Annotated in this window: 48 protein-coding genes and 2 pseudogenes (2 of these 50 running past the window's edge); 23 read left to right on the top strand and 27 right to left on the bottom strand. The window is 42.2% G+C overall.

From position 1 onward, the window contains the following. Positions 1-2316, bottom strand: partial view of an NACHT domain-containing protein gene (locus RM347_RS14555; RefSeq protein WP_322717276.1) — the 5' portion only. It extends 57 nt beyond the left edge of the window; the window shows 2316 of its 2373 coding nt (coding positions 1-2316); the start codon lies at positions 2314-2316; its stop codon lies beyond the left edge, outside the window. A gap of 669 nt (positions 2317-2985) precedes the next feature. Here RM347_RS14555 and RM347_RS14550 point away from each other — a divergent pair. Continuing rightward, positions 2986-3705 (top strand): response regulator transcription factor, encoded by a 720-nt coding sequence (locus RM347_RS14550; protein ID WP_322717312.1) that lies wholly within the window; start codon positions 2986-2988, stop codon positions 3703-3705. Positions 3706-4063: 358 nt separating this feature from the next. Next, a pseudogene (locus RM347_RS14545) lies at positions 4064-4897 on the top strand (protein rep). Here the strand turns inward: RM347_RS14545 and pdxA are convergent. Then, entirely contained in the window at positions 4888-5967 is a 1080-nt protein-coding gene (gene pdxA / locus RM347_RS14540; protein ID WP_322717275.1) for a 4-hydroxythreonine-4-phosphate dehydrogenase PdxA, read from the bottom strand. The pseudogene RM347_RS14545 and the gene pdxA overlap by 10 nt on opposite strands. A 208-nt stretch (positions 5968-6175) precedes the next feature. On the opposite strand from pdxA, the gene petM reads away from it, so the two are divergent. From petM to RM347_RS14510, 6 genes are all read left to right on the top strand, one after another. Beyond that, entirely contained in the window at positions 6176-6280 is a 105-nt protein-coding gene (petM, locus tag RM347_RS14535) for a cytochrome b6-f complex subunit PetM (RefSeq protein WP_100900724.1), read from the top strand. 303 nt (positions 6281-6583) lie between these two features. Further along, the gene (locus RM347_RS14530; RefSeq protein ID WP_322717274.1) at positions 6584-7582 is read left to right on the top strand and encodes an SDR family oxidoreductase; all 999 of its coding nucleotides are present in this window, start codon (positions 6584-6586) and stop codon (positions 7580-7582) included. A gap of 130 nt (positions 7583-7712) precedes the next feature. Next, positions 7713-8630, top strand: coding sequence for an NAD(+) kinase (locus tag RM347_RS14525; protein ID WP_322717273.1), 918 nt, complete (start codon positions 7713-7715; stop codon positions 8628-8630). A gap of 305 nt (positions 8631-8935) precedes the next feature. Beyond that, entirely contained in the window at positions 8936-9622 is a 687-nt protein-coding gene (nblR, locus tag RM347_RS14520) for a response regulator transcription factor NblR (protein ID WP_322717272.1), read from the top strand. A 163-nt stretch (positions 9623-9785) separates the two neighbouring features. Continuing rightward, entirely contained in the window at positions 9786-10292 is a 507-nt protein-coding gene (locus RM347_RS14515; protein ID WP_322717271.1) for a DUF192 domain-containing protein, read from the top strand. A gap of 511 nt (positions 10293-10803) precedes the next feature. Then, positions 10804-11031 carry a DUF2949 domain-containing protein gene (locus RM347_RS14510; RefSeq protein WP_012410503.1) on the top strand — a complete coding sequence of 76 codons (228 nt, stop codon included), beginning with the start codon at positions 10804-10806 and terminating at the stop codon, positions 11029-11031. A 376-nt stretch (positions 11032-11407) separates the two neighbouring features. Here RM347_RS14510 and RM347_RS14505 read toward each other — a convergent pair whose 3' ends face one another. Next, positions 11408-12562 carry a pyridoxal-phosphate-dependent aminotransferase family protein gene (locus RM347_RS14505; protein ID WP_322717270.1) on the bottom strand — a complete coding sequence of 385 codons (1155 nt, stop codon included), beginning with the start codon at positions 12560-12562 and terminating at the stop codon, positions 11408-11410. Between the two features lie 994 nt (positions 12563-13556). Here RM347_RS14505 and RM347_RS14500 point away from each other — a divergent pair. Both RM347_RS14500 and RM347_RS14495 read left to right on the top strand, forming a co-directional pair. Next, positions 13557-13721: a hypothetical protein gene (locus tag RM347_RS14500; RefSeq protein WP_322717269.1), complete on the top strand. Its 165-nt coding sequence runs from the start codon at positions 13557-13559 to the stop codon at positions 13719-13721. Beyond that, the gene (locus tag RM347_RS14495; protein ID WP_322717268.1) at positions 13715-13888 is read left to right on the top strand and encodes a hypothetical protein; all 174 of its coding nucleotides are present in this window, start codon (positions 13715-13717) and stop codon (positions 13886-13888) included. Before RM347_RS14500 ends, RM347_RS14495 begins: the two co-directional genes overlap by 7 nt. Before the next feature lie 177 nt (positions 13889-14065). On the opposite strand, the gene leuS is transcribed toward RM347_RS14495, so the two are convergent. After that, positions 14066-16690, bottom strand: coding sequence for a leucine--tRNA ligase (gene leuS / locus RM347_RS14490; protein ID WP_322717267.1), 2625 nt, complete (start codon positions 16688-16690; stop codon positions 14066-14068). A gap of 190 nt (positions 16691-16880) precedes the next feature. Here leuS and RM347_RS14485 point away from each other — a divergent pair, with 190 nt between their 5' ends. Then, on the top strand, positions 16881-17336 hold the full coding sequence (locus tag RM347_RS14485; RefSeq protein ID WP_322717266.1) for a gamma-glutamylcyclotransferase family protein: 456 nt from the start codon (positions 16881-16883) through the stop codon (positions 17334-17336). A 16-nt stretch (positions 17337-17352) separates the two neighbouring features. On the opposite strand, the gene RM347_RS14480 is transcribed toward RM347_RS14485, so the two are convergent. From RM347_RS14480 to RM347_RS14465, 4 genes are all read right to left on the bottom strand, one after another. Next, positions 17353-17967, bottom strand: a complete 615-nt coding sequence (locus tag RM347_RS14480) for an anti-sigma factor family protein (RefSeq protein ID WP_322717265.1) — start codon at positions 17965-17967, stop codon at positions 17353-17355. Positions 17968-18124: 157 nt separating this feature from the next. After that, positions 18125-18781, bottom strand: a complete 657-nt coding sequence (locus RM347_RS14475; protein ID WP_099101330.1) for a sigma-70 family RNA polymerase sigma factor — start codon at positions 18779-18781, stop codon at positions 18125-18127. Positions 18782-19149: 368 nt separating this feature from the next. Then, positions 19150-19302 (bottom strand): hypothetical protein, encoded by a 153-nt coding sequence (locus RM347_RS14470; protein WP_322717264.1) that lies wholly within the window; start codon positions 19300-19302, stop codon positions 19150-19152. Between the two features lie 76 nt (positions 19303-19378). After that, positions 19379-19534, bottom strand: coding sequence for a hypothetical protein (locus RM347_RS14465; RefSeq protein WP_334772835.1), 156 nt, complete (start codon positions 19532-19534; stop codon positions 19379-19381). Positions 19535-19980: 446 nt separating this feature from the next. On the opposite strand from RM347_RS14465, the gene RM347_RS14460 reads away from it, so the two are divergent. Next, the gene (locus RM347_RS14460) at positions 19981-20619 is read left to right on the top strand and encodes a L,D-transpeptidase (protein WP_416211883.1); all 639 of its coding nucleotides are present in this window, start codon (positions 19981-19983) and stop codon (positions 20617-20619) included. Between the two features lie 171 nt (positions 20620-20790). Here the strand turns inward: RM347_RS14460 and RM347_RS14455 are convergent, their stop codons facing one another. The 5 genes from RM347_RS14455 to RM347_RS14435 form a co-directional block, all read right to left on the bottom strand. Beyond that, positions 20791-21330 (bottom strand): late competence development ComFB family protein, encoded by a 540-nt coding sequence (locus RM347_RS14455; RefSeq protein ID WP_179068053.1) that lies wholly within the window; start codon positions 21328-21330, stop codon positions 20791-20793. Between the two features lie 121 nt (positions 21331-21451). After that, the gene (locus RM347_RS14450; RefSeq protein WP_322717263.1) at positions 21452-22387 is read right to left on the bottom strand and encodes a M23 family metallopeptidase; all 936 of its coding nucleotides are present in this window, start codon (positions 22385-22387) and stop codon (positions 21452-21454) included. Between the two features lie 598 nt (positions 22388-22985). Then, on the bottom strand, positions 22986-23678 hold the full coding sequence (locus tag RM347_RS14445; protein ID WP_322717262.1) for a DevA family ABC transporter ATP-binding protein: 693 nt from the start codon (positions 23676-23678) through the stop codon (positions 22986-22988). 56 nt (positions 23679-23734) lie between these two features. Continuing rightward, the gene (devC, locus tag RM347_RS14440; protein ID WP_322717310.1) at positions 23735-24907 is read right to left on the bottom strand and encodes an ABC transporter permease DevC; all 1173 of its coding nucleotides are present in this window, start codon (positions 24905-24907) and stop codon (positions 23735-23737) included. Between the two features lie 103 nt (positions 24908-25010). Continuing rightward, on the bottom strand, positions 25011-26207 hold the full coding sequence (locus tag RM347_RS14435) for an ABC exporter membrane fusion protein (protein WP_322717309.1): 1197 nt from the start codon (positions 26205-26207) through the stop codon (positions 25011-25013). A gap of 905 nt (positions 26208-27112) precedes the next feature. On the opposite strand from RM347_RS14435, the gene RM347_RS14430 reads away from it, so the two are divergent. After that, the gene (locus RM347_RS14430) at positions 27113-27907 is read left to right on the top strand and encodes a DNA/RNA non-specific endonuclease (protein ID WP_416211882.1); all 795 of its coding nucleotides are present in this window, start codon (positions 27113-27115) and stop codon (positions 27905-27907) included. Positions 27908-28015: 108 nt separating this feature from the next. Here the strand turns inward: RM347_RS14430 and RM347_RS14425 are convergent, their stop codons facing one another. From RM347_RS14425 to RM347_RS14410, 4 genes are all read right to left on the bottom strand, one after another. Further along, positions 28016-28414, bottom strand: a complete 399-nt coding sequence (locus RM347_RS14425) for a nuclease A inhibitor family protein (RefSeq protein WP_322717261.1) — start codon at positions 28412-28414, stop codon at positions 28016-28018. 33 nt (positions 28415-28447) lie between these two features. Continuing rightward, positions 28448-29161: a DevA family ABC transporter ATP-binding protein gene (locus RM347_RS14420; protein WP_322717260.1), complete on the bottom strand. Its 714-nt coding sequence runs from the start codon at positions 29159-29161 to the stop codon at positions 28448-28450. A 72-nt stretch (positions 29162-29233) separates the two neighbouring features. Next, on the bottom strand, positions 29234-30409 hold the full coding sequence (gene devC, locus RM347_RS14415; RefSeq protein WP_322717259.1) for an ABC transporter permease DevC: 1176 nt from the start codon (positions 30407-30409) through the stop codon (positions 29234-29236). Continuing rightward, positions 30406-31713, bottom strand: a complete 1308-nt coding sequence (locus RM347_RS14410) for an HlyD family efflux transporter periplasmic adaptor subunit (RefSeq protein WP_322717258.1) — start codon at positions 31711-31713, stop codon at positions 30406-30408. The genes devC (RM347_RS14415) and RM347_RS14410 overlap by 4 nt, the downstream gene beginning before the upstream one ends. Before the next feature lie 305 nt (positions 31714-32018). On the opposite strand from RM347_RS14410, the gene RM347_RS14405 reads away from it, so the two are divergent. Next, complete coding sequence (locus RM347_RS14405) at positions 32019-32633, top strand: TetR/AcrR family transcriptional regulator (RefSeq protein WP_322717257.1); 615 nt, start codon at positions 32019-32021, stop codon at positions 32631-32633. Positions 32634-32796: 163 nt separating this feature from the next. On the opposite strand, the gene infC is transcribed toward RM347_RS14405, so the two are convergent. Further along, positions 32797-33264, bottom strand: a complete 468-nt coding sequence (gene infC / locus RM347_RS14400; RefSeq protein ID WP_292785786.1) for a translation initiation factor IF-3 — start codon at positions 33262-33264, stop codon at positions 32797-32799. A gap of 258 nt (positions 33265-33522) precedes the next feature. Between infC and RM347_RS14395 the strand changes: the two genes are divergently transcribed. Next, positions 33523-34866, top strand: a complete 1344-nt coding sequence (locus RM347_RS14395) for a DEAD/DEAH box helicase (RefSeq protein ID WP_322717256.1) — start codon at positions 33523-33525, stop codon at positions 34864-34866. A gap of 413 nt (positions 34867-35279) precedes the next feature. Here the strand turns inward: RM347_RS14395 and dnaG are convergent, their stop codons facing one another. After that, positions 35280-37244, bottom strand: a complete 1965-nt coding sequence (dnaG, locus tag RM347_RS14390) for a DNA primase (protein ID WP_322717255.1) — start codon at positions 37242-37244, stop codon at positions 35280-35282. 141 nt (positions 37245-37385) lie between these two features. On the opposite strand from dnaG, the gene tftA reads away from it, so the two are divergent. Both tftA and RM347_RS14380 read left to right on the top strand, forming a co-directional pair. After that, positions 37386-38738 (top strand): hormogonium tapered terminus morphoprotein TftA, encoded by a 1353-nt coding sequence (gene tftA / locus RM347_RS14385; protein WP_322717254.1) that lies wholly within the window; start codon positions 37386-37388, stop codon positions 38736-38738. Between the two features lie 167 nt (positions 38739-38905). Further along, positions 38906-41437 carry a BsuBI/PstI family type II restriction endonuclease gene (locus RM347_RS14380; RefSeq protein ID WP_322717253.1) on the top strand — a complete coding sequence of 844 codons (2532 nt, stop codon included), beginning with the start codon at positions 38906-38908 and terminating at the stop codon, positions 41435-41437. 38 nt (positions 41438-41475) lie between these two features. On the opposite strand, the gene RM347_RS14375 is transcribed toward RM347_RS14380, so the two are convergent. Continuing rightward, positions 41476-43320, bottom strand: a complete 1845-nt coding sequence (locus RM347_RS14375) for a tetratricopeptide repeat protein (protein ID WP_322717252.1) — start codon at positions 43318-43320, stop codon at positions 41476-41478. On the opposite strand from RM347_RS14375, the gene RM347_RS14370 reads away from it, so the two are divergent. The 3 genes from RM347_RS14370 (at position 43302) to RM347_RS14360 (ending at position 45003) form a co-directional block, all read left to right on the top strand. After that, positions 43302-43541 (top strand): hypothetical protein, encoded by a 240-nt coding sequence (locus tag RM347_RS14370; protein WP_322717251.1) that lies wholly within the window; start codon positions 43302-43304, stop codon positions 43539-43541. The two genes, RM347_RS14375 and RM347_RS14370, sit on opposite strands and share 19 nt — an antisense overlap. A gap of 147 nt (positions 43542-43688) precedes the next feature. After that, a complete protein-coding gene (locus RM347_RS14365; protein ID WP_322717250.1) occupies positions 43689-44366 on the top strand; it encodes a potassium channel family protein in 678 nt (225 codons plus the stop codon). A gap of 73 nt (positions 44367-44439) precedes the next feature. Next, positions 44440-45003: a DUF3124 domain-containing protein gene (locus RM347_RS14360; RefSeq protein ID WP_322717249.1), complete on the top strand. Its 564-nt coding sequence runs from the start codon at positions 44440-44442 to the stop codon at positions 45001-45003. A gap of 163 nt (positions 45004-45166) precedes the next feature. Here RM347_RS14360 and RM347_RS14355 read toward each other — a convergent pair whose 3' ends face one another. Both RM347_RS14355 and RM347_RS14350 read right to left on the bottom strand, forming a co-directional pair. Further along, positions 45167-46720, bottom strand: coding sequence for a cation:proton antiporter (locus RM347_RS14355; RefSeq protein ID WP_322717307.1), 1554 nt, complete (start codon positions 46718-46720; stop codon positions 45167-45169). A 261-nt stretch (positions 46721-46981) separates the two neighbouring features. After that, positions 46982-47587 (bottom strand): HPP family protein, encoded by a 606-nt coding sequence (locus RM347_RS14350; protein WP_428850556.1) that lies wholly within the window; start codon positions 47585-47587, stop codon positions 46982-46984. A 702-nt stretch (positions 47588-48289) separates the two neighbouring features. Here RM347_RS14350 and RM347_RS14345 point away from each other — a divergent pair. The 3 genes and pseudogenes from RM347_RS14345 to RM347_RS14335 all read left to right on the top strand — a co-directional run bounded on the left by RM347_RS14345 (position 48290) and on the right by RM347_RS14335 (position 51078). After that, positions 48290-48964, top strand: coding sequence for a glutathione S-transferase family protein (locus tag RM347_RS14345; protein ID WP_322717247.1), 675 nt, complete (start codon positions 48290-48292; stop codon positions 48962-48964). 32 nt (positions 48965-48996) lie between these two features. Next, a pseudogene (locus RM347_RS14340) lies at positions 48997-49174 on the top strand (transposase); the annotation flags it as partial. A gap of 359 nt (positions 49175-49533) precedes the next feature. After that, positions 49534-51078 carry a hypothetical protein gene (locus tag RM347_RS14335; protein ID WP_322717246.1) on the top strand — a complete coding sequence of 515 codons (1545 nt, stop codon included), beginning with the start codon at positions 49534-49536 and terminating at the stop codon, positions 51076-51078. Between the two features lie 277 nt (positions 51079-51355). Here RM347_RS14335 and RM347_RS14330 read toward each other — a convergent pair whose 3' ends face one another. The 5 genes from RM347_RS14330 to RM347_RS14310 all read right to left on the bottom strand — a co-directional run. Then, a complete protein-coding gene (locus RM347_RS14330) occupies positions 51356-52942 on the bottom strand; it encodes a GMC family oxidoreductase (protein ID WP_322717245.1) in 1587 nt (528 codons plus the stop codon). Between the two features lie 10 nt (positions 52943-52952). Beyond that, the gene (locus tag RM347_RS14325; protein WP_322717244.1) at positions 52953-54233 is read right to left on the bottom strand and encodes a hypothetical protein; all 1281 of its coding nucleotides are present in this window, start codon (positions 54231-54233) and stop codon (positions 52953-52955) included. A gap of 7 nt (positions 54234-54240) precedes the next feature. Then, on the bottom strand, positions 54241-55677 hold the full coding sequence (locus tag RM347_RS14320) for a cytochrome c (protein ID WP_322717243.1): 1437 nt from the start codon (positions 55675-55677) through the stop codon (positions 54241-54243). A 31-nt stretch (positions 55678-55708) separates the two neighbouring features. After that, on the bottom strand, positions 55709-57184 hold the full coding sequence (locus RM347_RS14315; RefSeq protein WP_322717242.1) for a cytochrome c: 1476 nt from the start codon (positions 57182-57184) through the stop codon (positions 55709-55711). Between the two features lie 66 nt (positions 57185-57250). Further along, a protein-coding gene (locus RM347_RS14310) for an NADH:flavin oxidoreductase (protein ID WP_322717241.1) crosses the window boundary here: on the bottom strand, positions 57251-57671 show its 3' end. The gene runs 974 nt beyond the window's last position; the window shows 421 of its 1395 coding nt (coding positions 975-1395); its start codon lies beyond the right edge, outside the window — the gene reads right to left on this strand; the stop codon is at positions 57251-57253.

The following is a 57671-nucleotide window of genomic DNA, read 5'->3' as shown; positions in this document are numbered from 1 at the left end:
TGTCTCTTCAATCTCTTGCCGTACTATTGGAGTTACATAAGCAGCACTATTGAGGCAATCTACCAGCAATTTATTGACATCATAATATTGCTGAAGCAATTCTTTTTGCTGTTGGTTGAACTGCCAGTCATAACCAATATTACGATACTTAATCAACATATCTCTTAATTGTTCACCCCAGGCTTTACCCTTAGATTGCCACCAGCCCCGAAATTTCTCTGGATTGCTGTCTATTTTTGGTAATTGTTTTTTGAGTTTTTGCAGCACTTGCTTTAATTTAGGATCAACAACAAGATCAGCAGCTTCATCAAAAGCAATGGCAAAGGCATGAGCATGATCAAGGGCATCGTTGAGGCTATGCTCAAAGGCAAAATCAAGTTCATTAACACAGGCAACAGTACTGAACAGAAACTCATCAAGAGCAAGCTCAGAATCAAAAGCTATATTACCAACAAGGGCATACTCAAGGTCATAACCAGAATTATAGACAAAGGCGCGATGCCTATGGCAAGAGCTTCGCTCATCGTAAACGAGATAAAAGGCACGAACGGCTGCTGCTTTGTAGTGGGTAGAGACTGAACTAGATTTTTGATGCAACCAGGTGAGAAAATACTGTAATCTTTCGTCGCCAGCCACTAGGAAATCAATATTTTGCTTCATTATCTGTAGCATTTCATCAGCATTCGGCAACATATTAACAGTTAGTAAAAATACCTGATGCCAGCGCTTTTCTGTTATGTGACTGACCAGGTTGTTCCAAGCATAAGCTGGGTAACTTTCAACAATATTTCGAGCCGTTAAATATTCTTGAAAAGTCAGATGAGAAAAAGAGTAAATTCCCCGTGCCCTTTCCACAAATAACCCATTTTCTATCTCAATTGCTTTCAACACTGCTTCGTTATCTAGCTGCAATTGAGTTGCCTCTGAATTAATATTTTGTAAAGGTTCTAGATAGTCAGCAATAAGTTGCAGAATTTTTTCTTGCTCTAAAAAGTAATCTTCTTGCTCAAAACTGATAGCCGCAAGTTGAAAAAGCAGTTTTTTCTTAGTTACCAAAGTCAAATTATGAGCAATGCGATCGCGTTTAATTCCTCTGGTTTTATCCCATCTGAACAGTAAAATATTCAGTGCTTGCTCATATAACTTGGCTGGCTTTAAGGAAAATTCACCTTTTACTTGGAACACTAGGCAAATCCAATGCAACAGTATTGGAGTGACCGCTAATTCTCGGATATGCTGATTTTCTGGGAGATGCAACTGATTAATAAATAAATTTCCTATGGCTTCCCCATCTTCCTTGGAATTAAGAGCAACTGCAAAAAACCATTTTTTGGCAAAAACTTCCACTTGTTCTTGGTCTAAGTCTGCAATTTCAACTTCAGTAAATCCCTGATATCTATATTTTTGGGCAGCAATCCGACAGTTAATAACAAACTGATTTCTGTAAAAAGTCTGAGTAAATCTCCGAATTTCTATTGTGACTTTATCTGCCTTTTCTGCTGGTACTTCATCTAAGCCATCTAGCAAAATCAGCAGTTTGCCCTGAGTCAGTAGGATTTTAGTTGATTCCTTTTCAACACCGCAATTGAGAAATTCCTGGCTGATGTAGTTCAATAAATTGAGTTGGCTGTCATTTTTAGCATCTTCAGCAAATTCTTTCACCCTAATATAAGTTGCAATGTGGTTTGGCTGAACCTCGCCTTTGTTACACTCAATCGCTAGATATTGTAAAAATGTAGTTTTACCTGACCCTGGTTTACCCAGCACCATTAGTTTTGAGTGCCGCAATACCGCTTCCAACCCTGGTAATCTTCTCTGATGTTTGTATCCTCCAAGTTGATTAAAGTCCGATTCAGATTTGAAGTCTTTCAACAGGTCAGATATTTCTCGCCATTGCAGGCTGGTTATCTCCTCTAAGACATTAATATTGGTGTAAATGTCCATCAGTTGGACTGTCTGAGCAATGTCCAACATTTGCAGAATGTTGCACTGGTCTTGAATTTTGTCTTGGCGCTTTTGGCGCACTTCCCGCACCAGTGTATCGAGGTCAGCACCTTTAAATTGCACTTTAGGAGTTGCTTCAAATGCCACATCTTCAGGTAAACCAGCAACCTTTTGCCAAGATAACCCTAGCTGTTGGCAAATTTGCACAAAACAAGAGCGTGAAACCGACTCACCTGCAAAAAATTTGGAAACTGGTTGACGTGTAATGCCCAAAGCTGTTGCTAATTTATGCTGACTCCAAGTTTTGTCTGTTAAAGCTGTTTTTGCTGCTCTTATACCTTCTGGTGATGCTCTCAGTCCTTGGCTTGTCATAGTCTCAGGCTGAAACTTGTAGTATAGTATATGCTTAAAAGGGTAGCTACATGTGAATGCACGCTGAGTACATTTTCGTAGGCCCTCTTCAAGAAGACATACCCGTTGGTTAGAGTACATCTAAGTCGGTAGGAGTTTAGAATCTAGATTGACTTAAGTAAATTGGCGCTATTAAAGGTAACTATGTAAATTTTTGTAAAACTTCTGGGATATGCTTGAATTAAGCTTAGTTGCTCGTTTCTGTACCTTTAAAATTTGGTTTTTCGCCGCCAACATACTTATATAGATTCGTTTGTGAGCCTTTGTAGATACCTAATTAATCAAGGAGTGCCTTGCTCTTTCAAAGTTGTAGCAATTGCCGTGGCGTTTGATGTTTCTCTGGACTATTTTTGGTTATGAAGATGGTCTTCAATTACACTCATTTTAAGTATAAAAGTTCAAAACTATACAATATAAATTCAAAATTATACAAAACTCATACAATACTTATACATTTTATAAGCATTACGATGGCTGAAGTTTTCATAAACTTCATGGAAAATTAATTGTGTACAAGTACTACAGTAGCGATCGTACTCATCAGAGACGCGCGTGAATACACTCTCAACAGAAACATGTAAAGCAAAACTGGCGCAACAGCAAATCGCCCAATCTACAATAGGCAGCATTATGGTTATGGTTACCGCTACTACTCCCAAAATTCTGATCGTCGATGACGACTTCGGCGTCCGAAATCTCGTCTATCGTTTTTTAAGTCGGAAATATCAAATAGAGTCGGCAGCAGATGGTAAGACTGCCTTATCGTTGTTTGAGCAATTCAACCCAGCTTTAGTGATTCTGGATTGGAATTTGCCGGATGTTAATGGTTATAGCCTCTGCCAAGAAATGCAGAGTCGTACTAATGTTTTAGTGCTGATACTAACTAGCAGGACTGACGAGGCTGATAAAATCAAAATCTTAAGCGCAGGTGCTGATGATTTTATGACTAAACCATTTAGTCTTGCAGAAGTTGAAGTTAGAGTAGAAGCTCTTTTGAGACGGATACGCTACATCAACCCCTCCCCAACACAACGTATTATTTTCAAGCAGCTAGCAATTAACCCAGAAGGTCGGGAGGTCACACTTAACGATAAACCTCTCGCTTTAACAGCCCTGGAATTTAATATTTTACATTTTTTAGCAAGTCATCCTAATCAGGCTTGGAGTCGCCCACAGCTAATCCAAAAAATCTGGGGTTGCGACTACATAGGAGATGGCCGGGTGGTTGATGTGCATATTGGTCAGCTTCGCAAGAAAATGGAAGTTGATGCCAGCATTCCAGAGTTTATTAAAACTGTGCGGGGCTATGGTTACAAGTTTGAAGCACCTGAAGAAAATACTAATTCCTGAGCTTACCGATTTCAGGAGTACTTCATAACAAAAAATTACTCATCTGAGTCAACATTAGTCTTGTTGTTTACCTAAATATTTTTACTGAGGCTTGACCGTATAACTTGCCTTAATTTGAGACGTTGCTACAAACTGATTTGGTGATTTCGTGTCTACTCAAGCCTTAGACAGTAACTTTATTGCTTTTAATATATCGTCTCAAGATAAGTTCCAACATACTCAAAATGTATCTAGATTAAGTGAAGTTTCGCCTATAGGTAAAATTTGGGACAAGCACCGAGCCAATGCTGATAAAGTTTTTCACTATTACGCCAAACAAAACGAACATTGTTTTCAGCAGTATGCTTGGCGAGTGAGAATGTGTTCCGAGTTGCTGAAGTTTCAATTAGTGCCAGATGAATCGGAAGGTGTTCTCAAGTTAAAGCTATCAGATGCCCGATTTTGTAGAGTTCGTCACTGTCCTGTTTGTCAGTGGCGGCGATCGCTCATGTGGAAAGCAAGGGCTTACAAAATTCTCCCACAGGTTGTCACTGATTACCCCAAGCACCGTTGGCTATTTGTTACCTTGACTGTAAAGAATTGTCAGATTGAGGAACTCAGGGAAAACTTGGATTCGATAAATAAAGCTTTTAAGCGATTTACTGAATTGAAGGCATGGCCTGCAAAAGGTTGGGTGAAGTCTATTGAAGTAACTAAAGGTAAAGATGGAGTTTCAGCACACCCGCATTTACATATTTTGGCAATGGTGCCGCCTTCGTATTTTAGTCATGGGTATCTTTCTCATGCCAAATGGGTAGCGTTATGGCAGCAGTGCTTACGGATTGATTACCTGCCTGTTGTTCATACTAGCGCGATCGCAAAAAATCATAACCCTTCACTACTTATCCCAGAAATTCTCAAGTATCAGGTGAAAGAGTCAGATTTGGTGGGTGATAGAGAATGATTTTTAGAGTTAACCCGTCAACTGCATAAAACTAGAGCGATCGCTGTTGGGGGTATACTCAGACAGTATATGCGCGAATTAGAAGAGAAAAACCAAAACCTCATTAATGAAAGTGAAGAGACAGATGAGGCTGATAAAGCAAGTTTGTCTTTCAGGTGGAAGCACAAGTTACAAAAGTACAAAATTAAGAAATATCTTCGAGTTATAAAAATTAATAGGTTAATTTACACTTTTAGGAATCATCTCTGACTTTGACTAACTAACTCAGCGGCTAAATGTATTGCTGCTTTCATACTCGTAGCATCAGCAATTCCCTTACCCGCAATATCAAACGCTGTTCCGTGGTCTGGTGAAGTCCGAACGAAAGGAAGACCTATAGAAGTATTAACTGCCCGATCAAATGCCATCAGCTTCACAGGAATTAAGCCTTGGTCGTGGTAAAGTGCCAAGTAGCCATCAGCAGTATTTTGTACTAAAGAATTTCCATACCAAGCTTGACCAGGCTTAACCCACATTGTATCTGGCGGTATCGGCCCATCTAGTTGTAATTGTGGTCGGTTTTGCCGCTCTTGCTCCAACCAGGGAATTAACCAATCCTGTTCTTCATGTCCCAATTGTCCCTGTTCGCCACTGTGGGGATTTAAACCTGCGATCGCAATTCTCCCATTTTCTATCCCAAAATCTTTCTCTAAACATTCCACCAACAAATCCAGTTTCTGTGTCAACAATTGCGGTGTCAATGTATCGGCTACTTGACGTAGGGGGATATGTGTGGTAGCAAGTAAAGTGCGGAGTGTCCAACCAGTATGGGGCGATCGCGCCACAAATAACATCCCGAAACGGTCAACATTTGACTTTTCTGCCAAAAGTTCCGTTTGCCCTGGGTAATTATACCCTGCGGCTTTCCAAGCTGATTTAGCGATCGGCCCTGTGACAATACCATCAAATTTACCAGCGAGTGTTTGAGCGATCGCATATTCCATATACGCAAAACTAGCCGCACCACTCGCCGCATTACCTATTCCTGGGATAATTTCACCTTTAATTTCCCCATCTAACAGCACATCGCTGACTGAGAATTCGTTTGGATTTGCCAAAGGTGCTAAATTCTCAGGTAAATTCAGATTGTGATAAGTCTCTGCCAGCAAATCCCAGTTACCTACCACTGTAACGTTATATTTTTTACTAATTTCCGGCTCTGCTAAAGCTTTCAAAATCACCTCCGGCCCAATCCCTGCCGGATCTCCTAGCGTCAGCGCCAAACGCGGGCGGTCATCTTGGCGAAAATCCACTAAATTATCTTGATTATTTTGATACATAAAATTTATTCATAATTATTATCATTATGTTTTCTCACATTTCCCCATCTCCACCGCTCCACAGTAGGGATTGCCCCCCAAACTAGTAGGGATTACTTGCTAAACTAGTTTAAAATTATTTACACAGGTCTAATCCTACAGCAACAATTGAAAAGCTTCTGCTAGACCTAGTTTACACACACTAATTTGCATAAGGAGAATCACACCAATGGGCGGCGAACTTTTAAATGCAGCTCTATTGTCCTTCGGTTTAATCTTCGTGGGCTGGGGCTTAGGTGCTTTGTTACTGAAAATTCAGGGTGGAGAAGAATAATTGAGTGCTGAGTTAGGAGTCAGGAGTTGGGAGAGACGCGATTAATCGCGTCTGTACAAGAGTTAGGAGTTATTCTTCTCCACATTTCCCACTCCCTTTTTCATCGAAAAGTTCTGTTTGCCCCAAGTCAGCGTTCATACTTTTCGCTAACTGGGAAAAAAGCTTGTCCGTTTAACGGACAGCCCTTTTCCCATGAATTTTTTCATAAAAAACGATTTTCTGAGAAAAGATGTAAACTTTTGTTTGCATAGGTTATTCTGATAACATTCTTTTCATAAAACATTAAAATTTATTACAAACCTCATGACATTATTAATCGTCGGTGCCACTGGCACCTTAGGAAGACAAGTGGCTCGTCGTGCAATCGATGAGGGATATAAAGTACGCTGTCTTGTTCGGAGTAGTAAAAAAGCAGCTTTTCTCAAAGAATGGGGTGCAGAACTCGTACCAGGAAATTTGCGCTACCCCGATACGTTAACGGAAGCATTAGAAGGTGTAACCCAAGTTATTGATGCGTCAACATCCCGCCCTACAGATTCACTGAGTATCAAACAAGTGGACTGGGACGGCAAAGTAGCATTGATTCAAGCAGCAATTGCAGCGGGTGTAGAGCGGTTTATCTTCTTTTCGATTTTAGATGCTGATAAATACCCAGAAGTACCGCTAATGGAAATTAAGCGGTGTACAGAACTCTTCCTGGCTGAGTCGGGCTTGAATTACACTATCTTGCGGCTAGCTGGGTTTATGCAAGGGTTAATCGGTCAGTACGGGATTCCCATTTTGGAAGCACAGCCAGTTTGGGTAACAGGTAATTCTTCTCCCATCGCCTATATGGACACTCAGGACATTGCTAAGTTTGCTATCCGAGCATTGAGTGTCCCAGAAACAGAAAACCAAGCTTTCCCTGTAGTTGGGACTCGTGCATGGAGTGCAGAGGAAATCATCAACCTGTGCGAACGCTTATCTGGAAAAGACGCCAGAGTAACGCGGATGCCAATAAGCTTACTGCGTGCTGTGCGGGGCTTAATGCGGTTCTTTCAGTGGGGATGGAACGTAGCGGACAGGCTAGCGTTTACAGAAGTATTGGCTAGTGGTAAACAGTTAAATGCTTCAATGGATGAAGTCTACACAGTCTTTGGCTTAGATGAGCAACAAACCACAACCTTAGAAAGCTATCTACAAGAGTACTTCAGCCGAATAATGAAGAAGCTCAAAGAATTAGACTACGAGAAAAATAAAAATAAAAAGCAGAAATCTAAAAAAACTCCTTTTAAACAGTCTTCAAAAGCCAATAGTCAATAGTCATTACAAAACAGACATTAGTCGTAAAACTCTAGACTCCGGATATTTGACTCTAGATTAATGACTACATGGTCAAAAATGTGTAAGGATTACATAATACAGAGCATCGCCTAAACTTGGATATTTGAGTGTGCCGAAAGCAGGCATTATCTACAATGACGTTAAACCGATAGCTGGCCGTGTCGCTATCGAGTTGAAAGACAAGCTAACCGCAGCCGGTTGGAATGTATGTATCACATCGAGTATCGGTGGAATACTGGGCTACTCTACACCTGAGAGTTCTGTATGCCACACCCCCATTGACGGTCTGACGCCCCCTGGTTTTGACTCAGATATGAAGTTTGCAGTGGTGTTAGGGGGAGACGGCACTGTTTTAGCAGCGTCTCGTCAAGTAGCCCCCTGTGGTATTCCACTGCTAACAGTGAATACTGGCCACATGGGATTTTTGACAGAAACGTTCTTGAATCAATTGCCCCAAGCACTAGAACAGGCAATGGCAGGTGAGTATGAAATTGAAGAACGGGCCATGCTCACCGTCAAAGTGTTTCGGGGAGATTCAGTGCTGTGGGAAGCCCTATGCTTGAATGAAATGGTGCTGCATCGGGAACCTTTGACCTCTATGTGCCATTTTGAAATTGCCATAGGGCATCATGCGCCAGTAGATATTGCGGCGGATGGTGTGATTGTTTCTACGCCTACTGGTTCTACAGCTTACTCATTGAGTGCTGGTGGCCCAGTAGTGACTCCTGGCGTACCTGTTTTACAACTAGTACCCATTTGTCCCCATTCCCTAGCTTCTAGAGCATTGGTATTTCCAGATACTGAATCAGTTAGTATCTACCCAGTAAACATTCCTCGGCTAGTTATGGTGGTAGATGGCAATGGCGGGTGCTATATCCTACCAGAAGATCGAGTATATATGGAGCGATCGCAATATTGTGCCCGATTTATTCGCCTGCAACCGCCAGAGTTTTTCCGAATTTTGCGAGAAAAATTAGGTTGGGGTTTGCCACATATCGCCAAACCAACTTCGGTAGAATTGCCGTAGTCAGGAGTTAGGAGTTCGCAGTTAAGAGTTAGGAATTATTAGTTCTTTCTCTTCTCCTGCCTCCCCTTCTCCGCCATCTAGTGATTTCCTTCCAGAATTACTGGTGTAGGGATGGTATTTGGAGTTAGTTATTAAGATTGCATCGGAGAATTCGATGGCTGACCCTGAACGTGCTAAAAGATCCTTGGCAGCATGTCAAATCAGGATTGCTCCATCACTAAAAACTCGTAATTGCACTTTATAACTAATGTAAAGATTTTCTCTAGAATGTCTTTACAATCCCAAATCCAATATCCCAAATTGTTATGACAGTTGCTCAAAGTCCCTGTGTTTTGGTGATTGAAACCGATGAGAACCTAGCAAATCAGCTTTCTTGCGATTTGCAAGAAGCTGGCTATGAATCAATTTTGGCTCATGATGCGACGACTGGTTTGCAACACTGTCGCGATCGCCAGCCTGCTTTAATTGTCTTAGACCGGATGCTAGCAGGAGAATCGGGACTCTCATTGTGCAAAAATCTGAGAGGCACTGGTATGCGATCGCCTGTATTGATTTTAATGGCAAGGGATACAGTCGATGATCGTGTAGCTTGTCTAGAAGCTGGAGCGGATGATTACATCCTCAAACCTTACCGCTCAGAAGACTTTTTGAAGTTGATTCGCCTCTACTTAAAACCCGATGTGGATACCACGGAGCAGTTACGCTTTGGGGATTTAATTTTAGACATCGCAACTCGCCGTGCCATACACAACGGACGAGCAATTGACTTGACAATGAAAGAATTTGAACTATTAAAATTCTTAATGGAACATCCTCGTGAGGTCTTAACCCGCGAACAAATTTTGGAAAATGTTTGGGGTTATGACTTTCTGGGTGAATCGAATGTAATTGAAGTGTACATCCGTTACTTACGCTTAAAAATCGAAGATGAAGGTCAAAAGCGCCTCATTCAAACAGTGCGCGGCGTAGGGTACGTTTTAAGAGAATCCTAGTACACTATGGCTGAAGTTTGCCTACCTTTAACAAGGGACTTAAGCCCCAAGTCTGGTTAATTGAGGCTGAAAACGGCTGTATATTACGGGACGAATAAAAGCCGTGGTTTTCTAGCTTAAATTCTGTAAAATTGGAATCTAAATTACAAAATCAAAAAACTATATGACTCGTTGGCTAAGTTTGCTCTCAATGTTGCTGAGTATTTTTCTGATGGGTTGTTCTGTGCCAACAACAGTTAAACCTCCCAGCCTCACGTCTGGTTCTCAAACTCCAGCACCAGAGAGTTTAGGTCAAACACTACCAATTTCTGCTAAAGCCATTCTTCCTAATGGCACAACGATTCAATTAGAAGTGGCGCAGACTCCACAACAGCAAGCCAAAGGCTTGATGTATCGACCAGCTTTGCCAGATGACCGGGGGATGCTATTTGGGTTCCCTTCAGCACAACCAGTCAGTTTCTGGATGAAGAATGTACCTGTGCCCTTGGATATGGTATTTTTACATAACGGTGTAGTTCAATATATTCAGGTTGCTGCACCTCCTTGTGCAAGTGAGCCTTGCCCGACCTATGGCCCCAATACACCAATCGATAAGGTGATTGAACTTCGCTCTGGAAGAGCTGCCGAATTGAAGTTGAAAGTCGGCGATACTGTGGAAATTGAGTTTTGAGGCTCCGGTACTTGCGGGGATAAATATCTGGGTAGTTACTCTGTTGAGAACCTACAGTATCTAAGTATATGTTTTTTTTGTAAAAAAAGTCACCTGATGTGGTAAAACAGTCACTTGTAACGCTACTATTTGAAAACTGTGGTAATAATATAAAATTCTACATGTCTCCAACCTGAAATCGCGGTCTTAAGGTTTGGTTGTAAAAATATTCCCTTGGGCGTAAGTGTAAATAGTCGCCAATAAGAGAGTATAGGCTATGGAATCTTTGTTACTACATGTGTGATTAAATAAAGCACAAAAGTAAACAAGATGGAGCCAATTTAACTAGGTAAAAATACTGCTTGAAAATCGAGCAGGTGATTTGTACGAAAATTCCTATTTCTCAAACCTTCTATGAGAAGCCTCTCTTGAAGGCAAATTAAAAAAACTGTGCTGGGGTGTATAGCCAATAACGGCACAGTGACAGATGAAATACTGGCTACTGGCTACCGAGCAATGGTGAACTGAATATATGACAATACATTCTGCACAAGGAGGTGAGATACAAATGTCACCATCAAAATATTCTCGACTGATTCATTTTTTGCAAGAAGATTTGGCGATTTCCACAGCCTCACTGGCGGTGGCACTTCGGCATCGGGAGCAAGACCCAGGTCCTTTGGCAATGATTCTTTGGCAGTATGGCTTAATTACTTTAGAGCAATTAGAACAAATTTATGATTGGCTGGAGACGGCATAGGTCATACCAATTTTGGACTTTAGGTCGCACCTTTGGTGCACTTTCAGCGCAACTTGGATTTTGGATTAAAAGTCTCTATCAAAAGGCTGTGACCGGAATCTCAAACAAGACTATTTATGCCAATTTGGTATCATACTAAGTTGCCAAAGTTAGTTTTGTTTGGTATCAAAGACCCTGTACGACTGTTTCCGGACAAATAATACTATCTAGGACAACTTGGTATGATTTAGGAGAATTGAGCTATGTTACATCAACTTTACCTTGTGCAAAGGTTGATATATAGGTCTATTGACTCTGGCGGTTTCTACTTATTTATATACAAATCAAAAGAGCGAGTTGATAATTTAACTCGCTCTTTTGATTTAGTGCTCAGTACTCAGGACTGACTAAACACTTTAACTGCTGCTGCTACACCAGAACCAGGAGTGAAGTCTTCGTAGCCAAGTTCTCTTAGGGTAACTTCTAAAGATGCTATACAGCTGAGGATATCGCGATCGCTCACAAAACCCAAGTGACCAATACGAAAAATTTTGTTGCTCAAATGGTCTTGACCGCCTGCTAGGGCAATATCAAAGCGTTTTTTCATCAATGACCGAATCTTATCAGGTTCAATTCCCTGTGGTGCTACAGCCGTAATCGCTGGACTAGCGGAACTATCTGCTGCAAACAAAGGTAAATTTAACCCTTGAATGGCGGCGCGGGTAGCATTCTTAAGCCGTTCGTGTCGAGCAAATATTGATTCCAACCCTTCCTCTTTCATGATTCGCAACGTGGTGTGCAGCGCTACAATCAAGTTCACAGGCGGAGTAAATGGAGTTGTATTTTTGGCTGTGGCTTTGCGATATTTGCCTAAGTCCAAATAATATTTCGGTAGCTTCGCGGTTTTGTAAGCTTCCCAAGCTTTGGGGCTGACAGAGACAAAACCCAATCCCGGCGGAATCATATATCCTTTTTGGGAACCGGAGGCGACTATATCCAAACCCCAAGCATCCACGGGTAGATTGAACGCACCCAAGCTAGTGACGGCATCAACGATAATTAAAGCTTCACCGTGTTCTTTTACGTGGCGGTTGATGGTTTCTAAGTCATTCAACACACCCGTCGAGGTTTCGCTGTGGGTAATGATTACGGCTTTAATTTGCTTTTGGGTATCAGCTTGGAGCTTTTCGGCAAATACTCCTGGGTCTAAGGGTTTTCCCCACTCCACCTTAACTTCTTCTACATTCAAACCGTAGGCTTGACCTATTTCTACCCAGCGTTCGCCAAATTTACCATTAGAACCAACTAAAATGCGATCGCCCGGAGAGAGGAAATTAATTATTCCGGCTTCTACAGCACCCGTACCACTAACATTAAGCGTTAGCACATCACTTTGAGTTTGGTGCAGCCACTTGAGGTTTTCCGTCACCTCTGCCAATATGTTGCTAAATTCACTGGTACGGTGTCCAATCGGATGCTTGGCTAATGCCAGTAAGGCAGCTTCTGGCACCGGGGTTGGGCCTGGAATCATTAGCATCAGCTTATCGTTCATGTGTCTATCCTAAAGTCAAATAAAAGTCAAAATTGTGGGAAGTTGGTTTATTTTGGTAGCAAATTCTAGATATTTATCTAAAAATTACACTCAGATCGTCACCAGACTTGTTGTGTATTTTCCAAATCCATAGGAAAAGTATCGTGGGAGTTAATGAACGGTCAGCTTGACCTTGGCAATTTATACGAGACTCTAACTCAAATAAAACCTCTGTTCCAGGCAATCTTACCACACACCTAGACGCAAGGTTAAAGCGTGTACTCGTAGGAAAGTGGCTATTTTAGGAAGTAACCGCCTACACTATGCGGAAGGCTTGGATGTTACCGTTTGCTAGGAGATAGAAGATACTTAACCCAAACTTTTAAATGTACTTGGGTCGAGGATTTGTTCTTAAGTTGCCATTCTCTAAAGAATACCTCCATCCATTGAAAAGGTGATGATTTATTTGATTTTAAATCGCTTCGATACCAATATTTAAGGTTTCTCTGGCTTACTCAATGGCGATTCTCTACTGATTGTTTACAGTGCATTTGTTGCAGAATTTGAGATATTTATGCTACTAATTGCTGCATATTGTGAAACTGCACTCAGTGATAGGCGATGCCTACGGTGGTCTACGCCTACGCTAATAAACTATAAGTTTTTATACTATACTTACAAGCTTGCTACAATCGTGCCTAGTACTGTTAATTACTACTCACGGTGAGTCATTTTTAACTAGTGTTCAGTTCATAAACTGTCACTCACTAGATCCCCGGTATTCTTACAAAAGAGATATTCTTAGTTAGTGCAAGGAGTGATACCATTTCACCACATGTTTGTCACAAGTTATCCCCGCAATGCTCCCTCCTAAGGGAGTGTTGCAGGTTTCAAATGTTGCATCAAACGCGTGAGTTGGTATAAGCTTTTACGGAAAAGCGCTTGAGTGAGCAAAACTCTCAAGCGCTTTTTCGTGTATAAATAAAACAGCCCTACTCTCTGGACGATAATACAGTTGTTCTTAAATACACATATACCTGAAGAAGAAAATGATCAGGCGATCGCTTTGGCTCAAGATTTAAAATATCGTCTCCATCAAACATCAGAAGAGGAAATGCTTTTGGAATTGCTGGTAACGTTAATTGAGAAATCCCCCAAGGTACACCGCATTCGATGTTAATGCATCTTGTAGAAGCACGGGATATTACTCCAGAAGCATTAGTTGATGTAATCGGTTTTAGGGAAGTTGTTTTGGAAATTCTCAACGGCGATCGCAGCTTTAGTAAGGCTCAAGCAGAAGCGTTTACGAAGTATTTTCATCTGAATGCGAGTTTATTTGCTTATTAAGCGCTAACAGCGACTAATGCATGACAAAATAACCCAGCAGCACTGAGTTGACAAGCTAGACTCTCAATCGAGAAAAACGAAACTTCAACCTTTAAATAACGCGATCTTAATCAACTGGCGTAGGCTAGAGGGAATCGTTGTTTCAGGTTTTCAATGCATCAGCCTGACCATGTTCTCTTAGCTGACTACAAAATTCACCAATTTTCCAGGCACCACAATTACCTTTTTAATCTCTTTGCTTTCGATGTAACGCTGGGCAATTTCTGATTCACGGGCATATTTCTCCAACGCTGCTTTATCTGCTTGTGCTGGTACTTGAATCGCGCCGCGAGTTTTACCCATAATTTGAATCACTAAAGTGATTTCATCAGCTACCAAAGCAGCAGGGTCAAATGATGGCCAAGTTTGAATGTGAACTGAATCACTTTCACCCAATAAATGCCATAATTCATCAGCAATGTGTGGTGCAAAGGGTGCTAGCAATACCACCAAAGTCCGAATACCTTCTGCATAAATTGGTGAATTTTTACCGCTGGCATCAGTTAAGGCATTACTCAACTTCATCAATTCTGAAATAGCTGTGTTGAATTGATATTCGTCTTCCACGTCTTCCGTCACCGCTTGAATAGCCGTGTGAATCGCCCGCCGCAATTCCTTTTCTGCCTTAGTTAAATCTGAGAGTTGAGCTTTTTTACGGGATACCCCAGCAGCAACATAATCTGTCACCAAACGCCAAACCCGATTTAAGAAGCGGAATTGTCCTTCCACATCGGCTTCATCCCATTCCAAGTCTTTTTCTGGCGGCGCTTTGAACAAGATGAACATCCGCGCTGTATCTATACCGTATTTGGAAATCACATCTTCTGGCGCTACACCATTGCCTTTTGATTTAGACATGGTGGCGTAGAGACGTTGCAATGGTTCACCTGTTTGGGGGTCGCGGGGGTCGGCTGAATTTACCAGATTAGAAGGAATCCATTTATCTTTACCACCCTTCTTGGGATTTAAGTAAGTTAAACCCTGTACCATCCCTTGAGTTAACAGGCGTTGGAAGGGTTCGTCAAAATTTAACAAACCTCTGTCCCGCAGAACCTTAGTAAAGAACCGCGAATACAATAAATGTAAAATCGCGTGTTCAATCCCACCTACGTACTGATCCACTGGCATCCAGTCATTAATTTTACTGGAATCAAAAACCTGTTGTTCATTCTTAGCGTCAGGGAAGCGCAAGAAATACCACGAGGAATCAATAAAAGTATCCATCGTGTCGGTTTCCCGCTTTGCTGGAGTGCCACAAGTCGGACAAGGCACATTTACCCAGCTTTCCAACTGAGTCAAAGGTGAACCGCCACGCCCAGTAAATTCCACCTCTTCCGGTAACTGTACTGGCAAATCTTTATCAGGCACTGGCACTATCCCACAATTCGGACAGTGAATTACGGGTATTGGTGCGCCCCAGTAACGCTGCCGAGAAATCAACCAATCCCGCAAGCGATATTGCACCCGCACTTTACCAAAACCTTGTTGTTGGGCGTATTCAATTATTGCTTGTTTAGCATCTGTGGAAGCCATGCCAGTAAAAAGCCCAGAATTAATTAAAATTCCTGGTTCCGTGTATGCCTGGTTGTATTCAATTTGGATGAGTTGTGTAACTTCATCAATCTCTGATGTTGGAGTTAAGTCAAAACCTGCAACATCTTCTGGCGAAACAATGACAAAATCAACTGGCAAATCGTAATTTTTGGCAAACTTAAAATCCCGGACATCGTGTGCTGGTACACCCATCACTGCCCCAGTACCATACTCATACAGTACATAGTCAGCAATCCAAATCGGCACTTCTTCCCCTGTAAATGGGTTAATTGCCACCCCACCTGTGGGAATACCCCGCTTAGGTTTGTCTTCAGCAGTACGTTCCAACTCACTTTGATTGGAAACCTCTTTAATAAAGCTTTCTACCGCTGCTTGTTGTTCTTTTGTGGTGACGCGCTTTGTTAAGGGATGTTCTGGTGCTAACACCAGGTAGCTGACACCATAAACAGTGTCTGGCCGTGTGGTGTACACGCCGATTTTTTCATCTATCCCAATGATGGAAAATTCCAAGTAAGCGCCTGTGGATTTGCCAATCCAGTTTGCCTGCATCAACTTGACGCGTTCCGGCCAACCTGTCAACTTATCCAAGTCATTGAGTAATTCTTCAGCGTAGTCGGTAATTTTAAAAAACCATTGCCGCAATAATTTGCGCTCAACTATTGCCCCACTGCGCCAAGAACGTCCTTCGTTATCGACTTGCTCATTTGCTAATACTGTTTGGTCAATGGGATCCCAGTTTACCGCAGCTTCTTTTTGGTAAGCTAACCCAGCTTGCAAAAACTGCAAGAAAATCCATTGTGTCCACTTGTAATAATCTGGTGAACAGGTAGCAAGTTCACATTCCCAATCGATGGATAAACCAAGACGCTGCAATTGCTGCCTCATCTGGGCAATATTCTGATAAGTCCAATTTGCTGGCGGTACACCACGGTCAATGGCGGCGTTTTCTGCTGGCAAGCCAAAGGCATCCCAACCCATTGGGTGTATTACCCGATACCCTTGCATTCGCTTGAGGCGGGCAATTACATCCGTAATAGTATAATTACGGACGTGACCCATGTGTAGGCTGCCCGATGGATAAGGGAACATGGAAAGAGCGTAGAATTTTGGCTTGTTGCTAGTTGTAGGTGTCTTATCGAAGCCAAGGTCTACCCATGTTTTTTGCCATTTTTCCTCAATCAATGCTGGGTTATATCGGGAGTAATCCACCAAAAAATTCTCCTACTGGGTCTGTAATTCTATTTGCCTCCATACATATTGGGTTAACCCAATATGTCAACCTATATTGTAGGTCAACTACTCATAGATTTATATATTAAGTGCAATTGAGCAGCAACCTGAATTATGCCCAAACTGTGACCCTTTCAGATATAGCAAAAGTTATTTGATGAAGATTTAAATGGTTGAATCAAATATAAAATTTTCTGATTTAGTCCAGGTTTTTGTCTACGGCACGCTTAAACCAGGTGAAGCTAACTATAAAAAGTACTGTGCTGGCAAAGTAGTTGATGTCAAAAAAGCTTTTGTACAAGGTAAAGTGTTTGCTCTTCCAATGGGCTACCCAGCGATGACGCTAGGGGATGGCCAAGTTTACGGATATTTACTCTCTTTTTCCAACCCAAGGATTTTAAATGAGCTAGATGTGCTGGAAAATTACCAACCCACTAGACAACCACCAGAAAACCTCTATAATCGTCAAATTATCGAGGTTTATGAGCCACAGTCGCTCTCTCTGGGTTGGGCTTGGGTTTATTTAATGACTCTAGACCGAGTTGAGCAATTAGGAGGCTTCCTCCAACCTGACGGCTGGTGGAGCGGCTGTGGTTTAACCGCAAAGTACAGTTATGAGCTATGAACTGTTAACTTTGAGATTAGTTTATGTCCTGTTTAGAGTCGTGCCGTTGCGGTTGTACCGGATAGATTGGATTTTCTGGAGAAGCTACTGCTGCTTTCGGAATTTCAATTACCGGATTATTTAATCCCACCATCAGCGGGGAAGGTGGAATTATAGATGCTGAGGATGTTTGTATCGGTTCTTTTCGTGGTTGTTGTGCCACCTGCGGCGGACTCGAACCAATAGGTACTAAGCCAGATACTGCACCGATTACACAAGCAGCAACGGCTGCACCTCCCGCCATCCAGTTTAAACGGGAACGGCGGCGCAAACGTGTCAATACTTGCTGAACTGTTACTTCTGGTGACTCTTGGGCTGTTGGCACTGGGAGAGTCCGCAAGCCTTGGCGCAGTTTTAACAGTCGGGCATACAAGCATTGAACTGAGGCATCATTTGCCAGCCATTCTTCTACTTGCCTGCGTTCAGTGGCTGTGACTTCACCATCGAGATAAGCACTCAATAACTCGAAGCGATCGCGCTTCACCATATCCATAAGACCCGTTGATTCATTGGTATGCTTGGCCATTCCATCTGACAAATCTTGAGGAAGTTGCAAAGGAGAACGGTCGTAAAACTGAGAATCAGTAGTCATCTTAACATTATTACCAATTCATACACGGGTAAACTGGGCGGGAAATTCGGGAAAATTAGCCAATTTTCCTCCTTAGGGCAGAAGCAATCTACGTCTTTCTGGTAATTCTTAATCTATGCTTAAATTCTGCCATTGGGCAGAGGCAAGATACTGTAAATTAGGAATCTAGATAATTCTGCAAGTGAGCTTGCAATCTCGATCTAGCTCTGGCTATTCTTGATTTCACAGTTCCTAAAGAAACTCCAGTGATTTCGGCAATTTCTTCGTATGCCATGCCTTCGATTTCTCTGAGGACAATGGTAGTACGAAACACCTCTGGTAAATCCGCGATCGCTTCTCGCAGTTGCTCGTAAAATTCTCTAGTTGTCAGTTCTTCCTCAGGACCAGGAGTATCGCCAGCGATTTCCCAATCCATCTCGCCGTCCTCTAACGAACGAGGAGCATCCAGTGACAAAGGACTCATAACCCGCTTGCGTTTCCGCAACTCGTCGTAAAACAAGTTGGTGGCAATGCGGCTTAACCAGCCCCGAAATTTAGCAGGCTCTTGTAATCGGTTAATATTCCGATACACTCGAATCCAAACTTCTTGAGCCAAATCGGCTCTGTCAGCCCAATCTGGAGCCAGGTGGTATAGAACTCTATCAACTTGACTTTGATAGCGGCGTAATAGTTCTGCAAACGCAGCACGATCTGGTCGCAGTCCCGCTTGACAACGCAAAATTAAATCGTGGTTAGGGAGTTTGTCAACTTGCACTGATGCTTCTGGATACTTTGCATCAACCGTTGACCAGGATACAGTAATCGACTGACTCATAGATCGTACTGGCTCTAAATCATCCCTATCTATTAGACCTGCTAATGGGACAGAAGTTCCATGCTAAGGTGACGGATTTATGACTGGAACACTGAAGCATACAATTTTGGATACATTTATAGCAATAAGGAGAGCCACTTTTTCTTTATACTGCTGGCATAGTTGCCCTTGCACCCATCAACTAACAAAGGCGCAGCAATATGCATATTTGGGTAGTTTTAGCAACTGGGTATATACGCTTGATAAAAATAATTAAATCTGGTTATAAGGATGAAGATAAAAATTTTGTAATTCTAACTTCTTGATACCTTTAAAATTCAGGTAATAATTTCTGGAAGTTGGGTTGCTTTGGTTGCTAGGATGGTGATTTATTTTTTTGATTTTGTTACCAGAATAGTTGCTGATTGTTCTGATTGTGGACTGTAGGCAGCACTAGAGTTATGTTGCTCTGGTACGCGAACTTGAAAAAACAAATTGAGGGAAAATGTAATTGTGACTGCTAACAATAGTTTTTCAAACATGGTTTTACTCCCACCTACACCATTAATGGTTGATTGCTACATTTCAAGAGTTCCATTAGAAAGTCCGAGTAAATGCTTACAACCCCCAGAACTTTTGAGGAATCAGGTTGCTCACTTGGAGTTTTGCCCCTGGGACAATTCGCATAGTCTTAGTTTGCCCAGAGGTGTTGGCAGATTTATAGCGGAAATGATAAGTATTGATAAATTTTTGATAATCGGATGATGAACACATCCAATTGCTCGGCTGGATATGTCAGGGATAAACAATAGGCGATGGCAATGGTAAGAAACGAATCTGTAGGGCGGATGGTAATATTGCTCTGTTTTGGCACAGCATTTTTATCTTTAGGTGTCCATTGGCGCATTACTACGGCAGAACGGCAGTTTGAGAAGACTGCATCTACTTCGATGCGGCGAGATTTTACCCTAACCAACCCTAAGGGAAGCCGCCCAGAGGCAGTCTACAAGAATCTTTCCCAAGTGAGTTTAGGAGAAATTGCGCTGGGTGCATCTGTGCCACCTGATGAAGTTTCCCAAGGCTCAATTGCCCAGAGGGAGTTTACACCAAAATCCTCTGCTATTAAGTCGAAAATAATTAAGAAAAATGTAGCGAAAGCAACTACTCGGAGGGCTTCTACACTCAAGCGTTCTGCTGTTAAGTCTCAAACTAAGTCGAAAATAATTAAGAAGAATGTAGCGAAAGCCTCTACTCGGAAGGCTTCTACACTCAAGCGTTCTACTATTAAGCCTGAAACTCAGCCCCAAACCATTAAGAAAAATATAGCTAAAGCAACCGCCTTGCCAACAAAGACGCAGCTGGTGGCACAAGTAGAAAGACAAAATCCAGTTGCAGATAATTGGCCAAAAGGACTATGGTCTCAGGCTTCAGCCCAAGCTCAACAAATACCATCTAATAGGCTGGCAGATGCCAAGACGCAAGTAGTGGTTGATTTAAGCGATCGCCGCACCTATGTATACGCAGGAGATGAAGTGATAGCCAGCTACCCAATCGCTGTCGGTAAGAAAGGTTGGGAAACACCCACAGGTTCTTTCCAGGTGATTCACATGCGACATTATCCAGTTTGGCGTCACCCAATTACGGGCAAAGTATTTGAAGCTGGTACGGATAGTCCCTTGGGAGACAGATGGATTGGTTTTTGGTCAGATGGACGCAATGAAATTGGCTTTCATGGCACGCCGGATATTGACCTGGTAGGAACGGCTGTATCCCACGGTTGCTTAAGAATGCGTAATCCTGATGTCCGATTGTTGTATGAGCAAGTGAGTTTAGGGACAACAGTGTTAGTGCGTGATTAATTGATTAAGAGTCATTAGTCCTTTGTCAGGTTGTTCTTTGCAAATGACCAATACAACTCTTGGAGAGGCTGCGCCAACGGCTTCTCTACGAGACGCTACGCGTAGCTTGCTTCCCCGCAGGGGTACGCTCAGTACAAGTGAATAATGACTAATGATTAATGACTCTTAAAATTATAATTTTTGCTCAAAGTTAGGTGCGTATGTCTGAAGTAAAGCACTAACTTGGCGTACAACCTCATTGCCAGTGTTTTTGCCCAAGGCTTGCCGTTCTGGGAAGAAATTGGGTCGGTCGAGGTAACGGTTAATCGCCTCACTCACTTGCTGAGAAATTAAGTCTTGCAGTTGTGCCTGAGCCGTTTGGCGCTGGAAGTTAGCACCTTCTTCTGTAGTAGCATACAAAGGTGGTAGCCGATTGAGAGCGTAAGCAGCAATATCCCCGACATCCAGAGAACTTTCGCTGGTGGCTTCAATTTCTGCAACTCGTGCGATCGCTTCCGTCAGTACCAATTCTTCCATAACGTTAATGAATTGTTTGCGAGGTACCGCCACTACCTCACCAGTCAATAGTGCACCCATCAGCCGATCCAGCGCCATATACTCTTCAATTGAGAGTTCGGAGGCGTTGTCACAGATTCTACCGACTTCTGCTTCCATTGCTGGTGTCAAATAACCATCCTGGAGAGCTTGTTCTACAATTTTTTCGATACTCATAACGCTTATCATCATTTATGTTAGCCAAGCAAGGTAGGGACGGTATCAATCCTATTTATTTTGCCTAATTCTCAGCAAAAAACACAAAAATTATGCACAGACGGGATCAACTCCGCCTCTACTAGTTAACGACCTTAGTTCGCCAAGGTGTTGGATCAATAGATTGTCCGTTAACATACAGACCCCAGTGCAAGTGTGGCCCCGTGGCAGCACCCGTTGAACCTACTGCGCCAATTAGTTGACCAGCTTTCACAAAATCACCTTCTTTAACGTTAATACGACTCAGGTGCATGAAAATACTGGTTACTCCTTGACCGTGGTCAATGCCAACTACGTTACCATGAACCCGAAACCCTTGGGATACCCTACCTACCAAAGCAACTCGCCCAGCGGCTGGGGCAATCACCGGTGACCCGGCAGCACCAGCGTAGTCAAGACCACGATGATAGTAGTCCTTTGCAAATGTACCATTATAGTAGCGACGTACACCATAGTTTGTACTCATTCGCCCTGCATTGGGCTTTAGGAATACTCCATTCCAATACTTTTCTGGTGTTTGTAACGCCTTAAAAGCTGCTACGCGCTTAAGTTCATACTCTGTGGCATCCACTCCGGCTTTGCCAGGTGGCAAAGTAATGCGTTGTACGGGGAACTTACGATTAAGTACATTTACTGCCAAGTTTTGCACTTGACTATCCCCTGCAACTCGAAGTGTTCTAGTTCCAGCTTTTTCTAGTGGAGTTGTGGGAACAAAAGCCCGATACTGATTGGGTGCAATTTCAAATGCTGGGTATGTATTCTTACCACTAGCTACTGTTGGATTTGTACCATTCTGTGGATTATCTAGATTAATTTCCACCGAGAGTGTATCCCCTAATTTAGGATTAGTTGGAGTCACCTTTACTTGTAAAGCATCTACAGGCAATGCCAAGGCGATTGGGAGAACAGCAAATATTCCCTTTAACACATTTATTGCACGGTGATTGGCTGTCAAAGTTTTGACATTAAAACCGAGCAATTTTTTGTTTGAACTACTAGCGCTATTCTCAATAATCATAGAACTACAAAAAATCTCTTGCTTGTGTTGGAAAATAGACTAGCTTATGATCGCCAGTGTTTCCTGTTTGAAGCCGATATCGTTGAAAACCATAAGTGTTAGGAAATCCTCCAGGTACATAAAAATTACAAGGCCGAATGATTTTATCTATAATTTTAGTGAATTGGTTTTAACTCTAATAACCAAGGTGTATGACATTGGCAATGAGCATAAAATTTAACTAAATTGATGACAAAAACGCTCTCATCGCTTGCTATATGTATCACTTGTTAAGCAACAAAGGAAACTCGTTGTGGTTACAGTCATTACATAATAATACTTGAAGAAAATCTTGGAATCAACTGGACACTTGTTCAACTGGACACTAATATCACACTGTTAGGTTGAAATCGGTATAGGGAAATCACTTAAACCAGGTAAGTAAATCGGCTACGATAAATAATACCGTATCAAATAATGCAAGTATATTAAAATTTACTTATAGTAGCGTTTTAGCACCAAAAACCCATAAAAATAAATCACAAATTTAGCCTTGCCATGCCAAACTTAAGATTTAATTTATAAATTAACTCTAAATGATGGAATGCGTTGATCAACTTTAGGCTGATAGTATTACTTTTGACTTGAGTTTGCCATCTTCCATGTGAATGATGCGATCGGCAATGTCTAGGATGCGGTTGTCATGAGTAACCATCAAGATGGTACAGCTTTGTTCTTTTGCCAGTTTTTGCATGAGATTGACTATATTTCGTCCTGATTGACTGTCAAGGGCAGCAGTGGGTTCATCCGCTAGGATTATTTGAGGATGACTGACTAAGGCACGAGCGATCGCTACTCTTTGTTTTTGTCCCCCAGACAGGTTATCAGGATAGTAATGCAAATGATTTCCTAATCCTACTTGGTCTAACATCTGGGCTGACCTCGCTCGCATCTTTTTCAACCCAAGATGTTTGTGCAATTCCAAAGCCATTTGGACGTTTTGGATTGCCGTCAAACTACTGTGCAAGTTATGTGCTTGGAAAATATAACCATTACGCCGTCGCGCCTGCACTAATTGTTCAGCACTCGCACCATAAAGTTCTTGTCCCAACACCCGCAAACTACCAGATTGAGTAGAACGCAACCCACCCACTAAGGTCAGCAAGGTTGTCTTTCCAGAACCAGAGGGCCCAGTCATGATAATAATTTCACCAGCATTAATCTCCAAGTTGATATTACATAAAACTTGCTTACGAAGTGAGCCGTGACCAAAATGGTGGTTGAGATTCTGGATGGAGATGACGGGAAGCATATTTAGGGATTAGGGATTAGGGATTAGGGATTAGAAATATTTCCCAGTCCCCATTTTTAAAACATCTCAGCGGGGTCGGTGGCTTGGAGTTTGCGGGTGGCGATCGCACCGGAAATTGTACACATAATGATAGTCAGTACCAATACCTGCAATGCCCGAATCGCAGTCATGTACATAGGCAAATTTGTAACACTGCGAGTCAGTTGATAAAGTGCTAAAGACACTCCCAATCCGGGGAAGAAGCCCAGTGCTGCCAATATCAACGATTCTTCAAGCACCACACCTAGCAGGTAGTAATTACGATATCCCATTGCTTTGAAGGTGGCGTATTCCCGAACATGGGCATTAACATCAGTGGAAAGGACTTGATAGACGATAATCACGCCTACCACAAACCCCATCGATACACCCAGGCTGAAAATAAACCCAATTGGGGAATTTGTTCTCCAGAAGTTGTTCTCAAATTCAATAAATTCGGCATGGGTTAATACTCTGACATCATCTCTCAGGTAGGCTTTCAATGTTGCTGCCACTTTTTTCGGGTCATAGCCTGGTTTTAGAACAATCAAACCTAGACTGACACTGCTGGACTGTCGCCCAGAAAATAGCCGCAAAAAGTTTTGATCGCTGGTAATTAGGTTGCCATCAGAGCCAAAGGAAGCCCCGACTTGGAATAAGCCACTAATGTTAATTGTGCGCCGTTCTATTTCGGCAGTCAGGGTTTTACCTTGGTCAATTTGAGCGATCGCTTTTTGATAATCTCCTCTTGCACCACGATCAAACAAGACGGTATCCGGCATTTTGATCGCTTGCAATTGCTGGTTAACATCTGGTAAGTCAAAGGCTGGCTTGTCTGGGTTAAAACCGATAACTAACACCCCTGTCTCACGGTGTGTTTGGGGATTTTTCCAGATTGTATTGTTGAAATACATTGGTTCTGCCGACTTTACCCCTGGTATATCCATTGCTTGGTAAAGTCGCCGACGAGAAAATGTAGACAAGCTTGGCAGGTTACGGGCTTGGGGACTGGTTAAAACAATGTCTGCTTGCAAACTGCGATGCAGTCTGGTGTTACTATCATACAGCGCAGTTTGAAAGCCTAACTGCATGAACATCAGAAGATCCGCAAAGGCAATACCTGACAATGCCACTAAAAGACGGCTTTTTTCATGATTCAGTTGCAGCCATCCTAGAGGGGTTCGCCGTTGCAGTTGTTTGATCAATCCCATCATAAGAAGTGGGGAGTGGGGAGTGGGGAGCAGGGGAGCAGGGAGCAGGGAGCAGGGAACAGGGGGAAAATTCCTCTCTTCTGCCCAATGCTCAATGCTCTTTTCACAATTCAATTACTGCCTTAACTTGCATATTGGTTAAGGTGGCAGCTTTTCGACTGGAAGCTTCATCTAGTCGGATATGGACTTCTACTACTCTGTTGTCGATATTACTGACGGGATCTGTGTTAATGACATTCTGCCGTCGCACTTGTAAGCCTTTACGATCTACGATTCCCTGCAATTCAATGGGGAGGTAATCACCAAATACTCGCACTTGCTGCCCTGAATGCACTTTGCTGATATCGCTTTCGTAGACTTCGGCGATAACATACATCTGGCTGGTTTGACCGATATCTGCAATGCCATCATTTGATACTAATTCTCCAGGATGAGTGTGGATCTCAAATACCTGTCCATTTTGGGGCGATCGCACTTCAGCCTGATTGAGATTAATTTTTGCCAGATTCATGGCTGCTACGGCACGATTAATTTCCGCTTGGGCAGCTTCTACATCAACTCCGCGCACTTCGGCGATTTCATCGAGTGTTGCTGTGGCTTCTTTGACCTGTTGTTGGCTAGTTGATTGAGTACGATTTAACTGCGCCTGTGCTTCTTGCAAGCTTTTTTGGGCGGTTTCCAAGTTTAAACGCTTACTATCCCGTTGGGAGGCGGAAATTGCGCCCTGTTGATATAGTTGCTGATAGCGCTCGTTTTCTGCTTGGGCGTTACGCACTTCGGCTTGGAACCGCTCAATTGTCGCTGCTTGGGCATTAATATCACCTTGGCGTTCTGCTTCTAGGCGGGCGATCGCAGCTTTTTGGGCGGCAATTTCACCGCGTTTAGCACCTGCCTGGGTGCGGTTTAGGTTTGCCTGGGCTACTTTCACTTGTTCCTGCGCCTCTTTTAATGCTGCTTGCAAGCGATCGCGGCTGTTCAAAATTGCAATCACCTGTCCTGCCTTTACCCTATCTCCCTCCTTCACTAACAACTTTTCTACCCGACTTCCTTCCGCAGACACCGCAGCAGAGAGTTTAATTACCTTTCCCTGCGGTTCGAGCCGCCCTAAAGCTGTTACCGTTTTTAACTGTGGCAATTGTGTTGCTGGCACTTGTGCCTCTGAATTTGCAGAATTTTGCCAGCGTTTTACTGTATAAAAAGTTATTCCACCAACCAATAAAGATGCAATTATACTTATAGCAACAGATGGACGCAGAATAGACTTAGGGAACATTCTGTACCCTAGCTTTGAGTTTCGCACCATAGATTACCTCTTAACTAGTGGCGCAGAAAAAAGAATAGATTAGGCTTTTCTCCGTACTTGTTTGCTAATTCCTAGTTCTTTAGTCAGTTATTGTTGATTTATCACTTAAAATTCCATAAAATAATTTGGAAATTGTTGAGATTTTACTCAGATAAGGTGATTTAGCTGGCTAGGATAACAACGAATTACCTACTGAATGAGAGGTTTATTTTCCTAGCAACCTACCTTGGGTTTATGAAAGTACTCAGGTATAGTAAACGGTTTCAAAAATACGGGTTGTAACAGCGCCAACAATCAGATGTAAATTAAGTAAGCAGACAAAAATATTTGTGTCATTATAAGCCATTCAAACTAATGCCCAACTTTGGCAATGTTTACGACGGGCTAAGTCTACGCGACTATAAGACAAATAGCAATTGCATATATCTTAACTTCGCTATAACATAGTTAAATTTAATTATTTTTACTAATTTTTATAGTTATTTTTTTTTATTAAATTAAATTATTTGGTCATGAAAATTTAAAATTATATGCATGGTTAAAATATTAAATTCTTCTATGTGAACTCTAGACGTTTGTCAACAGATATTAGTGGACTGGCTTTTTATAACAATACTTATCATCGTAAAGCTTTACTGGGGAATTCTTAGAAGTGGGTCAATAAAATACCGAAAAAGAGCATCTTGAGTTATTGACTGCGAATAGGCATTATTGCTACAAACTATGGATTTGTGTCCATCGCTCTCGAATTAACCTAATAATTTGCAGCTTTTATAGTTTTTGTATCCCTGAATACTTGATATTTGGGACGTAAGCCATAGACACTAATTGTGTCTTTAAATACTAAACACGTGAGAAAGACTAGGCTTTTAAAATTTCTTCTGCCTTGTGTAGCTGTAGCCATACCTATAGCTTTGATCGGTTATTTACGCCCAACTAAAGCACAACTATCAAGTGTGCATCTAACCTTAGGCAATCCAAGTAATGCAACAACAAGTGTTTCATACCCAAACAATTATTTACTATTAAAACCTCAGTATGCGCTGAGTTACAGCCGCGACAGAGGCACTCCAAATTGGGTATCTTGGCAGCTAAATTCGTCGTGGCTGGGTTCAACGCCAAGGCAAGACAACTTCCGCGCTGATACCACCCTCCCTACAGGATGGTATCAGGTCGGTGGCTCTGACTATTCTGGTAGCGGGTTTGATAGAGGACACATGACACCTTCCGCTGATAGAACAAAGACAGTAACGGATAACTCTGCAACTTTTCTGATGACGAATATGGTGCCACAGTCACCGGATAATAATCAGGGGCCATGGGCTTCACTAGAAAACTACTTGAGAAGCTTAGTAAGCGGGGGGAAAGAACTATATATTATTTCTGGCACTTATGGTATGGGTGGAACTGGCTCAAATGGCACAAAATATACAATTGCTAATGGCAATGTTCAAGTTCCGAATAGAGTTTGGAAGGTTGTTGTAATAAATAACCCTGGTGCAGGAGCATCTGGGGTTACGACTAGCACGAGGGTTATCAGCGTTAATATGCCCAACACTCAAGGTATACGAAACAATGACTGGAGAACATATAGAGTCTCTGTTGACTCAATTGAAGCTCAAACAGGCTTCAATTTATTATCTAATGTGTCAACATCTGTTCAATCTGTGATTGAATCTAGAGTTGATAATTTGTAGTTATACCAAAACCACGCAAGTTTAAGATAATTCGTAATTAATAAATTGATTATTTCAATCAATAAATTGAGTTAATCTGTAAATTAATTACGAGTTACGAATTAGCTGCTAGGTTTCCACAACTTTAGTGGAAAGCCCTGCTATATCTCCAGATGGAGTTCTACCAGTGATATAAACATTAATATCTATTGTACCTATGCGATAAACTTTGATTTCATTTAAATTCTCTTTAAGAGTCTGGACAAGTGTTTGAAATTTTTTGACATTCTGTTTTTGTTGTTCGTCGTGCCACTCTTGTTCATAGGCACAATTCCGAAAGAAATAATCTAGAGTCACTTCCTCAACTGGTGAATCTTGAGGATAACCTGTTAGCCGTAGTAGTTCTTGAGTTGTTAGATTGTTAGCTTGAGCAGTCCATAAAAAAACCTCAAAAGGGTAGTCTGACTCACTCATCATTAACAAATCAGCAGAAGACTGTTTTAATTTTTCAGTAATTTCGTTACTCATGAGCCATTAATTTTTGATAACGCTTATACTGTATCATCCCCCGTTAGTTGAAACTGCTGAGACAGCAGCACGATCATTTATTAACTTGCCATCTTCCATGTAGACGATGCGATCGGCAATATCTAGAATGCGGTTGTCATGAGTAACCAAGAGAATAGTACAATCCTGTTCTTTAGCTAGTTTTTGCATGAGGTTGACCACATCTCGTCCCGATTTACTGTCAAGGGCGGCGGTGGGTTCATCCGCTAAAACAATTTTAGGACGACCAACCAGAGCACGAGCGATCGCAACTCTTTGTTTTTGTCCGCCAGATAAATCATCAGGATAATAATTGAGGCGCTCTCCTAATCCTACCTCCTCCAACATTTGAGCTGATCGGGTTTTCATTTCTAGTTGCGAAATATTTTTGTGCAATTCCAAGCCCATTCTGACGTTTTGCAGCGCACTCAGACTACCATGCAGATTGTGCGCCTGGAAAATATAACCATTACTGCGTCGCACTTGGGTGAGTCGTGCTGCGTTAGCGCCACAAAGTTCTTGTTCCAAAACCTGCAAACTGCCGGATTGGGCAGAACGCAAGCCGCCTACTAAGGTGAGAAGTGTAGTTTTACCAGAACCAGAAGGCCCAGTCATAATAATAATTTCGCCGGCGTTAATATCCAGATTGATATCAAACAGAACTTGCTTGCGAAGTTGACCATGACCGAAGTAGTGGTCAAGATTTTTAACAGAGATGACAGGAGGCATACCAATTTTAGATTTTAGATTTTGGATTGGCGATTAGGGATTTTCCGTTACCCAATACCCAATCTCCATTTTCTAGAACATATCTGCGGGGTCAGCAGACTGTAATTTACGGGTGGCGATCGCACCAGAAATTACACACATAATCATAGTCAGGGTTAATACCGTCAAAGCCCGTGCTACCGTCATGTAAAGTGGTAAATTGGTAGCATTACGAGTTAAATGGTAAAGTCCTAAAGGTGCGATCGCTCCTGGGATAAAGCCCAAGATTGCCAAAATTATCGCCTCTTCAAACACCACACCTAATAAGTAGAGATTGTTATATCCCATTGCTTTGAAAGTGGCATATTCTTTAATATGGGAATTTACATCTGTAGAAAGAACTTGATAGACGATAATCACGCCCACCATAAACCCCATTGCTACACCCAGGCTGAAGATAAACCCGATGGCAGTATTTGTTTTCCAGTAATTTATTTCAAATTCGATAAATTCTGCTTGAGTTAAAACTTTGACATCATCATCTAAATGAGCTTCTAAAGCTGCTTTCATCTCTTTTGGATCGTAGCCTGGTTGCAGCTGCACCAAACCGAGACTGACACTGCTGGCTTCTCGTCTGGGAAATAGTCGCAGAAAGTTCTGGTCGCTGGTAATCAAAGTACCATCTGCTATGAAGGAAGCCCCGACTGAAAATAAGCCGCTAATGGTAATTGTCCGCCGTTCTATTTCGGTTGTGACAGTTTTACCTTGGTCAATTTTGGCGATCGCTTCGTTGTAATCTCCTCTAGAGGCGCGATCGAAGAGAACGGTATCTGGTAGCTTAACAGCATCTACCTGGCGATTCACATCCGCTAAGTTAAACACTTGCCGATCGGGATTGAACCCCATAACTAATATTGTCGTCTTCTGTTGTGTTTGGGGATTTTTCCAATCAACAATGTTGACATACATTCCTTCTGCCGACTTTACACCTGGTACATCCATTGCTTGATACAGCCGCCGCCGCGTAAAGTTAGACATATTTGCTAGGTTACGTGCTTGGGGGCTGATGACAAACATATCAGCCTGCATACTGCGATGCAGGATTGTGTTACTTTCAAACAAGGCAGTCTGAAACCCTAGCTGCATGAACATTAGAACATCGGCAAAGGCAATGCCTGACAATGCCACCAAAAGACGACCTTTTTCATGACTCAGTTGCAGCCATCCTAAAGGTGTTCGTCGCCGCAGTTGCTGGATAAATCCAATCACAGTTCAATTACCGCCTTGACTTGCAAATTAGTTAAGCTAGAAGCGTTTTGGCTAGATAGTTTATTCAGTTGCACATGCACTTCCACTACTCTGGCATCAATATTGCTAGAGGGATCAGCATTGATCAGATTTTGCCGCTTTACCTGCATACCAATCCAATCCACTCTTCCCTCTAATTCATTGCGTAGGGAATCACTACTTACCCGCACATCCTGTCCCGGACGCACTCTCTTGATATCACTTTGGTAGACTTCTACTACTGCATACATCTGGTCGGTTTGACCTAGAGCCACAATTCCTTCATCGCCAACAGTTTCTCCGGCTCGTGTATTAATCTCCAAAATTCGACCGGCTTTAGGAGCCACAACGTATGCCTGCGCCAGTTCTGCTCTAATTTTCTCCACAGTGGCTTGAGCACTATCTATCTCTGCCTGGGCATTTGCTATGTCTGTGGGACGGACTTCAGCAGTTTGATTCAGGTTAGCTTTTGCTTCGTTAATCTGCTGTTGCAAGCTGGCGAGGGTTTGATTCTGGTTAGCTTTTGCTTCGTTAAGTTGCTGTTGTAGGGTAGCCACAGTTCTTGTCTGAGTGGCTTGGCTTTCAATTAACGCTTGAGTGGAAGTTTCTGCACTTAGACGTCTGCTATCAACTTCCTGGCTAGAAATTGCTCCTGCTTTATATAAAGTCTCGTAGCGCTGTACCTCAGCTTGGGCATTACGTCTCTCGGCTGCGACGCGAGCCACTGTTGCTTGCAAGCTCCGTTGTTGCCCAAGGAGTTCTGCTTCTATACGATTAATTGTGGCTTGCTGAGTTTTAATGTTTCCTTCTAGTTCTACTTGCAGACGATTCACGGTAGCTTGGCGTGCTCCAAGTTCTCCCTGTTTGGCGCCAGCTTTTACCTGGTTAAGACGGGATTTGGCAACTTGAACTTGTTTTTGTGCTTCACCCAAAGTAGCTTGTAGGCGATCGCGGTTGTCCATAATCGCAATTACCTGCCCAGCTTTGATGGCATCGCCTTCTTTCACCAATAGTTGCTCTACCCGATTTCCTTCATTAGAAGAAGGCGCTGATAGTTTTATTACCTCTCCCTTTGGTTCCAACCGCCCTAATGCTGTGACTGTTTTTACCACAGGCTGAACTGCTACTGGTGTTTTTTGTTTCTCATTAGCTGTAGCCTGAAGCTTCATCACAGCATAAACGCTGATTCCGCCTATTGCTAGAGATGTAATTATTGCAAGTAGAAAAGGCGATCGCAAAAGATTCTGAGAAGACCTTAAACCCTCTGAATTCCTGTTTTGCTCCATACTCTTTTCCCCTTACCACCAGTAGCAGCTTGTACTAAACTGTTCAGTTCAATTTATGCTAAACTAAACGGACTAGTTTAGTCAAGATGATACAACTAAACTTGTCAATCAATTTGCAAAGGCATTATGCAGGGGAATGCTATTCCCTATTGGGATTGATTGTCTACTACAAGAAAGTAGAAGCGAGGAAAGCTGATAATAGAGGCTTTTGGGCTTTATGAAAGGGTATATTTATTTTCGCCATTTTGTACTGGGGCATTTTGCAGCATCTATTAATATTGTTTATAAGAAAGGATGATTAATAAATGGTACGCATCAAAACTGGCGAAGTGGATCGAGACAATTCCGTTGATAAAGTGGAGCAAATTCTGCAAGGAGCAATGCAAGAATTCCTTCAACATGGCTATGCTGGTACAAGCATGGATCGGGTAGCGGTAGCAGCAGGTGTTTCTAAAGCGACAGTCTACAGCCACTTTCAAGATAAAGAAGGACTTTTTAAAGTACTGTTAGAGCAACTGACAAGCAAAAAGAACAGCTCCATTTTTGGCACAGAACCTATTGAAGGAGAACCAGCCGCCATACTGCGCCAAATAGTAACCAAAGCATTAGAGCAGATGATTAACGACCAAGAACATAGTGCATTTATGCGAGTACTAATCGGGGAATCTGGGCGTTTTCCTGAGTTAGCTCAAATTTGTGTTCGGGCGATGATTAAGCCAGTAGCGGAAACTCTCACTCACTACTTGGCAGCTCCGGAACTAAAGATACCTGACCCAGAGGCAACAGCGAGAATTCTCTTAGGAGCATTGGTGCATTTTCATATTACTCAAAATGTGATGCATGGACAGGACATTGTACCAATGGAAAGCGATCGCCTGATTGATGCCTTGACACACCTGATCACTAAATGCGCCGATTGATTGGTTATATCCCGGCGCGTGGCGCTTGTTTGGTCGGAAAGTCAAATTCACCTTGAGTAACTAACAGTTGACTATTTTTTCCATAGAAGCTAGTGTACTATCTCCGGCTTTTTTCGTTCCTTACAAGCTGCCACAAATACATCCTCCAGCGATCGCAAGATAACTAGGCAGGAATTACTTGAACAACTAGTGCGCGTTTATCCAGTGACTGGATTTTACCTACTTGACTGAGATCATTTGCAATTCGGTCTAGCAGTTCTCCTGCTTTGTCACGATATTGATGTTCTCGGCCTCGTAAACGAATGGCAAACTTAACTGAATCGCCTTTACTCAACCACTCACCTGCTTGTTCGATGCGTAAATTGTAATCAGCGACACCCACGTTTAGACCGAATCGAACTTCCTTTACCGTGGGTCTAGCACTCTGGCTCTGACGTTTTTTCTTTTGATACTGAAGCTTGCCATAGTTGAGAATCTTAGCGATTGGAGCGTCTTTGCCTTGGGAGACTACAACTAAGTCAAGCTCTAAGCTTTCGGCTAGCTGTAGCGCCTCATTGGTGTCGATCAGACCACGATTGTTATTCTCATGGTCAATCAAGAAGACGCTAGGTGACTTGATTTGTGAATTAATCAGTTGCTTTTGGATTGCGATAACGAATTTCTCCTAATTGTTCAACAATTTACATTCCAAGTAATGCTAATTTAACACAACACTGAATCGGAGCAACTTTAACCACACAATGCACTACAATCTGTTAGAATGTGGAATTGCGGCACTCGCTCTTCAGTCTTTGCGCTATTGCCCATCAGCCTTTCAACGCTTTTTTAATCCGTCCGCCTAAGACTGACGCCGCCATTGGCGACAGGCCGATGTTATTTTTGGAGTTTTATGTCTTTTTCTACTCTCGGCTTGTCCAATGAAATTATCCGTGCGGTTACCGAACGCGGGTACACTGAACCCACGCCAATTCAGATACAGGCGATTCCTGCCGTATTGTCGGGTAGCGATTTGTTAGCTGGGGCCCAAACTGGTACTGGAAAGACCGCTAGTTTTACCCTACCACTTCTGCATCGGTTGTCGTCTGACAAGAGCATCAAAGGTACATATAAGGGATACCCGCCGATTCGGGCGCTGATTCTCACCCCGACTCGCGAACTCGCTGCACAAGTCGAAGAAAGTGTGCGCGAGTACGGCAAGTACTTGAACCTAAACTCGATGGTGATGTTTGGCGGAGTCGGTATTAATCTGCAAAAACAGCGTTTGAAGGGTCGAGTGGATATTTTGGTCGCTACTCCAGGGCGACTGCTAGACCACGTACAGCAGGGGACGCTTAACCTATCGCATATTGAGGTTTTGGTGCTAGATGAAGCAGATCGGATGCTGGATATGGGTTTTATTCATGATATCCGTCGCATTCTTTCACTGCTGCCCAAACAGCGACAAAATTTGCTATTCTTTGCTACCTTCTCGGACAAAATTAAGGCACTAGCCGCCGGGCTGCTCAATAACCCGAAGATGATTGAGGTGGCACGCCGCAACGTTACCGCCGAGACGATCGCACAAAAAGTGTACCAGGTGGATCGTGACAAGAAACGCCAATTACTTGCTCACCTGATTCGGCGGGATAATTGGTATCAAGTGCTAGTGTTTACTCGCACCAAGTATGGCGCTGATCGATTAGTTAAGCAGTTGGGTGAAGACCGGATTCAAGCACTGGCAATCCACGGTAACAAGAGCCAGCCGGTGCGTACTAATGCTCTGGCAAAGTTCAAAAATGGCAGCTTACAGGTATTAGTGGCAACAGACATTGCTGCTAGGGGTCTTGACATCAGCGAACTACCCCATGTAGTCAACTTCGATTTACCCAATGTACCGGAGGATTATGTTCATCGCATTGGGCGTACTGGCCGCGCTGGCGCGTTAGGTGAAGCCGTATCGCTGGTGTGCGTCGATGAATACCCTCTATTGACAGATATTGAAAAACTGATCCAGCAGCGCTTGCCAAGGGAAGTGGTGGCTGGTTTTGCGCTCAACCCCGATATCAACCCCGAAGCAATCCCAAATGGACGGCAACACAGAGTCAAGCCCGAACGTGACAAGCGTCCGGCTCGTACTCCTAAACCGTCACCACAGACATCGGCTAAACGTAAGGCAGCGCCACCTGCCACGGATGGCGATAAACCTGGTGCTCGTTCGTCGGCATCGCGCCGTTCTGCTAAACGCGATCGCTAATCTTCATTAGCTGTTCAAATCAAAAGCCTTTCTCCTAACACGAGAGAGGCTTTTAATTTTCCCCATTTTTTACAAGGGAATGGGATTAGGGGGTTAGGTTTCGCTCTCTTCTTTTCCACATAACGTGAAAATTCATTTTGACTCAATACAGTTCAGTTAAGAAAAATTGTAGGTTGGGTTAAGCAAAGCGCAACCCAACAAAGCCCCGGAAATGTTGGGTTACCCTGCGGGAAGCCTCTTTGAGTCTACGTTCCTCAAACGCCACTTGCTTCTCCCAAGGGGAGACGCTACGCGAACAAGTCGGGAAACCGCAAGGGCGCAGTGGCTCCCCAACCTACACAGTTTAAGGTTTTTGGTGCTAACTGAACTGTATTGATTTTTAATCAAGAGTTAGGTTGGGCGTAAGTGCCAGGCTACAATAACTCTGTGATGGAAAATAAGCGTTGTCTGTCTATTTTCTGAAGCTTGATTTTTTCAGCATAGAAAGCTTGATAATAAGATTGATAACGCTCTGGTTCAGCTTCTGGATCGGTTTGTTGCCATAATTCCAAAAAGTGACGATAGCGTTTTTCAAGCATTACTAAATCCATACAAGCGATCGCAGCTTGAACTACTTGCGGAGTCCGAAGTATTTCTTTCTGGTTTTTTTCATCCACATGAAACAAATGGGAAATTAACCCCATCTCGCTGTCAAATTCTAAGAACTGGTCTTGCAGGCGGGAAATTAAATCTGGTGGAGATGCAAAATTTTTCGTTTCTCCATCACCGGATGAAATTTCTAAAATTTTTTGCCATAAAAATCGGTGGTGGGAAAGGCTAAATTGCAAATCTCGCTCCTCTAGTTCGTCAATAATCGCTTGACGCTGTTCGGGACAATGCAAGTAAATTCGTAGCAATAACGCCTCTGCGTGTTCTAAAAGGCTACGTTCTGTAGGGAGTGCAGAGACGCGATTAATCGCGTCTCTACTAGGGGATTTGCTACCTCCCCATGCTTTTCTAGCTGACACAGGTTTAGAGTATGTAGCCGCAGCCGGAGCAATTTGAGTTAGCAGATTTTCGACTCGTAGAGGTATAAGTCTGGTATCTCCCAAGCTGAGTATTTCTGCACAGTAGGAAACGTAATAATTTCGTGTATCGCTGTTAGCTATATTTTTAAGTAATTTGACTATTTGCTGAGTTACTTGCTGAAAATCAGTAGCCTGTCTTAAGTCGCGGTCTTGAATAATTTGCTGAATTTGCCAGTCTAACCAAAGTGGCGCATTTTTTAGTAGTTCTCCATAATCTTCTGGGGTGTGGCTATGCAAGTATTCATCAGCATCTTTACCATCGGGTAAATTGAGAATCTTTAGCTGAACTTCGCCTTTGTATGCCAGTTCGGCAATTTCACCGATCGCCCGTTCAGCGGCATTGGTTCCGGCTTGATCAGCATCAAAGTTGAGTACTAATTGTTTCGATTCGGTGTAGCGTAATATTAGCCGCACTTGTTCTAAACTTAAAGCTGTACCGAGTGAGGCGATGGCGTTATTAATACCAGCGGCGTGGAGAGCGATCGCATCAAAATATCCCTCTACCACCACCGCTTGATCGAGTTGGGAAATTCCATCTTTGGCTTGATCGAGGGCAAATAATGTTTTACCTTTACTAAAAAGTTCGGTTTCTGGTGAATTGAGATATTTAGGTTGCTCATCAGTCAGGGTTCTACCACCAAAGGCAATGACGCGACCTTGGACATCACGAATGGGAATCATCAAGCGATCGCGAAATACATCATAATATCCACCTCCTTCCCGGCGTGGCTTAATCAATCCCGCTTTTTCCAGTATTTGCACTGGGTAATGTTTATCTTCCACTAAATAACGATAGAGAGTTTCCCAACCTGCGGGGGCATAACCTAAACCAAATTGCTGTATAGTTTCTTCTTTGAGTTGGCGGTTAGATTGCAAATATTGAAGTGCCTTTTGCCCTTGTGATTGTCTGAGGGCATGTTGATAAAACTGTGCTGAAGAAGCCAGAACTTCATATAACTGCTCACGCAAAGATAGCTGACGCTGTAACTCTTGGCGTTGTTCAGGTTCGAGAGTTTGCACAGGCACTTGGTAACGCCGTGCTAAATCCAGCACTACATCAGCAAAAGAACGCTTTCCCAACTCCATGACAAACTTAATGGCATTTCCCCCAGCTTGACAGCCGAAGCAATAGTACATTTGCTTGGTCTGACTGACAGTGAAACTGGGAGATTTCTCATCGTGGAAGGGGCACAAACCAACAAAATCCTTTCCTCGTTTGCGTAAAACTACGTATTCCGAGACGACATCTACAATATCAGCCCGTAGTTTAACTTCCTCAATTGTGTCTGGGTGCAAGCGGGGGATTTGCATTCTAGTCTATTTATTAATTCATGGGTTGGTAGTTAACACTGCGGTGCGTTTCCCAACTGATAGCTATTATATTCTTGTTGCTAGACCAAGAATGATCTATATAATTGCTTACACTTAATTTTATCAGAGGAAATACTGAGAATGGGACGTATTTTTATATCAGCCGCTCATGGAGGCAAAGAAGCTGGAGGAATCGATCCAGGAGCGATCGCAGGTGGTACAACTGAAGCGAAAGAAATGATTTTGCTGCGCGATTTGATTGTCACGGAACTAAGGGCGCGGAATTTGGAAATTTTGGCGGTTCCTGATGACTTGAGCGCCACCCAAACTATCACCTGGATCAATTCCCGCGGCCGTCGGGGTGATGTTGCCCTAGAAATTGAATCTAATGCGGCTAACAGCCCCTCTGTGCGTGGGGCTAGCGTCTACTACATTGCTAATAATAGCGATCGCAAGAGTAATGCTGAACAATTGCTAGTGGGGTTGTTGCGCCGTGTACCCCAATTGCCGAATCGGGGAGTCAAGCCAGATACAGATAGTGGATTGGGTCGTTTAGCATTCTGTCGCCAGACAACGCTGCCAGCTTTGGTGATGCAAGTGGGGTTTCTTAGCAATCCAGAAGATCGGGCTTTGCTGCAAACTCGTCGCCGCGATTTTGCCTTGGGGATTGTCGATGGATTGGTAACTTGGAGCCGTGTGATTGACCCCAGTCCTGGAACTCCGGCGGAACCAAATTATCCGGGAATTAATATCAATATTAATGGGCAAAATTACTCGGAGCAAGGAGTTTTAGTTAATGGTAATGCTTACATCCCCATTGATTTAGTAGACCGTCTGCGGATTGACCTTTCAAAAGCGGCTAATGTCAATCGGATTACCTATCGCAAAGTAGTTTATGTCAAAGCGATTGAACTGCGAGATTTTAATGTTGCAGTCAATTGGGATGCTGCAACTCGGACTGTCAGCTTGCGATCGAATTTAGTGGTTTGCCCTGGTCAATTTGAACGGGTGATGTCGAACGGTAATACTTCAGAAGTACAGTTACAATTATTTCTCAGAAATAATAATGAAAATGCTTTAGTAAAGTTTCCTGATATCCCAAAACTTTATCGAGAAGAAGCAGGTATAGAGGGAGTGAGCTATGATATTGCCTTTTGCCAAATGTGTGTAGAAACTGGATTTTTACGGTTTGGTGGTGATATTAAACCTGAGCAAAATAACTTTGCAGGTTTAGGTGCGATCGGCGGTGGTTCAGAGGCTGCGTCTTTTCCAAGTGCCAGAATTGGAGTCAGGGCGCATATCCAACATTTGAAAGCTTACGCCAGCTTAGAACCTTTGGTAGAAGAAGTAGTAGATCCAAGGTTTCGCTTTGTGACGCGGGGAATTGCGCCATTAATTGATCAGCTATCAGGGCGGTGGTCAGCAGATTTGGATTATGGTACGAAGATTTCAGCAATGCTCAAACGACTATATGAGTCAGCAGGACTTCTTTGAGTCAGGAGTCTCAAAATTACTAAGGTTCTGCACTACGCGATCGCAAACGTGGACTGCTTCAGCACAAGGATGCCGTAAAGTTGTTGTAAACTTGATAGCAATTAAGAAGACAGAGCGTGATCGTCCCATCAAGGAGTAAAGCGTTAATAGCAAGCCATAACAGGAGTTTGGGGTTTACCAGCCTCGCAGAACTATCAAGTGGAAACTTGCTTGCAGAAGTGGATCTTCATCGGGCTGTAGTAAGTTTAAAGCTAAGGCAAGCCAAAAAAGAGTCGATGGGTCAGTTTCTGACCCCCACCTCAGTAGCCCAATTGATGGCTGGGATGTTTAACCAGCTAGATTTGCCTGAAATATCCTTGCTTGATGCTGGAGCAGGAATTGGTTCATTACTAGCAGCTTTTGTGGCAAAAGTATGCCAGCATCGAAAACACACCTCAAGTTTGCGCGTTGTAGCATACGAGATTGACCCTTTTCTAATAGGATATTTGCATCAGACTCTAGAACTATGTGAGAGGGAATGTCAACGTGTGGATATTTCCTTCAATTACGAAATTCGTGAGACTGATTTTATCGAAGATGCAGTTAGGCTGCTTCAGGTTGGTTTATTAAATAATGCAAACGCAACAGAATTTACCCATGCTATTCTCAACCCGCCTTATTTGAAAATCAATGCTCATTCCAAAGTGCGCGAATTGCTGCGTTCTATCGGTTTGGAAACTAGCAATCTTTATACTGGTTTTATGGCTGCGACAGCGCAACTTCTGAAACCAAGTGGGGAGTTTGTAGCGATTACGCCACGCAGTTTTTGTAATGGGCCATATTTCCGTGACTTCCGCAAGATGTTTTTAGAGATAATGGCTTTACAGCAAGTACATCTTTTTGAGTCGCGGCAAGAAGCATTTAGTGACGATGATGTTTTGCAAGAAACTATCATTATTCAAGCTACAAAACAAAGGCAAAAGTCTAGCAGTGTCATCATCAATACTAGTTCTGGTACTAATGATGACTTTATCATGTCACACTCTGTACCATATACAGCCTTAGTTCACCCCGATGATATAGAGCAGTTTATTCATATTCTTCCAGATAAGATTAGCCAACAAATCGTTCAGCGAATGGCACTTTTCCCCTGTACGTTGAAAGATTTGGGGCTAACAGTTTCAACCGGACGAGTAGTAGATTTTCGAGCAAAAGATTACTTAAGGACAAATCCAGAAAACAATACTGTTCCTTTAATTTATCCGGTGAATTTATCGGATGGATATGTAGATCACCCAAAAATAACTAAAAAGCCTCAAGCGATAGTGCATATAGAAGAAACAGCGAATCTTCTAATACCAAATGAGCATTACGTCTTATGCAAAAGATTTTCGTCGAAAGAAGAGAAAAGGCGTGTTGTTGCGGTGGTTTATGATGCCAACCAATTTAATTATGCCTATGTCGGCTTTGAAAATCACTTGAATTACTTTCACAAAGATGGGCGTGGACTTAGCCTTACCTTGGCTCGTGGGCTTGCTGTTTATCTGAATTCAACCCTAGTTGATGCTTTTTTTCGGTTGTTCAATGGGCATACTCAGGTTAATGCAACAGATTTGCGAAAATTAAAGTACCCTAATTTGGAACAGCTATTGTCCTTAGGGACAGGGATTAAAGAGCAGTTTCCTTCTTTGCGGGAAATTGATGAACTTATCGAAAATCAGCTATTGAGTATGTCGAATCTGTCAGAGAATAACCCAATTGCAACTAAGTCTCGAATTGATGAAGCGCTGCAAATCTTGACACAATTAGGCTTTCCACGAGCACAGCTTAACGAACGGTCAGCTTTAGCTCTCCTGGCGTTGCTTGACTTAAAACCGACAGAATCTTGGCAATTGGCAACTTCGCCTTTAATGGGAATTACGCCCATGATGGAATTTATGGCTCAACATTATGGCAAAGCCTATAAGCCCAACACACGGGAAACAGTTCGCCGCCAGACAGTGCATCAATTTCTGGATGCAGGTTTGATAGTTGCTAATCCAGATAATTTAAGCCGCCCTATCAACAGTCCTAAAACTGTATATCAAATTGAAAACAGTGCGCTAGAACTATTAAAAACTTACGGTACTGACGAATGGGAAAAGAGCATCCGCACTTACCTTGCTTCAGTTGAAACTCTGAAAAAGCAATATGCTCAAGAACGCGAAATGTCTCGTATTCCTATAGTTATTAATGGAGAAATTAAAACTTTATCACCAGGTGGTCAGAATATTCTAATTGAAAAAATTATTAATGATTTTGCCCCTCGTTTTACTCCTAGTGGAAAGCTCATCTATGTTGGCGATACAGATGAAAAGTTCGCCCACTTCGATGAAGCAGCATTGGCAGATTTAGGCGTTAACATCGATTCTCACGGCAAAATGCCAGATGCGATCATTCACTTTACAACAAATAACTGGTTGGTGCTGATTGAAGCTGTAACCTCACATGGCCCAATTAATCCTAAACGGAAGAAGGAACTTGAAATTTTATTTAGAGGTGTCCAAATACCTCTGGTGATGGTAACAACATTTCTCAGCCGCAAGGCAATGGTGGCATATCTGGCAGAGATTGTTTGGGAAACAGATGTTTGGGTTGCTGAAGATTCAACTCACCTGATTCATTTCAATGGTGAATATCTATTACAGGCTTACCAAATAGAAAAGAAGAAAACTTCCTGAATATACAGCAATACGCTTACCTGAATCAAATTACTTTCTTACATATCTTGTTTATATTCTTCTAACAATTGCGGAATGTGATCGTACCCATCTACGCCGATAACTGCAATAATTTTTGGGCGATGTTGCTGTAAAAACTTTTGGAAAGCTTCTGCCCCGATCTGTCCTTGTAAAATTGTCAGTAACCCTGCTGGTTGTCGCCACTCACTAGAAGCAATTTGCTCCAAAAGATACATTCCCAAGCAGCCTGTGTAAACAGTTTTGTCTGAATTTTGTAGATGGTAATAAGCTTCTGCCAAATAAGCTAAGTTCCGCCCTTGGAGATACAAATCACCAGAAACTTGCGCTGTTTTAAAGCCATCTTCAAGATATTTAATTGCAGTTTGGTGTTCTCCGATTACTAAATAGGCAATTCCTAAGCTGCTGACACACAAGGCTTTACTTTGAATATCGCCTAATTTTTCTGATAATTTTAAACCTTGTTCCAAATAATTAATTGCGGCTTCATAGGTTTCTGGCTCTAGATTTTCCAATTCCTGAGCTTGCATGACTTCGCTATAACCCAAATTCACTAGCGCATTTGCTTCTCCTGTGCGATCGCCTGCTTGCCGACTCAGTATTAATGCTCGTTGACTATAGTTAATTGCCTCACCATAACTTTGCTGTTGTACGTAGGTGCGGCTGAGGTGGTTGAGATTGGCAATTTCACAGGTGCGATCGCCTGCATTTCTGGCTATCTCTAACGCCTGCTGATGAAAATCAATAGAGCGCTGATATTGTCCTAAAGCACGCTGAGAATAGCCTAAAAGTGTCAAAATTCGCGCTTTTTCCTGGGTTCCCTCGCCTCGCCGCAGCGGTTCATCCAAATAATCGAGGGCATCTCGCAAATAAGTGCCAGTAAAAGAGGCAAAAATCCCGCCGTAAAAGGGAAAATATGGACGCTGGGCAAAGGTTCGCAAAATCTGGAGCATGATTTGAGAACAGGCATCGCTGTATACTGTCCCAATGCTGCTAAAACCACTTGCTAACTGACTCCAAATCACTGCAAAGGTCAAAAAAGTGGAAATGGACAACTTTGGCCCAGCCTTAACATCGTAAGCTTGTTGGTCAAACCAGTTAATTAGTCCCCGTTGCAAGAATTGTAAAATCAATGCCATTTCCACCCAATCTCTGAGGGTGATACCACGCTGTCGCTCGGCAAACTCAATTGCGGATTCTTCCCTAGCTAAAGTGCGAAGCAGTGCTTGGGGTAACTCACTATTGAGTTGTTTCGCCCAACTTGCCCAAGGACCACGTTCTCCCGGTACACCACCAAATCCCAAAGATTCTTTTTGCTCGTACATCCAACTGAGCAAGTTGTCTTGTAATCGCTGCCAAGAAGCTAAACCACGGGTAATCCCTTCAGAAAATTGTTCTAAATCAGAATCTACCTGAGCGAATTGCTGTAATGATTTTGACAACTGCTGTAGCTGTTGTAAATTTAGCGGATATTTCTGATTGGGGTCAGTAACCCGTATAAATGCCGCCAAACGCTCGTCAGCAGAGGCTGTGGTAATTTCTGTAACTGCGGAGGCGATCGCTTCTGTGGCTTTGTTTTGCTCTTGCCAGCGTTGCCATTGACTTTGAATGGTCTTAATGGCTCTCAAACTGCGAGTAGCCTTAGCTTTTTTGAGTTCGTCTTTTTGGCTATCTACTTGACTTTGCAGGGAATTCAGGCGATCGCTCAAAGCTAGCTCAAAAACTTCCCCTGTACCGGAAGTGATTCCTTTCAGCAGCATTTGATACACCTGTTCTACAGAGCTAATTTTGCCCTTGAGGGTGGTTTCGACAATTTCATCGATTAAGGCAAGATAGCGATCGCTTAATGGCAGAGAGTCTGGCACTTTGGCTACTAGGAGAATGTCACGTCAATTCTAATTCTAATCTTGGCAGCAAAGGTGGGGGAAACAATTGGCAACAATTGATCTGCTCAGAAGGGATTGAAATTGGAGAAGCTGTGGGTAAAAGAGGGTTTTGGTGCGTTTTTGACACTGTAGTGCTACCAAGCAAGCTGCGATCGCAATATTTAGCAACTTCCAGTCAATCGGAAGCGAAAAAATACTGATAAATTTCTTTTTTCAGCAAGCCCTATGTATAAAGTAGCGTAAATATTCCAAAGCTAAAAATATCACCAGCAGCCAAAGCTTATCGGGATAAAACATTTGTTAATCTGTAAAGTAAAGTAAAAATTCTAAGAATATTAGGAACAATCATGTACGTACTCATAGGTGGAGCAGGCTTAGTAGGGCTGAGTTTGGCGCAAAAACTGGTAGAACTAGGACATACCGTTGCCGTAATTGACATTGACCCTATTGCTTGTCGCTACGCCCGTGAACAAGTGGGAGCAATGGCTTTTGAAGGCAGTGCTGTGAGTACAGAAGTATTGTTAGAAGCTGGGATTCGCAAAGCAACCTCCTTGGCAGCTGTCCTCAGAAGTGATGCCTTAAACTTGGCAATGGTAACTCTTGCTAAACACTACGGTGTCACTCATATTTTAAGTCGGATGCGCCACCCCGATTTTGCCGAACCGCTGCGTATAGCTGGAGCAAACCACATTGTCAGTACTGTTGAACTATCAGTTTCAACAATGGTGAATGCCATTGAGTATCCGCAAGTGGAATCAATGATGCACTTTGAGCAGGGACAGATTGAGGTTCTGAAACTTTCCATCCCAAACAATTGCTATGTTGCTGGTCGTAGCGTGGCCGAAATTGCTCAAGATTCCCGATTCCCTGGTGGTTCATTAATTATTGGCTATCAACCCCATCCCCACGAAGATTTGATGATTCCTAACGGCAGTACAATACTGGAACCTCATTCAACTGTGCTAATTGTGACTAAACCAGGATCTTTACATCAAGTCATTGATTTTATTGAACAAAGATGTTGAGTGTAGTTGCTACCTAAACTCTTTATTAGGTGGGGTTAGCTACACATATAAAAAAATGGTATAAATAGTTTTGATGAAACCGTATTTATATATTTATTTAGCGATCGCTGTTATTTTTCTTGCATCTTGTCAATCACCCAAAATTCCACCAAAGTCACAACCCGATATTACTCAAGCAACCCCATCTCAAAAAATCGTGACGCTGGATAAGAATTTTAAGATAGCAAGCGGTCAAACTGTTTATGTTCCTGTCTACTCTCATATCTATCATCACAATCGGCAGGAGATTTTCGAGTTAGCAGTTACGCTCAGTATTCGGAATACAGATTTGACCAATCCGATTGTCATTACTTCTGTGCGCTACTATAACTCAGAAGGGAAATTAGTTAAGCAGTATTTGGAGCGCCCTATTCAACTTGATGCCCTAGCTTCTACAGATTTTTTTATAAATAGAAATGACACCAGCGGAGGTTTAGGCGCAAACTTTATTGTCGAGTGGGTAGCCCAAACAGAAATATCCGAACCAATAGTGGAGGCAGTTATGATTGGTACTGACTTTCAACAAGGAATTTCTTTTATCAGTCCTGGTAGGGTAATTAAAAATCAAAATAACGATAAGCGATCGCCTTTAAAATAGGAATCTTAAAAATCTGATTTATCATTTGTAGTTTCTCACAAATTATTTAGGGTGGCTATATCTCAATACAATTCAGTTAAGGAAAATAATCTGTTGAGGCAGGGGAAGCAGAGGGAGAGAAAAATGCTTAACCCAAGTGTATTGACCCATCCCCAACAACTACTTAATCATCTTCTAGTTTCAGCAATTGTTCATCAAGATTTTGTATCCGTCCGCGCACAATTTCTTCTGAGAGAATTCGCTTCCGCATTGCCTCATTGAGCGCTCCTTTTTCTGCCAGCAGTAAACGTCGGCGAATGGCATCAAGTTTACTGGTGTTGCCACTTTTGCCTTCCAACTCGTCAGGGCGACGATTATAAAGTTCCCGCAGTGTCTTTTCAGCACTGGCAATTCGTACCTGATAAGCTGAACGCATCTCTTCATAAACGGCTTTTGGTAACACCCCTGATTTCAACAAGCTATCTAATTCATCTTGTGCTGCCTTACCCGTCATCAACTGGGCTTGCAATTCTTCAACTTGTTGTTGAGCTTCTGAAAATTTAGATAAATGTAAGCGTTTTACTACCCAAGGCAAACTTAAACCCTGTCCCACCAACGACACTAGCACACAGCCGAAGACTATAGCTATCAAGACTTCTCGCCCTGGTAATGTAGTGGGTAAGCTCAACGCCAGAGCCATTGAGAGTGAACCTTTGATGTTGCCTAAAAACAGTAAATGTTGCCAACGCAACAAAATTGGGCGGTCAAACCAACGAACCAATGCTAGCAGTGGATAGACTGTCAGAACTCGCCCGACTTGATAAGCCAAAACTGCAAGTAGAATTGCAGGTAAAGTTTTCCAGAGTGTTACTAAGTTTATTTCTACACCAATCAACAGAAAAATAAAGGTGTTGACCGTAAAACTCGCATATTCCCAGAAACTTAACAAGGTGATGCGATTAGAAGCAGAAGTATTGCTAGAAAGCCCTAAATTACCGAAAATTAATCCAGCGACGACTACAGCCACAGGGCCTGATACACCGAGAAATTGCCCAACCTGAAAAGTTCCTAATGCAACTGCAACTGTCAGTAAAAGGCTGCTAAGAGCATCATCTAAACGGGCAAATACAGGTATACTTAAGTAGCCCAAGACTAACCCCACAACGCAGCCCCCTAGAGAGATAAATAGCAGTTGTTGGATTCCCTCTATAAATGTGAGTGAGCCTGTTGAATATACTTGCACAATCAGGTTGAAGGAAACTAAAGCAGCTGCATCATTGAATAGAGTTTCTCCTTCAACGATGGTAGAAAGCCGTGAGGGCACTGGTATATCCTTAAAGACGGCAATCATGGAAACAGTATCAGTGTTTGCCAGAATTACTCCTACAAATAAGGCCGGTATCCAACTCAGTCCCAGCCCAAATTTCAACAGGACGGCAATAATCGCACTGGAAAGCAAAGCTCCAGGCCCAGCTAGTAGGGCAATTGGTTTAAAAGTGCTGCGTAGGCGGCTGACATCTGTATTAATGCCAGCCTCAAAGATCAGAATTGGCAAGAAAAGATTCAAAACAAGGGTTGGATTTAAACCAATCCGACGAGACAATAACTCAGTAATGGGCAAACCTGCTAATACTAAACCCGTAACATAAGGGATTCCCAACCGCCGGGACAGCAGAGCTACACCTGTAGCAAGGAGCAAGAGAATAATTGAAACTTTGACTAATTCTGTAACATCCACTATGACGTTTTGGAAAGCTAATTTGACTTGACTGATAGATTCTCTCCTCATTCATGCCAAATTAGCAACTTTAACGTGTGGGTTTCGGAACCCAAAGTCAAGGCGATTGCTACCGCTAGTATCGTGCCCACTGCGACAGCAATTACTCCCTTGCCAAACAAAGTAATATCTGATTGCCAGTGTCACAGCCTGAGGAATGGCCAAGTGAAGCTTAGGCGTAGCCCGTCGTAGACATCGCTTGATAGAAGCAACGTTAAAATTCTACAGCCAGTGCTTGGGATAAGTCCTCTCTTGTGCCAGGTTATTAAAAATCACAGCACAGAGCACCAAAATAATAGAACCTTGTAAAGCAGGTGTTAACAGAAATTGCCAGGGAGCTTTTGTCATCATTACGACTAACGCAACTGCTCCTGAAGGTGGGTGTACAGTTCTAGTAAGCTGCATCATTCCAATGGCTGTTGCCACAGCCATTCCCATTGTAAAAGGTGACGACCCGAAAAGATGTAGAACAGTTAGGCTGACTAAGGCTGCTACGAGATTACCACCAATCACATTGCGGGGTTGAGCCAAAGGACTGTCTGGTACACCAAATATCAATACACTAGTAGCACCAAACGGAGCCATAAGCAGAGGAGAATTGGTTTTCACAGACAGGTAAGCCGTTGCTGCTATTGCGAGGAAACTACCAAGCCAACTCCAAAAAATATGTGTATGGTGAGGTTTCTCTATAGGGCATGTTAGAGGACATGACCGCCAGGTTCCACTGATCTTAAACCAGTAATTCTTCCATTTCAGGAGAAAGTTTTTGTAATTCAACAATCTTAGATAGGTATAATTATTTCGCCTTTTGGGTAAATATCTTTTCATAAACTCCACAACCATAAATAAGCAGTAACTTGGAAAAAAAATTGCTGCTAAATTCTGATTTAGCTATCTCTAAATATAGAAATAAACAAATATCAGCTATCTCAATTTTGTTAGTAGCAAAAATAGTATCTAAAACCGTTCATACGTTAAAGATAACAACGCACACAGCGCGACTTGTCAATATTGTAGACAAGGCATCTACTAAATTATTCATTCAATATTTTAAGAACAAGATTTACATACACCCATTAATGCCAACTTAACAAGTTCGATAGAAACTTGCTTAATGTCATGAATCTTTAACATTGTATCATCAAGGTATCTTGAAAATTTTTAAATAAAGCGTATATTACTTATAAAAAACTATAAATTTTATAATATTTACTTATTAATTGTCTCCTGCGATCGCAGCGCTTGGTTGTGGTTGTTTATCTTTTGCCATATTCCCATGCGTTGCCATCGTCGGAAATAGAAATACACGGTTGGGTAAGGCGGAAGATTATGTGGTATCATTTACCACCAATATCTAGTACGGAAACGAGTGAAGATAGCATTGAGAATTTCACGAATGATTTAGTATTGCTCTAACCGTTTGCTATCCCTCAGTATGTTTACTAGAATACTATTGCTCTGTTAACATCAAACAACGATCGCGTTAATGTTTTTCAAGTCTATCGACATTCAAAAATATCGGTGAGCGCGATGCCAAAAATCGTCCTGCATCAATGGGAAGTTTCTCCCTTTTGTAACAAAGTTCGTAAGATTCTCAAGCACAAGCATCTTGCCTATTCTGTCGTTAACTATAACGGTTTGCTGGCAGTAGCAGCCTCAAGATTGTCATCTGCGGGAAAGCTTCCCGTGATTGAATACGATGGTGAAAAGATTCAAGACAGCTCAGAGATTGCAGAATTTCTGGAAGCCCGACACCCAGAACATCCACTTTACCCCGCAGACAGCAAAGATTTAGCACAAGCCTATTTATGGGAAGACTGGGCAGATGAATCATTATATTGGTTTGAAGTATATTTTCGGTTTCGCTATCCAGATGCTCTCCAGCTAGCGACCAGCTTACTGTGTAAAGGACGATCAAAGTTTGAGCAAGTAATCTTTGCTCCCCTAGCTCGCTACACCTACGAAAGGCAACTGAATGCTCAAGGAATTGGTCGCATCGACAAGAACCGCGTTGAAAAAAAGTTTTTCACCCATATAGGAAACCTCGATACCATCCTCAGCCAGCAAGATTGGTTGGTAGGAAACCATCAAACCATAGCTGATCTAGCTGTTGCTGCACAAATAGATGAAATACTTCGCACTAGTCCGCTCAAAGAGCGAATTTTATCATATTCTCATGTCAAATATTGGTTAGAACGCATCTGAACTACCTACACCTCTCCTGATGGAATTGGTGTATGCTGCTGGCAATTGTAAAAAATGATTTTGTATCCAAAGGTCGGTCAGTCAGTGACCTTAAAATTCATTTGGTCTTGACCATCAAGTATAGACGTAAAGCTTTTACTGAGGTGATGTCAGAAAAATTGCACATCATCCTTTGAGAAACTATTGGTTAAGTGTGATTACAAACTTATTTAATTTAATGGTAAACAAATGGTTAGGTGGCAATAGAGACATACGGCTGTACGAAGTATGAGTGGTTAAAAACAACAACATTTTTAAAGTTGCCAAATCGTGTTCCTTACCTGACAGCATGTTGCGCTAACGCACGATATAATTGCACAAATATTTTCACAAATAAATCCCAAAAATTCCGGGAATGTTTTTTTTGGATGTAATCAATACATAAGATAAGCTCAGGTAAAGTTCAAAAATAAATTTTGAAGTTAATCGCGCAGAAAAATGCAGATTATGTAATTACATTAAAAAATAACCAAGGTTAGCCAACCTTATATAGAACTTTGATCAAAATAAATTTTAATTATTAACTAACAATGGTAAACAAAAAAATTATTAAATATACTTCAATATTACCTTTTCATTCTCCTTGGTTTATTATCATTATTTTTTCTGTTCTTGGTTTAATAGGTATTCTCAACCATTCGATGTGGCGAGATGAACTAAATCCCTGGCTGATTGTCAGAGATAGTGAATCATTGAGAGATTTAATTGGAAATATTCATTATGAAGGTCATCCTGTTCTATGGTATTTTTCTCTGGCACTTCTGAGGAAAATAGTAGATAACCCGATTATTATGCAAATTTTTCATTTAGCAATTACAGTTGCTTCGGTTGCTGTGTTTTGCCTATATAGCCCTTTTAATTATAAACAAAAATTTCTGTTTTCCTTTGGTTTCTTTCCTTTTTCTGAATATCTTTTAATTTCTCGAAACTATGCCTTTAGTATGTTGTTCATTTTTACATTCTGTACAGTTTTTTCATCCAGAAAAATAACTTATGCTTATTTAGCAATTTTATTGGGTTTACTAGCAAATAGTAGTGCTTATGGTTTATTAATATCATTTTCTTTATCATTGACTTTGCTAGCTGAATTTTGTTTTGATAGCGAACATCGCCAGCAGTATTTTAGTCGAAGCCAAAAATTCGACTTATTTTTAAGTATTTTAATTATCATATCTTCTCTTATTTTAGCCATTTATATTCTTACTCCTCCGATAGATAGTTATCTTTATGGTGGGTTAAATAATGGTTGGATAATGAAATTAGATATGCGTCATTTGTTGAGAAGCATAGGTAGAATATTTGGTAGCTATTTCTTAATTATTCCTGCACACAAAAGATGGATAGATTTAATTGTTTGTACAGTCATTGCTCTATTTGTTGTAATTTTAACCTTGATTAAATTGTCTAAAAAGCCAGTTACTCTCTTTTTATACATTATAGCTAACTGTGTAATATTTGCCTTTACATACTTAAAATTTTTAGGTATGCCTCGGCATTTTGGACATTTATATTTAGTTCTGATAGCGTCTCTATGGCTGGGAACTTATTATCAAGAGTCTCCAGCTTTACTCAACAAGCTTTATATTCGTCCAAATTCATTTAAATTTATTCAGAAATGGCATCACATCGCTTTTATGCTAATTCTTTACACACACTTTTTAGGAGGTATTTATAGTTTTTCAAAAGATTTGATCATACCATTTTCTGCGAGCCGGGAAACAGCTCAATATATTCAAAAAGCTGGGTTAGATAATGAGTTTATTGTTGCCAGTAGAGATGCAAATATGGCTCCTTTGGCAGGTTATCTCAATCGAAAATTTTACTATCCTGAGATTAAAAGTATCGGAAGCTTTACCCTATTTAAAACAGGTCGTCAAGGTGTCGAACAAGATGAGATATTAAGCCAAATTAATTCTCTACTCAAAAATCAAGATGAGCAAAAGAAAATTTTGCTGATTTTAAATCAAAAACTGAATGTCAACCGCAATGATTTGAAGATTGTTCCGATTAAAGATTTTGAGAGAGGCTGGGTGGATAGTGAACGATATTATCTTTATTGGGTAGATGAAGCATAAAGTAGAGAAAGATGAACAAAGACGTTTTAGATAGCTAGGGTCTCCATTAGGAGAAATGCATCTAAATATTGACGAGCCTGAATAAAAGTGGAATACACCAAGACCGCAATCAGATAAGACTTTCAGGAAATTAAAAATGAATCTTTGAGGCAGCTGAGAGCTGCCTCAAAGAACATGATATTCTCACACCCAGCAGAAGCAGAAAGAAGAATTACGTTCTTATTCCCCTTAGATGAAGCTCAAACCCAAAATCACGATTGCTGAAACCTTCTATCGATCAGTTGCTCACCATCAAGTGAGCCACTCGTTCTGCTAAAGCAGCGATGGTCATGGAAGGGTTACGCCCAACAGCTTGAGGTAAAATTGCTCCATCAGCGACGTAAAGATTTTTGTAGCCGAAGACTTCTCCTTTATGATCGACAACGCCATCTTCAGCTGTTGTCCCCATTTTGCATCCTCCAAGGGGATGCACTGTTAACAAACTGCGGAGAACTGACCAGTAGAAGGGAATGTAAAGTTTACCGCCGTTGGCTTGGGAAAGTTGCTTTTGCAGGTTAAGGATGGCATCAATTGCAGCCTTTGAGCGCTGAATATTCCAGTCAAGTTTTAAGTCTGTTTCCCAAGGTTTGAGCCAGTTACGACCGAGAGAAAGTTGTCCATCGGCTGCATCAACACCGGCACCTAGCCAAACCATAACGTTGCTTAAGGGGTTCTTTTCGTCCAGACCACGCTGCAAGTGGTTGCGTAAAGCTAGGGCGAATAAGCTGAATTTGCCAGAATTCAGTTTGCTGCTAATGGCATTAAGCAACATGTTGGGAAAGCCATCATCTTCAATAATAAAACTTTCTCCCTCAAAGCTACCGTCAGTAAAGTCCATACCTGCGGTAATAGTTGGGCCAATGGACTGCCTAACCTCAACATCTTTGCCGTAGAAGTCGGGGGTAAGAACGTTGGCGTTGGCACTCCAATTTTTACCGAGCTGCTGACTAATTTTAGGTAAAGTGCGGTACTTATCGCGGCTATTTAATAGCAACTCACTAGAACCGAGAGAACCAGCAGCGATGACAACTATTTTGCCCCTCTCTTCACCACGAATTAATTGACCGTCTTCGATACGGTCAAATATGACGCGATAGCCACCTTCTTCTGGTTGAATGTATCGTACCAAGTGGAGCGATCGCACTTCTGCACCTTTATTTTCTCCGGCGGGGATATAGTTCAAATCGAGGGTATTCTTGGCGTGGACATCACATCCCAAATCACAATTACCCAGATGGATGCAAGTGCCTTGTTTTTTTCCTTGGGCATTGACAAATTGCCGCGAGTGCTTTTCATTCAATGGATCTTCCAGTTGGTAGTTCCAGTCTGGATCGAAGGAGATTGCTAGGGGCATACTTTGGAAGCGATCGCCATACCCCACTTTTTGCGCCGCTTGTTGCATCAATTTCGCCCGTTGGGTATGCTGTCCTGGAGGTATAGGATGCACACCCATCATTTTCCGCACGCGATCGTAATAAGGCAGCAATTCCTTATAAGTAATTTCCTGTGGCCAACCCTGCTCAAATCGCGTTGGATTTGCTTCCAAAACCACGCTGGAATAGCACAGAGAACCACCACCAACCCCCGCCCCCTGAGCAACAGCCATCCCCTTAAAGAAACGTAAATCGAGCCAGCCATTATGTTTTTGCGGCTGGGTGTGTTCATAAATCCAGGCATCTTTGGCTTGACGTGGGTATTGGTCTTTCGTCCAACGCCGACCGCGTTCCAACACCAAAACCCGCGCTCCAGATTCAGCCAAACGGCAGGTAACTACTGACCCACCAAAGCCGCTACCGATCACGATGACATCAAATTGCTGGCTCATAGGATTTACTTTACTTAATCACTACAGGGTCTGAAGCGCGGGCAAGGTTATCTCTTTTTGGTACTGGAATGTCGCGGGGAATCCAAAAATGTATCCGTTTATCGCAACCTTCACAGATGGCATAGTCATTCAATTCAATTACGCCCAACTTCGTCCACTCTTTTTCATCGAAGTTTTTGACGTTGATGGTGTAAACCAAAGTGTGATTAGGATACTTTTCTAGCCGGAGTTCATCTCGGAAGTCTTCCGCATCGATTTTAGGTGTGCCTTCTGCGACTCTGAGCATAAACAGGTCTGGGGTAACGACCTTGCTTCCTGGCTCAACACCGAGGGTGGAGATGGGAAAGACCTGGCGAAACCCTGGTCTCTTGTCTACTAGCCGGAAAATTACCCGGTTAACAAGTTTGGCTCCAATATCTGGGCCAACGTCAGGAAAGTTAGTTAACTCAGTATCGGTAATATGCTTCGTCTTGATGCCTGTGAGATAATCGACAGTCACGAAATTACCCGGTTTTACCTTTTCGTTAGGATTGAGGGTAGGATAAACCTTACCAGCCAAACCTAAAGCACGGCGATCGCCTCGTTTAATTCCAGCACCAGCAACGGAAAGACGAGCAAATACTAAACCTTCCGAACCTTTGCTAAAATAGCCCGTATAAGGTGAATCCTCAGTAATTTTCCAAAGACCTGTATAGCAAACACCATTAGCGTGGATTAGCTTGTCGTAATGGGGGCGGATATCTCGCCTGTCAAACAAATTCCGCGCTGCGTCATTAAACAATTGGACAAAAGTTGTCAGTCCTACACCTTGTTGGTAAGGCAGTGGTTCACCATAGGGTTCACTAAAACCAACTTCTTTTACTTCTTTGTAGGTAGACCCGTCATACTCGAAAACATCGTTGTCCGGGGTAGAAGGTTGAGGTTTGTTGAGCATAGTCAGTATCAACAATGGAATTTGGAATAAGCACAAAACTAAGTCAATAATCCCGAAAGCAGGATAAACATTGGGGTAAAGAAAGAAAAAGAAGAGAACTCCAGGCGGACGGGAAAGGGTCGCTAATACAGCATTGGCAGTGTAGCGGTACGGGTCATTTGCTCCAGGAATGTAGAACAGCGACAGCAGAACCACTAGCAAGCCAGCAAATGAAGTCCATACCGGGTCTTGGCTAGGTCTTTGGTGGAGTAATTCCAGCAACCAATTCGGTGCAAAGATCGCCGGCAAGCCGATCGCCCAATCTTGGATAACGCCTAGCCAGACGATGCGGCGAAACCAAACAGCATATTTGTTCATAACTTAGTTACAAAGTTTTGAGATATTCGACTAATGCTTGTTTATCTTTGGCAGGTAAATCAGTGCCATAGATATGTCCTTGGTTACTATTGCCAGGAACGCTAATATCGTATTTAAAACCTACACGTTGTGCTTCTTCTCCTTCGGAAATAAAACCAACTTTCTTCTGGTCGTAGACATCAAATCCTCGATAGAAAGATTGGGGACGATTTTCTGGTTTTTCTAACAAGTCTTGTAGGGATGGCACCGAACCGTTATGGAGATAAGGTGCTCTTAACCAAAGACCATCAAGGGAGACAGATACATAACCATTAGTCTTCCGCAACTCATTGAAGTCCCAAGAGTAACCATCAGCAAATTTGTTGTAAGTATCTGCTGCTTGCTGGGTCCACATATCTAGACGGTGGCGGTCAGTTCCCACTTCTTCAACAGGAATAACCTTACCAGTCCTTTCGCCGCCAAATGCATGACAAGATGCACAAGTACTGCTAAAAATCTCTTTTCCTTGTGTAGCTAGTTGCTCATCAACTGCAAACGGATACTTGGGAGGCGGTAGTTCCGAAATATAATCTTCTACCCGTTGCAGATCCTCTACTGGTAGAGACTCTTTAGTTGCACCGTCACCAATAGCCCCAGTCTGCACCGTTTCTCGCAGCGAAGTTTCTAAACCATCCCAATGTAGGGCAAAATTTTGGTGTTGCTTTTGATTCCACAGAGGCATCATATCTGAGTTCCCAATGGTGTCATCTTTAGGCAACCTTAAGGTAGTGAACTTCACAGGGTTAAACGGGTCAATTCTACCTGGGCCCCAATTGGGACGAGAATCAGTCCAAGCAAAGTCTGCTTTTTGTTGCAGCAGTCCTTTCTTTGTTTGGGGAATAATTACAAAGCGATAAAGCAGGTTTTCCCACCAGGGAAACTCATGGCTATATTTGATTTCGTCAAGGATATAGTCAGGTTCAAATCTGGGGTCGCTAGCAGCATTACTGAGAAACCGGATATAGCCTTGAGAATCAAATTTATTAGCTGGCCCAGCTGCAATGATTGTTGGCTTATCTTTGAGGTTTTCTCGATAAGTAGCATTATGACAAACAGCACAAGTTATCCCAACTCTCGGAAACCCAATTGTTTTTTTAGAAAAACCGACTGGTAGCTCTTTACCTTCTTCCCAGGTAATTCCCAAAGAAGTATAACCGCCTGGTCCTGGTAGCTTATCGGGAAATATGCGCGGCAATACTAACCAAATCCAATACGGTACACCTTGCGCCTGTTCTGTACCAATAGAACCATATTTAAAATGATCTTCCGGTAACTCATAAACTTCGCTAGGAACTTCGCGGAAAAGGTTGTACCATCCCGCGTAACCTACAACCCCAAAAAGAAGGACAATAACTACAGCAATTGAGGTGATTATTTTCCCTAATTTTGACTTAAGTATTGCCATAAACTTAGGTTTCTCCTTGCTAAAGTGTCCTTCAAAGTTTCTTCATGTACTCAACAATTGCATCTTTCTCTTCTGGGGAAAGATCAACGCCGTACAAGTGACCGCTATTGCTGTTACCATCAAGTTTTGTATCGAACTTGAAGTACTTTTTACCATTTTCTTCAGCTACATCAGAGACAAAGCCAACTTTTTCTCTATCGATAACATCGTAGCCCCGATAGAATTCTTGTGGTCTGTTCTCTGGTTTTTCTAGTAAATCCCGTAGTGTTGGAACTGAACCATTATGCAAATAAGGGCCGCGTAACCAAACACCATCAAGAGGCATATTTGCATAGCCATTAGTCTTGCGGAAATTCTTAAAGCGCCACGGATAACCTGCATACAGAGTATTTTGGTTAGAGATAGTTTCATAAGTAAATGAATCTAGGCGATGCCGATCTGTACCAATTTCTTGAATTGGTACAACTTTGCCTGTATAGGCACCACCAAAAGCATGACAGCTAGCACAATTACTTTCAAAAAGTGGTTTTCCTGTGGTCGCTAAAGTTTCGTTAACTTCGTAGGGATATTTTGGTGGTGGTAGTTCCCAAAGCCAATCGGCAATTCGATCAATCCGAGGCAAATCAATCGTTGTGGGTGTGACTCCAGTCCCTAATGCCGCACTCTTGTTGCGTTCATCAACGGAAGTGTTATTACCATCCCAATGTAACTGCAATCCTTCACGGGGTTTTTGATTCCAAACTGAGGGAAAATCAGAAGTACCAATCAGTTCATCCTGGCGCAATTTATCCATTGGAAAATGAAATTGAATTGCTTTATAAGGATTAAAAGTATCTACTCTTCCTGGACCCCAATCTGGTTGTTTTTCAACGAAATTAAGTCGATATGCTTGATTAATTAGTGCATCCCTAGTTTGGGGAATTGCAATAAAGCGATAAAGTAATTTTTCAATGGGGTTGAGACCACCACTGATTTTTTCAATTTCTGGCAACATCCGGTTAGCAGTAAAGCGCTCATCCACACCAACTGCTGATAAGAATTTGATATATCCCTGCAAATTAAGTACGTTAGCAGGCATCGCTGTAATCACTTGATGTTCGCTATTAGGGGTATCTCGCAGCGTTCCTGTATGACATACAGCACAATTCAACCCAATGCGATCAATAAAAACTCTCCGTTGCGAAAAACCTACAGGCAAATCTTGATCGGGTTCTTTGATAAATCCCAGAGAAGTATAACCTTTCCCAGGTAATTTATCTGGGAATAGTTCTGGTAAGACTTTCCAAATCCAGTAAGGGATGCCATTAATGGGTTCGCTGCCGATTGAACCATATTTAAAGTGGTTTTCAATGCCAGCATAATCCACTGGGGAGTTAGACAAAACAGGCCAAAGCAAAAAGACTGCTACTGCTACAACACCCACAATCACAACCCAAATCCGCTTGAAGATTCCCCCTAGTCCCTTTAGTGGTGTGGAAAGTAGGGTAGGGTTAGTTTGTTCAGTCATGAAACACTCCCTATATTGTCGAGATTATCTGTAAGCGAAATTGTCAATGTGATACCCATCGCTTTTTTATTTAGATGAATTTGTAAACTGAGTTGGATGAAAGACTGACATTACTTCTGCCATCATCTCTTCATAGCTATTAAAGCGATCCTGCTCGTAACAACCTAAGGGATTTTCAGTTACATTTAGCAGGCATTTGTTGCAATAGGTACAGGGTTTATCTGCCAGGTCTTTACCTGCTTGAAAGGATTTAACTAGATCATTGTTAGCAATTAGGGTACGAGCCATTGTGACGCCATCGCAATACTGATCATTAATTGCCTGACGAATATAAGAAGCTTGCTGTAAACCACCAGTACATAATACGGGAATATTAACGTGCTTTTTAATTTCTCTGGAATCCAGCAAATTTCTGCCTTGGTTCTCTTCTAGTAATTGCTTGATTTTGGGGTCTTTTACATCATCACCACTAAATGCTTGAGGAGGC

Source organism: Nostoc sp. ChiQUE02, from assembly GCF_034531305.2.
GTDB lineage: Bacteria > Cyanobacteriota > Cyanobacteriia > Cyanobacteriales > Nostocaceae > Nostoc.
Note: the sequence above shows the minus strand (reverse complement) of the source record. Positions and strands in the feature narration are given on the sequence as shown.

What these genes read in the sequence shown, in the direction of transcription:
- pdxA (WP_322717275.1), bottom strand. Translation starts at nt 5,967, where the DNA reads ATGTATCAAAATAATCAAGATAATTTAGTGGATTTTCGCCAAGATGAC.
- RM347_RS14530 (WP_322717274.1), top strand. Translation starts at nt 6,584, where the DNA reads ATGACATTATTAATCGTCGGTGCCACTGGCACCTTAGGAAGACAAGTG.
- RM347_RS14480 (WP_322717265.1), bottom strand. Translation starts at nt 17,967, where the DNA reads ATGACTACTGATTCTCAGTTTTACGACCGTTCTCCTTTGCAACTTCCT.
- nblR (WP_322717272.1), top strand. Translation starts at nt 8,936, where the DNA reads ATGACAGTTGCTCAAAGTCCCTGTGTTTTGGTGATTGAAACCGATGAG.
- RM347_RS14325 (WP_322717244.1), bottom strand. Translation starts at nt 54,233, where the DNA reads ATGAACAAATATGCTGTTTGGTTTCGCCGCATCGTCTGGCTAGGCGTT.
- RM347_RS14455 (WP_179068053.1), bottom strand. Translation starts at nt 21,330, where the DNA reads ATGAGTATCGAAAAAATTGTAGAACAAGCTCTCCAGGATGGTTATTTG.
- RM347_RS14465 (WP_334772835.1), bottom strand. Translation starts at nt 19,534, where the DNA reads ATGTGTTCATCATCCGATTATCAAAAATTTATCAATACTTATCATTTC.
- RM347_RS14395 (WP_322717256.1), top strand. Translation starts at nt 33,523, where the DNA reads ATGTCTTTTTCTACTCTCGGCTTGTCCAATGAAATTATCCGTGCGGTT.
- RM347_RS14320 (WP_322717243.1), bottom strand. Translation starts at nt 55,677, where the DNA reads ATGGCAATACTTAAGTCAAAATTAGGGAAAATAATCACCTCAATTGCT.
- RM347_RS14475 (WP_099101330.1), bottom strand. Translation starts at nt 18,781, where the DNA reads ATGAGTCAGTCGATTACTGTATCCTGGTCAACGGTTGATGCAAAGTAT.
- RM347_RS14425 (WP_322717261.1), bottom strand. Translation starts at nt 28,414, where the DNA reads ATGAGTAACGAAATTACTGAAAAATTAAAACAGTCTTCTGCTGATTTG.
- RM347_RS14485 (WP_322717266.1), top strand. Translation starts at nt 16,881, where the DNA reads ATGGTTGAATCAAATATAAAATTTTCTGATTTAGTCCAGGTTTTTGTC.
- RM347_RS14345 (WP_322717247.1), top strand. Translation starts at nt 48,290, where the DNA reads ATGCCAAAAATCGTCCTGCATCAATGGGAAGTTTCTCCCTTTTGTAAC.
- RM347_RS14470 (WP_322717264.1), bottom strand. Translation starts at nt 19,302, where the DNA reads ATGTTTGAAAAACTATTGTTAGCAGTCACAATTACATTTTCCCTCAAT.
- RM347_RS14365 (WP_322717250.1), top strand. Translation starts at nt 43,689, where the DNA reads ATGTACGTACTCATAGGTGGAGCAGGCTTAGTAGGGCTGAGTTTGGCG.
- RM347_RS14335 (WP_322717246.1), top strand. Translation starts at nt 49,534, where the DNA reads ATGGTAAACAAAAAAATTATTAAATATACTTCAATATTACCTTTTCAT.
- RM347_RS14510 (WP_012410503.1), top strand. Translation starts at nt 10,804, where the DNA reads ATGACAATACATTCTGCACAAGGAGGTGAGATACAAATGTCACCATCA.
- RM347_RS14405 (WP_322717257.1), top strand. Translation starts at nt 32,019, where the DNA reads ATGGTACGCATCAAAACTGGCGAAGTGGATCGAGACAATTCCGTTGAT.
- RM347_RS14450 (WP_322717263.1), bottom strand. Translation starts at nt 22,387, where the DNA reads ATGATTATTGAGAATAGCGCTAGTAGTTCAAACAAAAAATTGCTCGGT.
- RM347_RS14360 (WP_322717249.1), top strand. Translation starts at nt 44,440, where the DNA reads ATGAAACCGTATTTATATATTTATTTAGCGATCGCTGTTATTTTTCTT.
- RM347_RS14370 (WP_322717251.1), top strand. Translation starts at nt 43,302, where the DNA reads ATGGCAGAGAGTCTGGCACTTTGGCTACTAGGAGAATGTCACGTCAAT.
- tftA (WP_322717254.1), top strand. Translation starts at nt 37,386, where the DNA reads ATGGGACGTATTTTTATATCAGCCGCTCATGGAGGCAAAGAAGCTGGA.
- petM (WP_100900724.1), top strand. Translation starts at nt 6,176, where the DNA reads ATGGGCGGCGAACTTTTAAATGCAGCTCTATTGTCCTTCGGTTTAATC.
- dnaG (WP_322717255.1), bottom strand. Translation starts at nt 37,244, where the DNA reads ATGCAAATCCCCCGCTTGCACCCAGACACAATTGAGGAAGTTAAACTA.
- RM347_RS14515 (WP_322717271.1), top strand. Translation starts at nt 9,786, where the DNA reads ATGACTCGTTGGCTAAGTTTGCTCTCAATGTTGCTGAGTATTTTTCTG.
- RM347_RS14445 (WP_322717262.1), bottom strand. Translation starts at nt 23,678, where the DNA reads ATGCTTCCCGTCATCTCCATCCAGAATCTCAACCACCATTTTGGTCAC.
- RM347_RS14410 (WP_322717258.1), bottom strand. Translation starts at nt 31,713, where the DNA reads ATGGAGCAAAACAGGAATTCAGAGGGTTTAAGGTCTTCTCAGAATCTT.
- RM347_RS14550 (WP_322717312.1), top strand. Translation starts at nt 2,986, where the DNA reads ATGGTTATGGTTACCGCTACTACTCCCAAAATTCTGATCGTCGATGAC.
- RM347_RS14330 (WP_322717245.1), bottom strand. Translation starts at nt 52,942, where the DNA reads ATGAGCCAGCAATTTGATGTCATCGTGATCGGTAGCGGCTTTGGTGGG.
- RM347_RS14315 (WP_322717242.1), bottom strand. Translation starts at nt 57,184, where the DNA reads ATGACTGAACAAACTAACCCTACCCTACTTTCCACACCACTAAAGGGA.
- devC (WP_322717310.1), bottom strand. Translation starts at nt 24,907, where the DNA reads ATGGGATTGATCAAACAACTGCAACGGCGAACCCCTCTAGGATGGCTG.
- RM347_RS14495 (WP_322717268.1), top strand. Translation starts at nt 13,715, where the DNA reads ATGTTAATGCATCTTGTAGAAGCACGGGATATTACTCCAGAAGCATTA.
- RM347_RS14420 (WP_322717260.1), bottom strand. Translation starts at nt 29,161, where the DNA reads ATGCCTCCTGTCATCTCTGTTAAAAATCTTGACCACTACTTCGGTCAT.
- RM347_RS14505 (WP_322717270.1), bottom strand. Translation starts at nt 12,562, where the DNA reads ATGAACGATAAGCTGATGCTAATGATTCCAGGCCCAACCCCGGTGCCA.
- RM347_RS14350 (WP_428850556.1), bottom strand. Translation starts at nt 47,587, where the DNA reads ATGAAAAGATATTTACCCAAAAGGCGAAATAATTATACCTATCTAAGA.